Source organism: Clostridium sp. C8 (assembly GCF_001010885.1).
Taxonomy (GTDB): Bacteria; Bacillota; Clostridia; order Clostridiales; family Clostridiaceae; genus Clostridium; species Clostridium sartagoforme.
Genome location: NZ_LBMX01000054.1, coordinates 1 through 57,671, shown reverse-complemented (window position 1 = coordinate 57,671; position 57,671 = coordinate 1). Strand labels below are relative to the sequence as shown.

Below are 57,671 nucleotides of genomic sequence, written 5' to 3'. Positions count from 1 at the left end.
TCAACTCTCTTTACTCTAAAATATCTATTATCCACTTTTTACATTCTAAGCACTTATATATTCTTATAACGAATAAATCTAGTACTCTTTCTACTCCTGATGCTGATTGTAATTCTATCTCTTCCTTGGTTAAAAACTCATCATTTTCATCTAAAAAACCTGGTATTTCGATTATGTAGTTTTTATTTGTCTTTTCACAACACTCATTTTGGCCAACAACTTCTATTACTTCATATGTAAGATTAGCACTAAGTTCTTGTATAATATCTATTATATCTTCAAATTCATCTAAATTATCTAAAAAATCTTCCTTATAAAATACTAAATCCTTTATTTCGAATAATTTTTCCATAAAAACACACCTTTATTTATATTTTTAATTTAATTTTATATTTATTAATAATATTAATCAAGATATTTTATATAATAGTAAACTAACAATAAATGTATGTTATAATTTAAAAGTAATATTTTATATTTAAGGAGAGGTTTTTATGATCTTTGATAGTCATATGCATTCTAAATTTTCTACTGATAGTACTATGAAAATAACAGATGCAATTAATATAGCAAAAGAAAAAAATATAGGAATTATAATAACAGATCATATGGATTTAGACTATCCTGTAAAAGATGAGTTTAGATTTGATATCAATGAGTATTTTAAGGAATATGAAATATATAGATCACATAATGTAAAATTAGGAATAGAAATAGGATTAACTGAAAATACCCTTATAGAAAACGAAAAAATAGGTGTTAACCCTAATTTTGATTTTGTTTTAGGCTCTATCCATGCAGTTAAAGGCCTAGATATTTATTGTGATTATATTAACCAAGGATATAATAAGCAAGATTTTTTCTCTTTTTATTTTGATGACATGCTTAAATGTGTTCAATTATATAACAACTTTGATTCATTATCTCATATAGATTATCCTTGCAGATACTGTAAATTTGATAATAAGGAAATTTTAGTAGCTGATTTTAAAGATATTTTAGCTGAGATTTTCAAAACCCTTATTAATAAGGGGAAGGTCTTGGAACTTAATACTTCAAGACTTCATATTAAAGAATCTAATGATGCCTTACTAGACATTTATAAACTTTATAGGGATTTAGGCGGAAAATATGTTACTTTAGGATCTGATTCACATATACAAAATAATATTTCTAGAAATTTTGATATAGCCTTAGGCTTTCTAGACACATTAAATTTGCAAGGTGTTTATTTTAATAAAAGAAAACTTGAGCTTTTTTAAAATATTGCTGCAAATTAAAAACTACTAATCTTTAGAGTTATTGGTTGGTTTAAAATTATTAAAACCTAGCCAAAAACTCTTATCATAGTAGTTTTTACAAAATCATATTTCTTCTATTTGTCTTCTTTCACCTTTTAAATTATTTATCTTCTTTCTTCTCTTTTTTAACTCTTCCTCAACTTCTTCAACTGAAATATTAAGCTCTGCCATTGTTACAAGTAAATGATAAATTAAATCTCCTATTTCAAGTATTTGTTCTTCTTTATTATCATTTTTTGCACTTATTATAGTTTCAGTACATTCTTCTCCAAGTTTTTTTAGTATTTTATCTATTCCTTTATTAAATAAATAGCTTGTATAAGAACTTTCATCTCTATTTTCTTTTCTCTCTTTTATTACTTCATATAATTCAAGTATAATGTTCTCCATGAATAATCCCCCTTTTATAGAACCTTATTATAAAAACAGCTTCTTTCTCCAGTGTGGCAAGCTGCTCCCTTTTGTTCTACTAAAACTAGTATTGTATCTAAATCACAATCTACTTTTAACTCTTTAACTGTTTGAATATGCCCTGAAGTAGCTCCTTTATTCCAAAGCTCATTTCTACTTCTGCTGTAAAACCAAGTCATTTTTGTTTCTAAGGTCTTTAATAGGCTTTGCTTTGACATATAGGCAAGCATTAATACCTCCTTAGTATTAAAATCTTGAATAATTGCTGGAACTAAACCATTTCCTTTATTAAAATCTATTAAATTTATATCAAACTCCATATTAATACCTAACCCCAATATCATTTTTTATTAAATATTCTTTAACATCTTTAACTTTTAAATTTCCATAGTGAAATAAGGAAGCTGCTAAAGCTGCATCTGCTTTTCCTTCTATAAATACATCTTTAAAATCTTCTATTTTTCCACACCCACCTGATGCTATAACTGGAATGTCCACAAGTTCACTAACTTTTCTTGTTAGTTCTAAGTCAAACCCTTTTTTAGTTCCATCTGCATCCATTGAAGTCAATAGTATTTCTCCAGCTCCTAGTTTGTACCCTTCTTCTATCCAGCTAAATAACTCTATTCCTGTATCAATTCTTCCACCATTTATAAATACATTCCATTTATTTTTTTCTACTCTTTTTGCATCAACAGCTAGTACTATACATTGATTTCCAAAGTAATAAGCTCCTTCTTTAATTAAGTTTTTATTTCTTATAGCAGCCGAATTTAAGCTTATTTTATCTGCACCAGCTCTTAAAATATTTCTTATTTCATCTATATTGCTTATTCCTCCACCTACAGTAAAGGGAATAAAAACTTTTTCAGATACCTTTTCTACTAATTCAACAATTGTTTTTCTTTTTTCATGCGTAGCAGTAATATCTAAAAATACTATCTCATCAGCACCTTGAATATAATATTCTTCTGCCAGTGTTACTGGATCTCCAACTTCTTTAAGTCCTTCAAAGTTAATTCCTTTAACTACTTTTCCGTCTTTAACATCTAAACATGGTATTATTCTCTTAGTATGCATAACTTCACCTACTTTACAGAATCTATAGCTTCTTTTAAATTTACATCTTTTGAATATATAGCTTTTCCTACTATACATCCATAAATATTTAGCTTATTTAAAGTAATTATATTATCTATATTTTTTATTCCTCCAGATGAAGTTATATCTATATTAGTAATTTCACTTATTTCCTTTATTATATCTACATTTGGTCCCTCTAGTGTTCCATCTTTACTTATATCAGTTACAATTATATTTGTAACTTCTAACTCTTTAATTTCCTTTATTAAATCTATATAGTGAGTTTTACTTTTATTTATCCAGCCCTTTGTGCATATAAATCCATCTTTAAAGTCTATAGCTATCGCAATTTTTTCTTTAAATTCTTCTACAGCTTTTTTTAATAATTCCTTATCTTCAATGGCTACTGTTCCTAAGATAACTCTTCTTACTCCACCATCTATTAAAGCTTTAATGTCTTCAAAGGTTCTAATTCCGCCTCCAACTTCTACATCTATATTTAAGGTTTTAACAACATTTAAAATTAAATCTTTATTTACAAGCTTTCCTTCCTTTGCTCCATCTAAATCTACTAAATGAATAAGCTCAGCCCCTGCATCTTTAAAGGATTTAGCTATTTCTAAAACTTCTCCTTTTATGCTGTCTTTTTTATCATAATTTCCTTGATATAGCCTAACTGCCTTACCATCTATAATATCAATTGCTGGAATTATTATCATAATATCATCTCCCCAAACTTTTCTAATAAACTTAGCCCAACTTCTCCACTCTTTTCTGGATGAAATTGCATACCTATTATATTCTTTGATCTAAATATTCCTGGTATTTTTACACCACCGTAATTAGAATAAGCAACTAAATCCTCATCTTTATATTCTGTTGCCATAAAACTATGAACATAATAGATAAATTTATCCCCACCTAAGTTGTCAATAACTTCATCTTCTTTATTTATAATTAATTTATTCCATCCCATATGAGGAATTTTAACCTTTTCCTTTGGCTCTATCTTTTTAATTTCACCTTTTAATAGTCCAAGTCCCTCACATTCCATTCCTTCAAAACCCTTTTCAAATAAAATTTGCATTCCAAGACAAACTCCAAGAAGGTATTTACCATCTTTAGCTTCTTGTAGCAATATTTTATCTAAATCATTGATTTTCAAATTATCCATAGCTTGCTTAAAGGCACCAACTCCTGGTAATATTATAGCCTTGGCTTTTTTTATTATTTCTCTATCCTTTGTTATAACAGCTTCTATTTTTAATAATTTCAAAGCATTTTCTATACTTTTTAAATTTCCCATTCCATAATCAATAACAGCAATCATAAATTTACCCTTTTCCTTACTATAAACTATAAATTTCCCTTGCTAGATAAAATCTTATTCTTATCCTCACCATAACTTACTGCTTCTTTAAGGCTTCTTCCAAAAGCCTTAAATATACCTTCTATTTTATGATGATCATTTTCACCATATAAGTTTCTAACATGAATAGTAGAATTAGAATTGCTTGCTACAGATCTAAAAAATTCCTTTGCCATTTCTGTTGAAAAACTCCCTATTTGTTCTCTTTTAAATTCACAATCAAAGTGTAAAAAGCTTCTTCCACTTAAATCCAAAATCACTTGACTTAAAGCTTCATCCATAGGTACATAGCTCATTCCATATCTCTTTATCCCAACTCTCTTATCTAATGCCTTATCTAAAGCTTGTCCTATACATATACCTATATCTTCTACTAGATGATGATCACATACATCTATATCACCTGTAGCTTCTAGATTTATATCTATTCCACTATGAAATGAAAATAAAGTTAGCATATGATTAAAAAAGCCTACTGGAGTATTTATTTCACTTTTTCCCTCGCCATCTATATTTATTGCTAATAATATCTTTGTTTCTTTTGTTTCTCTCTTTATAGAAGAAATTCTACTCACAAATTTCACCTCCAAATAAAGCTTTATCAATTAAGTCTAAAACTTTTTTATTTTCACTTGATAATCCAACTGTTATTCTAAAGCCATCATCATTAAAATTTCTAATTATTATATCATTATTATTTAAAGCATTAATAATCTTTTCCTTTTCTTTAGATCTTCCATATATAAAATTTGCTTTAGATTTATAAAATTTTATATCTATATCTTTTTCATTTGCTTTTTCTTGTATATCTAATAAAGAGTTATATAGGTTTTCTCTTTCTTCAATTATCATATCTAAATTTTCTTTAAATCTTTTTTCATTCTTTAGAACTTCTATCGCAATTTCTTGAGATATGGAATTTACATTATAAGGTGTTTTGTATTTTTCTAATTTCTTTATATTTCCAACCTTTGATATTAAAAATCCAACTCTTATAGCTGCTAGTCCCCAAGCCTTTGATAGTGTTCTTGTTACTATTAAATTGTCATATTCATTAATGAAAGGAACCATAGTTTCGCCATAAAATTCAAAATAAGCTTCATCCACTAAAACAACTTTATCTCTAAATGCATTTAATACCTTTTTTATTTCATCTATTTTAAATCCATATCCTGTTGGGTTGTTTGGGTTAGAAAATATAACTAACTTAGCATTCTCTTCCAACCCTTTATTTATAAACTTATTTATATCAACACCATTTTCTAAATCAATATCATACTTAATTAGTTTCCCATCATTTAAATCAGTATAAAAATCATACATTGTGAAATCTGGAGTTAATGTAAGCACTTTATCTCCCTTTGATATATTTTTACTTATTACTAAGTTAATCATTTCATCTGATCCATTTCCAATTATTAAGTTTTCTTTAGTTAAACCTAAAATGTCAGCATAAGCTTCTCTTACTTTATCTCCATCAGTATTTGGATATCTATTTAACTCTACTTTTAATAACTTACTAATTATATTTCTAATTTCCTCTTCACTACAATCAACTGGATTTTCATTTCCATTTAATCTTATCTTTTCATCATTATTTACTGAATATACCCCAATATCTTTAATCATTGTTAACCCTCACTTTCACTGAATTTCTATGGGCTGTTAAGCCTTCTTTTTCTGCTAAAATCATTATATTTTTTGATACCTTTTGTAATTCTTCTTTTGAATAATAAAGATATGAACTTTTCTTTATAAAGCTATCAACTGAAAGAGGTGACGAAAATCTTGCTGTTCCATTAGTAGGTAATACATGGTTTGGCCCTGCATAATAATCTCCAAGTGGCTCTGGAGAATAATAACCTAAAAATATAGAGCCTGCATTTTTTACACTACCAAGATACTCTAATGGATTTTCTATCATTAATTCTAAATGCTCTGGTGCTATTTTATTTGAAAGTTCTATGCATTTATTTATATCTTCACAAATTACTGCCATTCCATAATTTTTTAATGATTCTTCTATAATATCTTTTCTTTCTAAATCCTTTATTTGAATATTTATTTCTTCTAAAACTTCATTATAAAGTTTTTCTGAAGTAGTTAATAATATAGATGCTGCTCTTTTATCATGTTCTGCTTGAGACATTAAATCTGCAGCAATATATTTACTATTTGAGTTTTCATCTGCAATAACTAATATTTCACTTGGTCCTGCAACCATATCTATATCAACAGTTCCAAACACTAATTTCTTAGCCATCGCAACATATATATTTCCTGGTCCAACTATTTTATCAACATTTTTTATAGTTTCAGTTCCATAAGCTAAAGCTCCTATTGATTGAGCTCCACCTACCTTGTATATTTCACTTACCCCTGCTAAAGATGCTGCTACTAATATATATGGATTTATACTTCCATCCTTTTTAGGTGGTGTAACCATAACTATTTCAGATACTCCCGCTATTTTAGCTGGTATAACATTCATAACTACAGATGAAGGATAAGATGCTGTTCCCCCTGGCACATAAACTCCGACTCTTTGTAGTGGAGTTACTAATTGTCCCATAAAAACTCCGTTTTTTTCAATTATAGAGTATCCATTTTTAACTTGCTTTTCATGATATTTTTTAACATTTTCTATTGAGCCTTTAATAGCGTCAATAAAATCTTCTTCTACTAAGTTAAAAGCTTCATTTATTTCTTCTTTAGATACTTTTAAATTAGTAATATCCACTTTATCAAAAAGCTTATTAAATTTTATTAATGCTTTATCCTTATCTTTTTTAACTTCTTCTAATATAAGTTTTACATCATTTATAACATCTAAATCTTCTTCCCTATTTTTTATTATCTCTAGTATTTCTTCTTCATTATTTACTGCTAAATTAAATAATTTCACCATAGCCCTTGTCCCCTTTATTTATTGCTTATAACATCTCTTATTTTTTCTAATACAAAGCTAATTTCTTCTTGCTTAAGCTTAAAGCTTGCCTTATTAACAATTAATCTTGCACTTATATCTTTTATTTCTCTTAAAACTACAAGTCCATTTTCCTTTAAAGTTGTACCAGTTTCCATTATATCTACAATTCCATCACACAAACCTAGTATTGGTGCAAGTTCTACTGAACCTTCTATTTTTATTACTTCTATATCAATGTTATTTGCTTTAAAATAATCCTTTGCTACTTTTGGATATTTTGTCCCTATTTTTATATGACCTTTCATAGAAAATAAATCTTTATCTGGCATTGCTGCTACTATAAACTTACACTTTCCTATTCCTAAATTCATTAATTCATAGGAGCTATGCTCTTTTTCATTTAATGTATCTAATCCTACTACCCCAATATCTGCAACTCCATGATCTACATAAGTTATACTGTCACTTGCCTTTACTAAAAAATAACTTACATCATATTTAGTATCCTTAAAAATAAGTTTTCTCCCCTTATCTTTTAATTCATCTATTCCAAAACCAGCCTTTTGCAATATCTTAGTTGTATCCTTTTCTAGTCTTCCCTTAGTTAAAGCTATACTAATACCCATAATACTCCTCCTCAATTATATTTATATTTTCTTCATCTTTTGAAGGAATAAGTTCAACTACAAAGCCTTTTTCTCTTAACTCAAAACCTTTCTTTATAGCTTCTATTTTATTACTTTCATTAAAAATTATATTGTACTTAAGCTTCTTTTCTAAATTATTATCTAAAATACTCTCCAATTCATCTACATTAATTGAAAATCCTATTGCCCCAAAATCTTTTTTTACATTTCCAATTAAATTATCATATCTCCCTCCACTTAAAACTATATTACCAGAACCTTCTATAAAGCCTCTAAATATTATTCCTGTATAAAAGCTAAGCCTTGGAGTTAAACCTAAATCAAAACTCAAGTACTTATCATAACCTATTACTCTTAAATCTTCTGCTAACTTTTCTAAATACCTTACACTATTTAACATCTTGCAATTAAAAGACATTTCCTTATACTTGCTTAAAACCCCTAAGCCACTACCAAAGGTTAATGGAAGATTTAAAAAGAATTTTTTTATGCTTTCATCTATATTTATTGTATTTAAAAATTTATTTAAGCTTTCAATTTCTTTCTTTTCTATTAACCTTGCTAAAGTTGTCTTTTCTTCTTCTGAAATACACAAATCTTCTATTGCTGATTTTAAAAAGTTAATTTCTCCAATTTCTATTTTAAAATTGCTAATACCTATGGATTTTAAAGAATCTATTGCAATTATCAATGCTTCTAAATCTGAAAATTCCTTTTCCTTGCTTATAAATTCAATTCCACAATCTGTGTATTCATTTATTTTACCGCTAAATTCTTCAAAAACCTTATATATATTAGCACAATATCTAAGTTTTATTGCTGAACTCATATTTTTAAATCTAGTAGAAACTAACCTTACTATTGGTATAGTCATATCTGGTCTTAATGCCAGAATTCTTCCCTTAGAATCAAAAAACTTATAAACATTTTCTTCTTTAATACCTGAATGCTCATATCTAAAACTTTCATAAAATTCTATACTTGGCGTCATAACTTCTTTATAGCCCCATAAGTCAAAAACCTTGTTTATAGAATTTATTACCTTTGACTTTCTCATACATTCTTCATTAGTTAAATCCCTTGTCCCATCTGGAATTATATTCTTATACATAACTAGCCCCCTTCACTTTATCACTTTAAAGTGTTATCATGATAGTATAGCAAATTTTCCCATATGTCAATAAAAAATTGAAATAATTAAGGGAAACCAAAAATTATTGGTTTCCCTTAAAGCAAAGTTTAATTTTTTTGAACTAAACTAATTATATCATTTTCTGTAAGCCTGTGAACTGTCCACTCATCCATAGGTGATGCCCCTAAAGATTTGTAAAATTGTTTTGCAGGTTCATTCCAATTAAGACAAGTCCATTCTATTCTTTTACAATCTTCTTCTAAAGCTATTTTAAATAAAAGATTAAATACTTCCTTCCCTATTCCATTTCCTCTGTACTCCTTTTTTATGTATATATCTTCAAGATATAATCCAGATGCACCATTGAATGTGGAGTAATTAAAGAAGTATATTACATATCCAATTGGTTTTTCATCTAATTCCAATATTAATGCATTTGCTCTTTTTTTAATAAATATTGATTTACCAAGACTTTCTTCAGTTGCTACAACTTCATGTGCTAATTTTTCATACTCCGCCATTTCAATTATTAAATTTAGTATTAATTTAGTATCTTCTATTATTGCTTCTCTTATTTTTAAATCTTCAATTTTAGTATTATAATACATTATTGTTACCCTTCCTTCTTATGCTTAACATTGAGCAATTTCTTTTACCATGGCTATATCACATCTAGCACATACTTCTTCATTAAAGTCTTCAAATCCATATTTTTTATATAGCTTTATAGCCTTATATAAAACTGAATTCGTCTGTAGTGTAATTCTTCTATAATTAAGAGCTTTAGCAATTTTAAAAGAGTTCTCTATCATAATATTTCCAAGACCCATTCCTTGGAATTCCTGCTTTAGATACATTTTTCTTAATTCACAAGTCTCATCATCAATCTTATAAATTCCATACGTTCCTATTATTTGTCCATTTATTTCTATAACTTCAAAATCCCCATTATTTTGAATATAGTATTTAGATATATCTGTTATATCTAGATCTTCACCTTCTGGATTTAAATCTAATCCATAAAGATTTAGCACTTCCTTAACTAAATTTAATATTTTAACTTCTTCTCCAACTCTAGCTCTTCTTATCAAAATATTCTTCATAAATTTGCCCCCTTTGTATGCTATCAACAATTAAAAATTATTGAAAAAACTCCCATGGGAGTTTTCAAAATTAAGTTTTTAGTAATTTAAAACAAATTACATAAATAACTATTCATTTTTAATTTTATCTTGTTTATGATAGTCTCATTGAAATCTTATAAATTTAATATTTTTATAATATTATACTATTATTTTTACAATATTTCATTATTAATCTTGAACTTTCTTACGAAATTTTTAAATACATATATATTTAATAAAACCACTAAAACAACTAATATTCCTTCTACTATAAATACATTTTTTATTACTCCCACTTGATATAGCGCAGCTGGAAAATCTATTATTGCATGTAATAAAATTGCTATAATATAATAAATATATTTTCTCTCTTTAACTGCGTATAATACTATAATTGATAAAGCTATATGAATCATTACTGCAATAATTCTTTCTATTCCTGGCATTAGCCATATAATAGAACTACTATTTACAAATTGACTATAAGTGCTATTAATAACATCCTTAGGCACTAATGCAGCCTCCATCATTGACTGAAAGGCATTTTTATTAATCAATGTGGCATAAACTATTGAATTTATACTACTTATTGCACCGATTAATATTGCCTCTATTCCACCATGACCGACTCCATATGTTATTCCACTTACTACATCTCTTTCTTTTACTATAAACTTAAAACAAATAAATCTTGCAGTTTCTTCAAATATTCCAGCCATAAGTCCACCATATAGCATATACGCAGCTGGTGTACTTAATAAAAATTCTGCCGTTGAACTATTCATCTTTAAGAAATATGAATGTATTGGAGCTTCTAGAATTTGTACTGAAATAAAAAATGCTACTGCACCTATAAAAAATACTTTCAAGCTAACATTATACTTCTTTTTTAAAAATATAATTCCTCCTATTGGTAATGCTATACTCACTAATAAGCTAAAGATCATAAACATAATTGATAATTTGCTAACCATAATTCTTCCCCCTAAAATATATAGTAATAGAAAAGGTAATAGAAATTACCTCCTATTATTATATTTACTTAATAAATTCCTAAGAACTAAACTTTAGGTCATGTATAGAAAAAATAATTATCAATGCTATAAGTAATATAAAAATAATTACAGCTTTTTTATTTGCAAAATTAATTGTAGAGCCTATACCAACTCTTTTTTCAACCATGAATGCTGGGTCATTTTTATTATAATAAAACATTCCTAAAATCCATTTATCATCATCATTTTTGTATAAGTCATCATTTTCAGTGTCTTCTTTTATATTCCTTCCACCCTGTCCTATTATTATAAATATTAATATAAATATAAGCATACTAACTAAAATAACAATATTAATTAAGTTTTCTATTGGCATACTGTTAAAGTTATAAACTACTCCAATTTGAATTACGGAATATAACAATATAGTTTCTATTTCAGCTATAAATAAAAATATAGAAATTACTCTTTTGAATTTCTTTTTTCTCTTTACTGCAGTTTGAATACTTCCACTATTTAAATCTACCTTTGAACTTAATGTGATTTTAGTTAGTATAAACATAATTATACATAATATAATTCCATAAATAGGTGTTTTATAAATTTTATATAAATCTTCACTTACAAAATATTCTTTTCTTGATACAGTTAAAATTAATGTACTAATAGGAATTATAATTGGTATTAAAAATATTTTTTCATTTAAAGCTTTATACTTTTCATTTTTCTTTGGCTTTCTTAAAGTAGTATCTATCACTACAACATTATTTGTTTTATAATTCCAATTATTTATTTCTTTTAATAACTTAACTTTTTTATAATAAATTACAAATAATATACTATGAGCTAGAAGCATAGATACTACTGATATAATCATTATCATTGATATTACAAACTCACTAGATTTTAAGTTAAAAATTATAATGAGATTAATTATTACTGTTAAAATAGAAAATAAATAAATTACGTTTTTCTTATAATTTTTTTCTAACCTTTTGATTTCATTTTCTCCTTGGTATTTTTGTGGAATTCTAACACCAAAGTATATTCCTTTATTAGAAGAATTATTTAGATAGTATGATAAAATAATCATAGTTATTATAAAGCTATTTACTGATAAAATAATTGATAAACCTTCCAAAACAAATACACCTCCTATGTTATTCGTTTATATTCCTTTTACAAAGAAGTATATTATTGTTGCTATTATTAGTATAATAGGTAAAATCATTATAAACATTCCTATTGGATTTCCTAAGTTAACATCCCAACCAATACCTATTCTCTTTTCTACAAATATACTTGGATCATTCCTATTGTAATAAAAGTTTCCTAAAATCCAATTTTTATCGTCATCTCTATATATTTCTTCATCCAGCTTATTTATTTTTATATTTTTACCACCCTGACCTATTTTATAACCTAATATAGTAATCACTATTACTGTAAATAATATAATTATTAAAGATATTATACTTATTAACTTTATTGTGTTCGAACTCCAGCTATATATTATTGAAAATTGAATTAATGAAAATAAAATTACAATTTCAATCAATATGCTATATAAAAAAAATGAATTATATACTTTAAATATTTTTCTTTGTTCTTTTATTTCACTTAAAGTTCCACTATTTATATCAACTTTACCATTGATAGCAAATTTATTTATAGTCATAAAAAATAAAATCATTATTATCTCCATTAAAGGCAACATCATTAAATTTATTAATCCTAATAAACCTGACTTTGAAGCAAATCCATCTGCCACACCTGAAGAATTGAAATGTATAGGAAATTTTTCGGGAATATTTTTATAATATATAGACGTTAATATTATATTTATTATTGGCACAATAATTATCAATAAAAAATGCTTGTTTTTTATTCCAACTATATCTTCATTATTTTTAGGTTTTCTTATAGATGTGTCTACTACTACTACATTTTTTCCTAGTTTTCCCCACTTCTTTTCCTTTTTTAATTCACTTAACTTTTTCCAATATATGATTACTGGTATATTGACAAGAACTAGTAAAAGAAATGTTGCTATAAGAAAAATATATAGCTTAGGAATTATAAAAACTATAAAATTTAGAAGTATTGTGCATGGAAGTATTGACATAATATAAGCTTTCTTATATTTTTTTTCTAAAATCTTTATCTCTTCACATCTTTCATATTCCTTAGGAACTCTTACTCCAAAAACAATTCCATTATTAGAAAATTTGTTAACATATAACCCACTAAAATATAATATTAGACTTAAGAATAACATTAATACACAACTGATTATTGTATCCATATAATTACTCCTCTTTTTTAAAATCTATAAATATTTTATCAATAAAATCCTTAACATCTTCTTTATTTATATTTCTATTAAAGCACTGAGCCATATAAAAATATAAATTTTCATTTAAATCTTCTCTAAATTTCTCCATTGATTGATTTAAATTCAATGAAACAACCGCACCTTTCCTTCGATCAATTTTAATATACCCTTCATCCTTAAGCATATTGTATGCTTTATTAACAGTATGCATATTTACCCCTATATCTTCTGCCAATGCTCTCACTGAAGGTAGCTCCTCCCCTATTTCAATCTCACATTTAGCAATACACTCAATAACCTGATTCTTTATTTGAACATATATTGGAGTTTCCGAATCAAAATCTATTCTTAAAATCAATTTAACACATCCTTTGCTTCAGTTCACAGTTCACACTAGAAAAGTTCTTCGCACTTTTTACAATTTATTAAACAACTTAACTCCTACTATATTTAAACTCTTCCATAAAACTATCAAAATAACTGATAAGTATATGATTATTGTTATTATAAATAAATTATAATTTTTTATATCAGTTAAAATAAATATTATCGTTGGAATTGCTACAATTGCTGCTGATAATAACATTTGTATCATAACACTTGCTCCTTGTTTTACAACTGATGTTTCTGTTGTCCAATTCAACTTAGGAAAGTATAAGTTTATTATTAATCCTAATATAGATACAATAAAAGAGTATATACTAGTTATCAATAATAGCGCCAAAACATTTATAAGTGATAATTTCAACGCTGTAAAGAATATAATATCACTTACTATAGTAGCTGGTAAAATTAATATTAAATTTAATGCTATTTTACTTTTAAATATATCAATAGCCTTAATTGGAGAAGACTTTAATATCCATAAATTTTTACCTTCCAATGATATAGATGAATTAGTAGTACAAGATATTGATAAAATTCCGCATACAAGTGAAATGGTAAATAACGGTATTAATTCTTCTGAAAAATTAATTTCTGAGATTTTAAAAAGCATATCTTTTCCAAAAAGTAATGTTGCTACAGCTGCCGCTATAATCATTATTGGTCCTATTATAGTATTTAAGACATAAATAGGTGTAGAAAAATATCTTTTTATTTCTTTTCTAATTAAAGAAACTATTTGTGAAGATGTATTTATATCTCCTAATTTATAATTAGATTTACTAAAGGATTCTTGTAGCTTTGAATTTATTATTTTAAAACTCTTGCTAAATATAAATATAAATATGGCAAATACTAAAAGTGATATACTAATAAACACTAATAAATCTTTTAAACTTAAACTAACCAAAGCCCTTGTTGCATAAATTGAAGGTGGATATATATTAGAAATACCTTCCGCTAGTGATTTACTATTAATTATAATATCTTGTATTAAGTTTCCACTGTTATACAAAGCTACTACTACTATTAAAGATATAAGTATAGTACCTATATTTATTATCAAGTTTTTATATCTCATCTTTGAAGAAATATAACTAATAATAAAAGCAAAAAATGATGAAAGCACTATTGGTATTAATGGTAAAAATATAAATACAAAAAATAGATAAACAAAATATAAATACTGAATATCTGCTTTTAAGAAATAAACAATAGCTTGTGGTAAAAAAGCAAATAATAGTATAAAATAATTCAATCCTAATAAGTTAAGCATTTTATTTATCAATATGGCACTTCTCTTAATTGGTAAGCTCATAAGTAAATCATAATCCTTAGATGAAAATAAAAGTCCTTGAGCCTTATATATTGAAGTAAAAAAAATAATTAAAGAACTTAAAATAAATCCCATTATAATCTGCAAATTTAAAAGTCCCATTTTGTCTAATTCATTTGCAGCATGATAAGTAGATATTGTTGTAGAAAAAACTAATGATGAAATTGCTATTGCTATTGAAAGAAATATGGATATATTCTTTATTTTTTCCTTTTTTGATTTTTCTTTTATAATTTTATTTATACCTAAAGAATTTATTAAAGTGGTCTTAAATAGAATATATATTTTATTCATTATCAATCAACTCCATAAAGATATCTTCTAAAGAACTATTTCCCTTAACATCATTCATTTTTCCTTGAGTTACTATATTTCCTTCTTTTATTATAGCAACCTTATCACATAATTTTTCTGCTACTTCAAGAACATGAGTTGAGAAAAATATTGCAGCACCTTCCTTGCATATCTTTTTCATTTCCTCTTTTAAAATATGAGCAGCCTTTGGATCTAAACCAACAAAAGGTTCATCTAAAACTAAAAGTTTAGGCTTGTGAATTAATGCTGAAATTAAAACTAGCTTTTGTTTCATACCATGTGAATAAGAAGAAATTAAATCTCCAAGTGCATTTATTATTTCAAATTTTTCTGAATATAACTTTATTAATTCTTCTCTTTCACCTTTTGAAACCTCATAAATATCTGCTATAAAATTAAGATATTGAATTCCAGTAAGGGCTTCATAAATATCTGGATTATCAGGTATATATGCTATTTTACTTTTACATTTTAAAGGTTCCTTTTTAATTGAAGTTCCATCAATTAATATATCTCCTTCTTCGAATTCTAAAATTCCTACAACTGACTTAATTGTTGTTGTTTTTCCTGCACCATTATGACCTATAAATGCAAATATCTCACCTTTATTTACTGTTATAGAAATATTATTTGCTGCTTTTTTCCCATTTTTATATGATTTTGAAAAATTTATTATTTGAAGCATTTAATCACCTCTTAATTTATTATACTTGTTATATATATACTATAACAAGTATAATAAATTTGCAACTATTAAGTTATCGACATTGTGAAAATTTTACTTTACAGTTTATTGATATATGATAAAATATAGGAGTCGGTATTCTTTGTAAACCGAACAAAATGCAAAAATTTATTTTTTGCCGAATTATATCCTAAAAGGAATAAGAACGGAGGAGTTAAAATGTTAAATACTAGAGGGATGGGAAATTCTCGTGAAAACGTCAGGAAAATGGTAGTAGTTGCTATGCTTTCCGGTATTTGTTTATTCTTAGGACTAACAGGTCTTGGGTTTATACCATTACCACTTTTCAAATTAACTATTTTACATTTACCTGTAATAATTGGTGCTATAATAGAAGGCCCTATAGCTGGAGCTTCTATTGGTTTTATATTTGGATTATTTTCTATATATCAAAATATAACAACTCCAACACCAATGTCACCATTTTTTTATAACCCATTAGTTTCAATACTTCCTAGAGTATTGATAGGGGTTGTATCATATTATGTTTATATCTTTTTAAGATCAAAATTGAAAAATAAAAGACTATCTATTGGAATAGCTGCTATTTGTGGTTCATTAACTAATACAATAGGTGTACTTGGATCAATTTACTTGATTTATTTTAAGGATTATGCATCAATACTTATGCAAAGAGGAACCATTTCATCGGGTTCTTTAGGTAAAGTTACTATTGCTTTACTTTCGGTAATAGGTACCAATGGTATAGCTGAAGCTGTTTTATCAGCACTAGTCTCAATTCCTGTAGTAATCGCAATTTTAAAAATGCAAAAAAGAAGTAATTAGAAATCACAAAGGTTATTTGAAAATTATTTTCAAATAACCTTTTTTTATAGTTTGTACCATTATATTCTTTTTAATGTCCAAATTTCCTCTAATGTATTAAATTTTATAGTTTATAAAGATTTTATTTGCACAATATAATAGTACAAAGTCAAACAAACTTTGTAAAATACTCAATAAAAAACTTTTAAAGTTATAAGGAGGAATTTATTATGGCAACAAAATTAGTTCCAGAAGCTAAACAAGGATTAGCTAAATTCAAAAATGAAGTAGCTAATGAAATGGGAGTTCCTTTCTCTGACTATAATGGAAATCTTTCTTCTAAACAATGCGGTAGCGTTGGTGGAGAAATGGTTAAGAGAATGGTTCAACAATACGAATCTACAATTAAATAATATAAAAATGGAAAGAGAAGTAGTTACTACTTCTCTTTCTGTTTTCATTAAAATTTAACTTTTTAACTCATGCTCTTAACTTAACTAAGATTTAAGCTTTATACAAGAGTTAATTATTCTATTATTATTTTGTCATCTTGTATATCTACAATAACATTTGAGCCATAGCCAATTTCACCTTTTATAATCTTTCTTGCTAGATTATTTTCAAGTGTATTTTGAATATATCTTTTTAATGGTCTTGCCCCATAAACTGGATCGTATCCTTCCTTTGCCATCATTGTTTTGGCAGAATCAGTAACTTTTAAAGTAATATTCTTATCCTTTAGTCTATTTACAACATCCCTTAGGAATATATCTATTATTTTCTTAATACCATTTTCTGATAATGGTTTAAACATAATTATATCATCTACTCTATTTAAAAATTCAGGCTTAAATCTTAACTTCATTTCATTCTCAACTTGAGTTCTTATACTATCATCTACTATTTCTTCACTCTTATTTTCTAAAAGATAGCTACTTCCTATATTAGATGTCATAATTATTATTGTATTTTTAAAATCCACTGTCTTTCCCTTATTATCTGTCAATCTACCATCATCTAATATTTGTAAAAATATATTAAATACATCTTCATGAGCCTTTTCTATTTCATCAAATAAGATTACACTATATGGATTCCTTCTTACAGCTTCAGTAAGTTGACCACCTTCATCATATCCTACATATCCTGGAGGAGCTCCAACTAATCTAGATACAGAATGTTTTTCCATATATTCTGACATATCAATTCTTATTATACTTTCTTCAGAATCAAATAAGTTTCTAGCTAAAGTTTTTGCAAGTTCTGTTTTACCTACTCCTGTAGGCCCTAAAAATATAAATGATCCTATTGGCTTATTTACATCTTTTAATCCAGCTCTCGCTCTTAATATTGCATTTGAAACAGCTGTTATTGCTTCTTCCTGCCCTATTACTCTGTTTTTCATCTCATCTTCTAGTCTTAAAAGTTTTTCTCTTTCTCCTTCTAATAAATTCGTAACTGGTATTCCAGTCCACTTAGAAAGTATTTTGGAAACTTCTTCTTCAGTTACTTCTTCTTTTAAAAGAGCACCTTCATAATTTTCCTTTACTTCTACTTCTTTTTGCTTTATTTCTTCTTCTAATAATGGAATTATACTATATTGTATCTCTGCCGCTTTATTATAATCATAATTTCTTTGAGCTGCTTCTAAATTTCCTCTTGCATCATCTAATTTAGATTTTAAATCTCTAAGATTTACTATAGCTCCTCTTTCTTTCTCAAACTTTGCTGTCATTTCATCATTATTAGCTTTCAGTTCTGCTATATCTTTCTCTAAAGCTTGTAACTTCTTTTTAGATCCCTCATCACTTTCTTTAGTTAATGCTTCTTTTTCTATTTCTAATTGAAATAATTTTCTTCTTATATTGTCTATTTCTGTTGGAATTGAATCTATTTCTGTTCTTATCATAGCCCCGGCTTCATCTATTAAATCTATGGCTTTATCTGGAAGATATCTATCTTGAATATATCTATGAGATAGTTTGGCTGCAGCTATTAATGAAGAGTCATGTATTCTTACACCATGATGAATTTCAAATCTTTCTTTTAATCCCCTTAAAATAGAAATAGTATCTTCTACTGTAGGTTCTTCTACAATTACTGGTTGAAATCTTCTTTCTAGTGCTTTATCTTTTTCTATATATTGCCTATACTCATCAAAAGTTGTAGCTCCTATACAATGAAGTTCTCCCCTTGCCAACAATGGTTTTATTAAATTTCCAGCATCCATTGCTCCATCTGTCTTACCAGCTCCCACTATAGTATGAATTTCATCAATAAATAATATTATTCTTCCTTCACTACCTTGGACTTCTTTTAAAACAGCTTTTAATCTTTCTTCAAATTCCCCCCTATATTTAGCTCCAGCTATAAGTGATCCCATATCTAGAGAAAAAATTACCTTATTCTTTAATCCTTCAGGAACATCTCCTTTAATTATCCTTTCTGCTAATCCTTCTATTATAGCTGTTTTTCCAACTCCCGGCTCACCAATTAATACAGGATTATTTTTTGTTCTTCTTGAAAGTATTCTTATAACCCTTCTAATTTCTTCATCTCTGCCTATAACTGGATCAAGTTTATGTTTCTTTGCAAGGTTTGTAAGATTTGTTCCATATTTACTTAATGCATCATAAGTTCCTTCTGGATCTTGAGTTTCTACCCTTTGATTTCCTCTGACTTCCTTTAAAATATCCATAAAAGTCTTTTTATTTATATTATATTTATTTAGTAAATTTTTTACCTCACCATTCTTATCTATTTCAATTATTGCAAGCATTATATGCTCAACGCTAATATAAGAATCTTCAAACTTTTTAGATATATCTTCAGCTTTTACCAAAACTTCTTCAATTTGCCTAGTTGCATAAACACCAGAAGAATTAGCCCCTTCACCCAAAACCTTTGGCATCTTTTCTAATATCTTATTTAAATCTTCATCTAAGGATTTAGTTTTTATTCCCATCTTAGTTAATATATTTGGAATCAATCCATCTTCTTGCTCTAATAAAGCTCCAAATAAATGTACTAGTTCAACTTGTTGATGATTATATTTAACTGCTAATAAACTTGCATTATTCAATGCTTCCTGTACTCTTAATGTCATTTTATCAATATTCATGTTTCACGCCTCCCTACAATCAATACTTTAATATATTTATTTTATTCTTTATTTTTATAATAATACAAAAGTCAAAGAAAGTCAAAGTTTGTTTTGTATTTTTTTATTATAGTATATAATATAATAAAATTAACAATTAAAAATTAACAATTCACAATTAATGATGAAACTGTTACGCAGTTTCTAAAATTCAAATTTTATAATTTAGCTTTGCTGAATTATTATCTGTAAAAATTGTGAACTAACAAAAATTATTAATCGTTAACTGTGAATTGTGAATTGATAAAAGGTGGTGATTTTATGAGAAGAGAGTATGTAACCTATCCAGAGGATTCTCCTATTAAAATATCATATGCAAATATAAAAGAATATCCTATACATTGGCATAATTCAATAGAAATATTATATGTCTTAAGGGGAAGCATAAATATTAATATAGATACAGACTCTTTTGAATTACTAGAAAAAGAATTAGAAATTATAAATGTTGATGAAGCTCATAGGATATATAGCGAAAAAGATAATAAAGTTTTAATATTCCATATAGATCCCTATTTCTTCGAAAAATATTATAAGGATATAAATAATATCTTCTTTTACACAAATTCAACTGATGATGGTGCTCAAGAAGGTGAAGAATATGACTTGCTTAGAACCTTTTTAGCTAAACTATTGTGTGAGTGTGTTCAAAAAATTGATGATTTTGATAAAGAAATTGAATCAATTTTAGTAGATTTACTTTATCATCTTATAAATAACTTTCATTATTTAACTTATGAAAAAGAAGAATTAAAAGAAAAAACTGAACAACTTGCTAGATATCATAGAATTTCTAAATATATATTTAATAATTACGATAGCAATATAACATTACAAGAAATTGCGAAAAAAGAGTTTTTAAGCCCTCACTATTTATCTCATGAAATTAAATATGCAACTGGATATAGTTTCACTGATTTAGTTAATTTAACTAGAGTTGAAGAATCTGTTAAGCTTCTATTAGATAGTGATTTAAGTATTTCAGATATATCTGATGAAGTTGGTTTTTCTCATGTTAGATATTTAAATAAAAACTTTAAGAATTACTATGGATGTACTCCTCTGCAATTTAGAAAGAAAAATAAACTAACAGATAAAGAACTTGAAAACATTAAATCTATTGAAATTTTGAAATTAGAAGATGCACTTGAATATCTTTCTTATGAACTTGAGGATTATGAAAGATTCAACTACGAAAATAAATTATGGAAAATTCATATAGATATGGATTCAACATTAAGTGTTTTTGAAAAAGATTATAGTAACATAATTAACCTTGATGATGCCTTTGATTTACTTTTGGAAGATAATAAGGATATTTTAGAAGAAATTCAAGATGAGCTTCACTTTAAATATGCAAGGCTTGAAAATATGTTTAATAGCGATATGGGGGTATTCCCCAAAGCTGATTTTTATAATTGGAATAAGGCGAAAAGCGTCATAGAATTTTTAGATTATATAGATTTAAAACCTATTATATTAATAGATAATCCTAATTTCACATTTGAAAAATATAGGCAAGTTTTAAATAGTTTCTTTGAATACTTCTCAGAAATAGATTATATAGATATTTCAAGATTTAAATTTCAATTTACACCTGCTATATTAACAGATGTAAAAGATTCATTACATCAATTTCTTATTGAAGATTATAATTTAGATGTAATTGAAGATATATTTACTTGTGATAAAAGCTTAAATAAAATTTATGATACTGCTTATATGCTTCCATATATAATCCATAATACTATATTTAATAATAATTCTTTAAACTTTTTAAAAGCCTTTGATGTTCTTGAAAAAGAAATAAGTTTAACAAATGAGGTATTTATAGGTGCTCCTGGTATTGTCAATGATATGGGAATAAGAAAACCATCATATTATGCATATTATCTTCTTAGCAAACTTGGAAATGAAATAGTTGCAATGGAAAATGGATATATAGTAACAAAAAAAGATGATGAATATTGCATACTACTTTACTCTTATACAGATGAACTTAACGAAATGCAAAGTTATGAAGATATATTCAATAAAAGAGGTAAAAGAAAAATTTATAAGCGAAAAATTTCATTAAATATTGAAAATATAAAAAAATCTTCAAGAATAATAACTTATGAAATAAGTGAGAGAGTAGGTTCATCTTATAATTATTGGCTATCTATGGGTTCTCCTGATAGACTTAATAAAGAAGAAAAAGAAATACTTCATAAAGCTTCATTTCCTAAAATAGATTTTAAGTATTCCAAAAAAAATACAATATTAAACATAATTACTGAGCTTAGAGGTTATGAGGCTAAACTAATTTTAATAAAAAGTACTAAATAAAGTACAAAGAAACCAAAATTATGGTTTCTTTGTACTTTTTTTATTTATATATATTTGCTTTTAATAACTTAAATGTACTTAAATATCATTACTTAAGTCAATGCTTTTATTGCTTATATTATCTATAATTTAAATATGAATATAAACTTTAAAAGTTTAGAAAGGGTTGATTTTTCAATGAGAGGCTTGTTCTTTATGCCTGGTATAACATCTAAATATTCATTAATTAGTATATTAAAAGCAATTTTACATCCATATAAAAGATATATTTAGAAAAAAGGTAGTTTTAAAACTACCTTTTATTAATTCTTATTTAATTTCATTGCTAAAGTAAAATATTTTAATGAATCTTTTACTTCCCCTAGTTTATAATACATTTCAGCCATATCTAAATATCTTTCATATCTTTTTTCTTTGTTAGCAAATTTAAAAAGAGAATCCAGAGATAAATTCATATACATTTCTGCTTGAAGATATGACCCCTTCTTTTGCAAAATCATTCCTTTTAAGTAATATGCTTCTTCTATTAGAACTATATCATCAGTATCAATTGCAAGATTTAAAGCCTCGTCAGTAATTTCATAAGCATCATCATATTGCTCATTACTGTAAAGAGTTCTTATACATTTATTTAAAAATTTCACATAATTTTTCTTATTTTCTACTGGGAATAACTTTATTCCCTCTTTTATTTCCTTAATGGCTTTATCCTTATCCCCTACATAAAAATAACTTTCACCATTTTTACCTTTTGCTAATGCTAAAACCATAGGATCTTCTTTTTGATATTCATAGGCTAATTTTATATACTTGTCTGCCTCTTTTTTCCTTAATTTTATACAAGCAGTTGCAAAGCAATGATATATATATCCTTTGTCTTTATTATCATTAATATAATCTATATATTTTATTGATTCTCCTAATGAGTAATATGTATTCTCTATTAATCCTAATTTTTCATAGGTTTTTCCTTCTTTATAACAAATATATGAATATCTTACTTCATTAAATTTTGTATCTTCTTTTATCAATTCTCGTGTTCTACTATAATAATTTATTGCCTCATTATACTCTTCAATACTATAAAAAAATGTAGCCATATCTATATAGTAAATTATTGTATTCTCGCGAGTATTATTTTTTTGGTATAAATCATAATATTGAGATATTATTAATTGTATATTTTCAACCTTACTTTTTTGTACATAAAATTTAAATAATATATGTATAAGTTGAAAAGCTAAATCATTATAGGAATATTGTATTGCATAGTTTAGATTATGATTTATAACATTATCTATTTCATCTTCTGGTATCGAGTTTTCTCTTATTAATTCAAGATTACTAACTATTTGTTCTTTTACATCTCTTACTAAATAGCTATAATCAATCCCTAATTTTTCGGATATATATTCTAGGATTTCTTTATCAGCTTTTATTTTACCATTTTCAATGCAGCTCATTTTTGATATAGATACTTTATCTCCACATAATTCTTTTAAAGTTATCCCTTTATATACTCTAGCTCTTTTTATCTTTTCTCCAGTTGATAATATTTCCATTTCAAACCCCCGCTTGAATTAATTTTTAAGTATTCCTATTTCCTTAAAAATATTAACTCCTTCATCTAAATATTTAGCTGCTTCAAAATCCTTTTTATTATCTATATAGAATTTGCCTATCATAATTGCTAGCTGGGCTGCTTGCTTTTGTAATCTATTTGTCTTCGCTAAATTATAACTATCAAGTAGAGTATACTCTGCTTCTCTTTGCATCTCCTTTATAGTATAAATTCTAAACCATAAGATTTTTAATTCTATTAGTTTTTCTATATCATTTTCTTCTATATATAGATTTATTTCCTCTAATATTTCTTCACACTTTGGAATATTCTTTAATTTTATATAATTTTCACATATATTTATTAAGGTCTCAATTATTTTATTATCCTTCCTTCTTATCCTTATTTCCTTAGAAATTTCATAATGTTTAAAGGACTCTTCTATATTTTCAAACTCATAAAATAATTTACCTAAATTATTCTCAATTTCTGATACATTATTTAATTCCTCTAATTCTTTATATACTTCCAATGTTTTTTGAGAATATTTAATGGCATTAGTTAAATCGCCTTTTTTATTATATTCTTCAGAAATTAATAATAAAGTCTTAGCATATTCTTCTCTATTATGAACTTGTTCAAATTTGCTTTTAGCTAAAAATGAATAATCTATAGCTTTACTTATATTTTCTATTTTAAAATAAGATTGAGCCATATAATAATATATTTCACCAAGTAATGCATCTTCACCAATATTATTATCTAAGTATACCTTTTCTGCTTGTCTCAAATAACTACTTGCTGAATGATAAGCTTTCAACTTTAAAGTTATTTTCCCTAGATTAAGAAAAGTATTTATAATTTCTTCATAATTATTATTCTTTATGAATATTACATTTGATGATAAGAAAAATTGTTGTGCTAAAGTTAATTCATCTTTTGCCATATATATTTGGGCTCTTAGATATAGTATCTTTGCTTTTCTATATTCTAAATTATACTTTTCAACATAATATAAGGCATTCTCTATATATTTCTCTCCAGTCATATAATCACCTGATAAAATATATGACTCGGCAATTTGTTCATAGTAAATACTAATCTTTTCAGCTTGTGTTTCTTCAGATTCCATTAAATATTCAACTGAAGTTTGTAAAGCACCTGCTAAGTATTCTAATAGATCCATAGAAGGATTTGACCTACCTGATTCTACCAAACTAATTTGGCCAGGAGTAATCCTGTCTCCAGCTAAATCTTTAAGAGTCATATCTAATTCTTTTCTTCTTCTCTTTATCTTTTCCCCTAATGCAAGAATTTCCATCAATACTCTTCCTTTTCATTACTATAAATTAATAATTTTTCATTTTTATTCAATTATATCATAATTTAACAAATTTAAATAGTAATTATTATAAACCTCGTCTATAAATTAGATTTTTTTCGTCAAATTATAAATTTTATAATCAAAATTAGTATATTTTTTCATTTTTATTTATTATATCATTAATTATATCGAAAACACTACAAAAAACTGAAAATATTACCATTATATATACTAAATTTATAGTTTTATTTTAGAAATTAAAATAAAAAAATTGCCAAGGCGAGCTTATCGAGTCATAGTTTTTTTTCGCGCATATGCATTTTTGAAGCTTGTCTGAGAAAAATATTGCACAAACACTGTATTCTATTTTTTACTCATAGAAATAACTTTAGTACTTATATTTTATAAGCAATTTATCCATGGATTTTTAGAATATAATTTCCTATAGGGTAAAAAAGAGTAGATAATCTACTCTTCTACTTCATATGACCCATTATTGAATCATATGCGTCTCCTGCCATATTCATAGCTCTTTTGCTAGCTCTTCTCAAGCCTCTTTGTGCCTTTCTATCTAGCTGTGGTAAAACCATTGCACTTACTGCCATTCCTATCATAGCACCAGCTGCCATATTCCTCATCATTTTTGACATAAATATCACCTCTATAAATATTATTTGACTTTATATATTTATTATTAGTAATATTGTAATCTTTAGTCTATGAAATTTATGGAAATAAACCTCAATTATTAATTAGCAAGAAAAGACAGGATTTATATACGAAGTTAGAATATAATTAATATACAAGAAACATTAATTGAGGTAGGTATAAGAAATGAATTATGATGCTTGTATTAAGAAATCTATTGAATATATAGAACTTAATCTAATGCAAAAAATAGAGCTTAAAGACATTGCAGATAATGTCTTTTTATCAAAGTATCATTTCCATAGAGTTTTTCATTCTGTGGTTGGAGAGCCTGTAGCTGAATATATAAGAAGGAGAAGACTTATGGAATCAGCCAATGAACTTTTAAATACAGATGATAAAATTGTAGATATAGCATTTAAATATCAGTTTAGCTCTCAGGAAGTATTTTCAAAGGCCTTTAAAAGACTTTATGGAATATCTCCAAGAGAATTTAGACGAAATGGAAACAACATAAGTATAATGACTTCAAAGAATAAAATTACAAGTCAGCTTTCTATGGCAGCTTAATATTTTTATAAAATAATATTTTAAAGAGGTGATTTAAATGAGTTATGTACCAGTAGTTATCGAACACACAAATTTAGGAGAACGCTCTTATGACATCTACTCAAGATTACTTAAGGATAGAATAATCATGCTAAATGAACAAGTAACAGATGCAACTGCAAGTATAATTGTTTCACAACTCCTTTTTCTTGAATCAGATAACCCTGATGCTGATATTTATTTTTACATTAATAGTCCAGGAGGATCTGTTACTGCTGGAATGGCAATATATGATACAATGCAGTATATAAAACCAAATATATCTACAATATGCATAGGATTTGCAGCTAGTATGGGTTCACTTTTACTTACAGCAGGTACTAAAGGAAAAAGATACTCTCTTCCTAATAGTGAAATTCTTATACATCAGCCATCTGTTCATGGAGGTTTTCAAGGTCAAGCTACAGATATAAAAATTCATACAGATTGGCTGCTAAGAACTAAGAGGAAATTAAATAAAATATATAGTGAAAAAACTGGTCAATCAATTGAAACTATAGAAAGAGATATGGAAAGAGATTATTTCATGTCTGCTGAAGAAGCACTGTCATACGGAATAATAGATAAAATTTTGTTAAAATAAAGTATTTCAGTTCACAGTGCACAATTCACAATTCATAGTTTAGGATGAAACTACTACGTAGTTTCTGAAATTTAGCTTATATCAACTCTTTTAGAGTTGATATAAGAATTCCTTAATTCAGTAAAGCTGAATTATTTCCATAACTGTGAACTGTGCCTTGTGAACTGTGAACTGATAAAAAGTGCTTTGCACTAATTAAATTTTAAGTTTTGCAAAGCAAAACATCCTCAATTATCAATTACTAATTATCAATTATAAGGATATTATTTCATCTAAAAAATTATATATTTTTTCAACATTTCTTGCTCCTGTAAAGTTAACAACATACTCTATTAAATTTCTTATAATTAAAACTATATTATTCTTTCCTTCCCAATTTTCTAAAACTACTTTTATCGGAACATCTGATATAATTCTCTCTAAAGCAAAAAATGCTACTGCAATTTCATCAATTCTTCCTATAAAAGGTATATTATCTGGGATTATATCTGTTGGAAAAGCTATATATGCAATTGCTCCAGAAATTACTAACTTTGTTCTTACTGGAACCCTTTTATCTTTTAAAAGTCTATATAGTAAAGCAGTCATATCTGGTATTATAAATAGATAGTCACTATATGTTTTTATCTTTTGAGGCAATTTGTTTTCTAAATAACTTCTTCCATCACTATAATAATCTTTTACTTTCACTATGTCCTGATCTATATCTTCAATTATTTCTTCTATTTCCTCAACTTCTTCTTTTTCCTTTTTTAGTGCTCCATCTAAAGATATATTTATCCTAGATAAATCTACATTTAATATATTTTGTGTAATATGTATATCGGAAACATCTAAATCAACATAAGGAACATCCAATAATATGCTTTTTAGGTTTATAACGACTTTACCATCTTGATATTTTATACCCTTTTCCTCTATTGCTTTTAAGGAGTATTTCAAGGCCATTTTTCTTAGCAATGAAAATACCTTTATTTTTGCTATTTTAAATGATGTAACTTCTCCATGTATGATACCGCTCTCTACTCTCTTAAGTTTCACACCTGCAATAAAATCTATTTTAAACCCCTTTACATAGCTTCCTTGCAATTTTATTTCTTCACCAATATCAATTTTAGATAATTTTAATCCATCTACCTTTACAAAATCATTTATTATACTTAATAAGTCTTCTCCAGTTAATGAAACCTTAATCCCTGATATATTCATAATTACCTCCTATTATCCAAGTTATTTATGCATGCAAATACATACTCAAGTTTGTCCCTATTATATATAAAGATTTATCTTTAATAAATACATCATTTATTGGTATATTATAAAAAATACTATCATCATTTATTTTTTCTAAATCTATAGTTATATAATTTCCTCTTATAGTTATATAATCTTCTCCTATCATTTTCACTATAGCTTTTAAAACAATATTACTAGACCCTTTAAGTATACCAAAACTAGTTATATTAAAATCTTCTATTTCTAAAACTATTTTATTATTAAAAAACTTTTTTATATACAATATCCCTTTAAAATTACTATTTAGCTTTGATTTTACTTTGCCTAAAAATCTTATTCCATTAGTTATTTCTATATGGGTTACCTCTATCCCCTTTTCCCTTCCTTTTAGATTTACTACTTCAATAATATCTTCTTCTGTTAATACAGTTGAGTTAAGCATTATTAAAATCTCTCCTTGCTATATTACTTAATAAAGATATTAGTCTAATTAGTCAGTTATTTTACTTAAAGTATAATGCATTTATATAAAATTTAAAAGATATCTTTTAAATTTTACAAAGGTACCAATACTTACATTGGAAAAATATATGATTTTAAGTAGACTAAATATTTAAAAATGTTACAATGTTCTTAATATTCATCCTATACTTAGGAGGTAATGATGAACAAATTAAAGAAAAATATTATTTGGATACCAATAGCAACTGCTATATTCTCCGTAATTGCTTTAGCCTATATAAGTTTTGGGTCTAAAGCCAATTATAATAAACAATATTCAAATTTTTTAGAAGATATAACTAATAATAATATTTCTAAAGTTATTGTAAACAATAGCTCTGATTTGACTATTCTCTTAAAAGATGGAACTAAATATTCAACAACCAATCCTAATAGTCCTAACTTAAAAGAGGATTTATTGAAAAACGATATTGAGGTATTAGATACAAATACTTTTAATCCTCCTAAAACAATAGCTTCTAGTATTCTTTTAGTATCAATTATTTCAGCAGTTTTTATATTTATTAACAAAAGAAAGCTTGGTACTTCTAGTATTACTAATTTAGATGTTAAAGATTTTTCAGAAGATAATGATGCATTAAATTTTAATTCTGTAGCTGGAAACGAAGAAGCGAAAGAGAGTTTAATGGATATAGTTGATTTTCTTAAAAATCCTCAAAAATATAAAGACTATGGTGCTAGAATGCCTAAAGGGGTTATTCTTTATGGTTCTCCCGGTACTGGAAAAACACTCCTTGCTAAAGCTGTTGCTGGAGAAGCAAAAGTTCCATTCTATGCATTAAGTGGATCAGACTTTGTACAAGTTTATGTAGGGGTTGGGGCTGCTAGGATAAGAAACTTATTTAAAAAGGCGAAATCTCAAGGTAAAGCAGTTATCTTTATAGATGAAATAGATGCTATAGGTAAAAAAAGAGGTGGATCAAGTGCCTCTAGTGGAAATGATGAAAGAGATCAAACCTTAAACGCCCTATTAACTGAAATGTCTGGTTTTGGTGAGAAAGAAGGCATAGTTGTAATTGCCGCAACTAACAGGTTAGATACTCTTGATTCAGCATTACTTAGGCCTGGTAGATTTGATAGACATATAGAGGTTTCATTACCTGATATAAGTGCAAGAGAAAAAATAATATCATTGCATTTAGAAAATAAACCTCACTATAATCTAGATTTGAAGGATATAGCTAAAAAAACAGCTTATTTCTCTGGTGCTAAATTAGAGAATTTAATTAATGAAGCTGCAATAATAGCTGCTAAGGAAAATTCTAGTTTATTAACTCAACAGCATATAAATAAAGCATATTCTATTGTTCTTGCTGGCTATGAGAAAAAAGAAAGAGGTCACTATCTTGAAGAAGATAAATTATTAACTTCATATCATGAAGCTGGACATGCTCTTATTTCATTATTAAAAACACCACAGGATAAAGTGTCTAAAATAACTATTATTCCAACCACTAAAGGTGCTGGAGGTTATACATTAACTATACCAAAAGATAGCTCTTACCAAAGATTAGATTATTTAAAAAATAGAATTATGGTTCTTTTTGGTGGGCGAGCTGCAGAAGAAATTATATTTGGCCAAGATAAAATTTCTACAGGAGCTCAAGGTGACTTAAGTCAAGCAACTGAAATTTCAATGTCTATGATTGCAGAATACGGTATGGGAAAAACTTTAGGATTACTAAAACTATCAAGCTTAGGTTCTCTTTCAAACAGTTATGGAAATCCAGTAGTTGAAGAATGTAGGGAACTTGTAAATTCTTTGTATAAAGAAACAGTTAATCTACTTACTGAAAATAAAGGCAAACTAACACAAATAGCTGAAAAACTTATAGAAGAAGAAACTCTAGATGAAAAAGAGATATATGATATATTTAATGAAAAAATTTAAATAATAAAATAAAAGGCAGTAGATAGTTAATTTTATATGATCTATCTATTGCCTTCTTTTGCTCTAAAATTTTAGCAATACTTAGTAAATAAAAATCTTAATTACATAAAATACTTAGAGTCCTTCTAATTATAAAATCTCCGTAAGGCCTTATTTACCATTTTCATGTTTTGTTTGTAATTTATTTTTTCTTGTGAAAATTGAGCCTATAATTACTAACATAGATGATACCAATAGCCATACTGTAGGGTTAGTTCCTCCTGTTTCTGGTAAGTCAACTTCAACTGAGCCCTCATTATTTGTTCCGTTATCTCCATTATTATTTCCAGAATTATTACTACTTTTATCTTTTTCTTTTAAAGCTTTAAGGGCTTCTTCTAACTCTGCTTTTGCTGCATCTACTTGTTCCTGAGTTGCTTCTTCATTTTCTAATACTGCCTTTACATTATCTCTTACTGCTATAAATGCATTCCAACTTTCTTCTGTATAATTTCCTTGTGCTTTATCTTTATTATCATTATAAAGTTTTTGAAGTTCATCTTTATTAATAATAACTACTTTTTCTTCTAATGCTTTAACTGCTTCTTCTAGCTCTGCTTTTGCTGCATTTACTTCTTCTTGAGTTGCTTCTTCATTTTCTAATACTGCCTTTACATTATCTCTTGCTGCTATAAATTCATTCCAACTTTCTTCTGTATAATTTCCTTGTGCTTTATCCTTATTATCATTATAAAGTTTTTGAAGTTCATCTTTATTAATAATAACTACTTTTTCTTCTAATGCTTTAACTGCTTCTTCTAGCTCTGCTTTTGCTGCATTTACTTCTTCTTGAGTTGCTTCTTCATTTTCTAATACTGCCTTTACATTATCTCTTGCTGCTATAAATTCATTCCAACTTTCTTCTGTATAATTTCCTTGTGCTTTATCCTTATTATCATTATAAAGCTTTAGAAGTTCATCCTTATTTACTTCTACCCCATCATCCTTATTAATTGCTATCCAACTAATTATAGGGGCTGGACTTCCAGATGATGCCTTTAATGTGTACGTAACAACTGTATTTTCATCAATTGTAAAGGATGTTGAACTAACTGCCTGATTCTTAGATTTTGATACATCTACTCTTTCACCATTAACAGTTTTTTCAGTTTCATTTTTCTTGTAAGTTATAACTTGATCCATAGATCTAGTTACACTCCACCATTCATTGAAGCCTGCTGTTATTGTATAAGTTCCTGGTGAAAGTGTGAATTTGTAGCTAATATCTGTCTTAGCATATAATCCTGTTGAATATTTTTCATTAATATCTGTACTAGCTTTTACTGAAACTTCATTATTAACATATCCCCAAGCATTTTCATTATTGAAAATTTGATCATTTGTCTTATTAATTAAATTAGTAGTATTTTTAGATATAACATCATATATTGGAGATGTTCCAGTTCCTGAATCTATAAAGTACACTAAGTAATTAGGTATTACTTCAAACTTAGCCTTAATATCCCTTTCCTGTGATTCTTCTCCGTTATTTTTTGCTATTCCATTTACGCTTACTGTTTCATATGCACTGTTAAATGTGGTATTATCCCACTCTACTGTATATTGACTTCCATCAATAGTTATTGCCTTAGGAAGGTTTGTGGAATTTCCCCCTTGAATTACAACGCCTTGATATCCTAAATCAACTATTTGACCTTCTCTTACAATAAGGTTAACAGTAATTACCCTGCCATTTACATACCCATTATCTTCGGCTGCTTCTAATAATCCTGTGATTTTATATTCTCCTTGTTTCAATAGTGCAGAGGTTATTTGAGATTCCTGCCATTTTATATTTATATTTGTAAATTCTTTATCTCCAGCTTTTATATTTGTAGTTTTAGGGAATCTTTCTAAAACTTTTTCAATACTTTCACCAGCTTTTGCATCTACCTCAATTTTATCTGAAGTAGTTAATGGAGTATAAAGAATTTCATTATTAGGATTCCAATTATCATAATATTCTATAGCTATTGTGTTATCATTCTTAACTTGAATAGGTAACCATACATATCTTGAATTTGGTCCTGCTGATCCATTACTACTAGTTTTCCAGCGGTCTCCCATATAAATATATTGTCCTTTTTCTGAATCTACAGTTATGATACTAGTTGGTTGAGAATCAAACCCCTTTTCAGTAAAGCTTACTCCAATACATGGATTTCCAACTTTCTCCCAAGTTTCTCCTTCTGCTGTAATCATACTCTTTGAGCGATAATATACTATTTCTGTAGAATTCCACCCATCGGTTCCTGATGTCAGCATATAGTAGTATCCATTATTATAGAATACTGATGAAGCTTCTCTACTTTTATCCGGTAACATTCTATAGCTAAAATCTTCACCAACCTTAGCTTCTCCACCTTCAATAGATGGACCAGTATACTCTGAATTTAAAAGTGACACATACATGTAATAATTCATTTCACTTGAATATATTGCATAAGCATCATCTACGCCGTCATTATTAACATCATGCCCATAATCTACAAACATTGTCATGTCACGAGATTCACCCTTACGATTATCATTTAATCCTGGTTTCCAATTCATACGAGTTGAATTTACAAGTTTAAATGGTCCAAATGGTGTATCTGAAACAGCAAATCCTATTTCAGCACGTCCATATCTTGATCCAGTATTTGTATCTTCTGCTCTTGCACCATTCTTTACCCAATTTACTAATGTTTCATTATCATATGTTGGAGAGTCTGAATGAAATGCTATAACAAATTTTTTAGTTTGCTTATTATATAGCATCTTAGGGCGTTCACTAATGTTATATCTTCCATAAAGACGTTCAAAGGCTAAACGAAGAGAATCTTCATCATAAGATTTTGCTATACCCTTTTCTTCATCTTCCCACTCTGTAACATAAGCTTTAACAAAATATTTTGCATCATCAATTTGCTTTTGAGTGTACTCTTCATTTGCTTCAGTTAAATTTGCTAATTCTTTAAACTTATTAAGTTGGCTTACATCAAATTCTAATTTATTCTCTACAGCTTTAACTGGTAAAATATTATTATGCATAGGAAGCACTGTGCCCATATCTTTCCAGTTCAATAAATCTTCTGATATATAACACTTTACACCATCAACTGGTCTTGTAGAATTAGTTTTATCCTCACCATACCAGAACCAATAATCTTTATCTAATTTCCCATCTCCATCAATATCATAGTTAATTTCTTTTTCATTTAATTTTTGTACTGATCCTCCATGAGCTTCTATAAGGTTTCCCTCTGCGTCTTTCCACTCAGCCCCTGGTGTAATAGATGTATAAAGTTCTACTAATCCTTTAATTGCATTTTCTAAGTTTGTTTTTGCAGCATCTACTTCTTCTTGTACTGGTTTTACATTTTCTAATACATCCTTAGCATTTGTTAATGCTTCTTCAAATACGCTCCAGCTTTCATTTGTGTACTTTTCTTTTTCCTTAGACTTATTATCATCATATAATTTTTGTAAATCTGATGTATTTACATAATTAACTGAATCAACTCCTGTTATTACATCTATTCCATCTAATACAAAGCTTCCACCTTTTACTACTACTTTTGCAGTATGAGCTTTATCACTTAATCCATGGATATAGTAGGAAGTTTGTCTATCTCCTTTACTGTACACTCTTGTATTTTCATTTACTAATTGGTTATCTACATAAACATCTAATAATGCATCAGGTGTATTTCCAAATAAGTTAAAGCCTGTACCATTAAAGTTAAATATAAATGAACTAGTTTTTACAGTATCAGGATCAACTGTATAATAAACATTTGCACCCTTATAATCCATAAAAGTATCTATACGTTGATTATCTTTTAGTGATACTTTTAAGGTATGTGCTTTTTGCTCTAAATTTCTTACAGAGTACATTACACCAGTACTTGTATTTACTCCAAAGTTACCTACATCTTGTCCATCAAGTTCAAAATTATATTTTTGTTGTGCACCAGCACCTGCAAGATAATCAATTCCAGAACCTGTAAAATTAATAACAAGAGCAGGACTATCATTGAAATTAGCCCAAGCATTGGAAGTTTGGCTACCCCATACTTGTCCATTCTTTCTTATTGCATATACAGTATTTTCTGCATTTCCAACTTGAGCTTCATCAGCTATTTTAACAATACTTGTAGGAGCTAACTTAATTGTAGATAAAGCCTTATCAGTTGTTGTAATTTCTGCCTTTGAAAAACTAATATAACCTTGTTTTGATACTACTTTTAGTACATGATTTCCATCTGTCAATTCTTCAGAACTCCAAAGCAACTCATTAATTTCATAATTATTTATATAATCAATATCAGCTACTTTATTGCCATCTAAATAAACTTCACCTTTTCCATTACTCGGATTCCTTATTCCATAAAGGTTAACAGCTGTTCCCTTAAATTGAATTTCCATGGATGTTCCAGTATTTCCCCAAGCATTTGCATCATTTGAACCCCAGCTACCTTGATAATATACCTTATTTATTACTCCACTTTGAGTCGTAGAATCTTTATGGGTAACTGTAACTCCATTCCAAACTGGGAAGTTAGTATCAGTTCTCATTAATGTACGATTATAATGCGCATATCCTGATTGTTGGAATGTCCAATTTCCAACATATCCTATAGGATTTATTGAATCATTATTTGCTAATGCTGCTTCTTCAGACTCATAAACCTTACCTTGCGCGCTATCATACTTATCAGATTCATAGGAATAACCTTCAATTGGATCAACACGAAGGTTGTCTATTAATGTTTCATAAAAACCTGTTCCTATAGTAATTCTTCCTGCCATTACTGTTGAATCATTATCTGTGTATGAATCTATTATTTTGTTGTCTAAATATAAAGTAAATATATTTTTTCTCGCCTCAAAACCTAAATTATGCCAATCACTCTTATCAAAATTTTCAATAGTTCCTAATTTTACTACCTTACCTAATTTAAGAATTTCATATTTACCATCGGAGTACACACGTGCATTATATGTTGCATGTGAGTCAGTTCCTCCTGCTTTTACTTGCCTAACTCCAATTAGTGCATAATTACTTCTGCCAGATATCTCTGTTGTATGTGTATCTAATAAGAAATCATAAGAAGCTTTATAATTTGTCCATCTAAAATCTCCTAAAGTTGTGTTAGGATTACTTGAAGATGCAGATCCATCTGTTCCACCCCATACTGCCCAATCAGCTCCTATATTATCATGAGTAATCATTTGTTGAAGCATATTTCCATGCTCTTCAGCATCTGGAATTTCTATATCTTCACGTTCAGCACTACCTGCCTTAGCCTGCTTAGTAGCTTCTTTTACAACTTCAAATGCAGCATTTTGATCTGTAGTATAACGTGGAGTTCCGCCTCTTCTATCTACATAATCTCTTCCTTTTTCATCTAAGGCATATTCATCATACTCAAAATCATCAGTATATGGCAGAGGTAATATAGTATCCTCTTTTAACTTTTCTTCAGTCATTGAATTTGATTGATATTCAAAATCTTTAATTCCACTTTTATCTAATGTGGTTATAGTAAGTATTGAATATGGCTTTACTTCTACAGTATAAATTCCATCTTCTGGTGTAATTTCCCCCATATTTTTCATCCAATTTTCATCGTATGATTGTCCACTTTCTGGACCTCTAGTTTCCCATAAATAAACCTTTTCATTTTCTTTTCCACTTAAATTGGATGCATTTATCTTATATTTACGAGTTTGTGATGTATTATTTGCAAAAACAGTTGTATAATCATCTGTTTCAGGATCTTTCATAGTCATATAATTATGAGTTGATGAATCCACTCCGACTCCACCATCAGAGAAAGAGCCATCATTATATGTTGCTTCATTAAGAATCATCCATCTTTCATTCTCTTCAGTATCATGATCATCTTGTCCAACAAAGTTCATTACTTGTCGAACTCCTTGTATTCCACCATCTATTTCATAGAATCCTGACCAAGGATCAAATGCTGATATTAAATGTTTAGGATTATATGATGCACCTTCATAAAAAGCTGCAACTGAAGGTTGAAAATCAAAAGATACTGCATTTAAAGGGTTTGATCCAGCTCCAGTCCATGAATATCCAAGCATAACACGAGAAACTACATCTACTATCCCTGCAGTTCCACCTAATCCATTACGATTTGGCTCCATGTTTTCACGATATCTAGCATTAATCATTGGAGCAATTCCTTCTGATATCCATACTTCTTTTGGCTGTTTACCTTCAGATACCAATCTATTTTGTAATTGTGTAAGTTCATTTGACCCTGTTAAGCCATAATGGCAACTAATAACATCTATTTCATCAATTAAATCTGGATTATTTAGTAGAACAGAGCTTATTGTTTTAGTATCTCTGTAACCATCTGCAGCAACAATTTTTATTGATTCATAATCCTCAGTATAATTAGGTTCTTTTTTAATTTCAGCTGTAAAATATTTCAGCCATTCTATTTCATTTTTGCCATTATTTTGAGCTCTTTCATTTTGAGAAATTCCAACATAATCTATTCTATATCCAAATTCTTCATAAAAGGCATCAATTGTTTGCTTATACCATTGATAGCGTGCCTCATAATCTTTATTTGCTGCTAAATTCCATGTCCATCGTGGCTCTCCCCAACGAAGTATTTCTACACTTATGTTAGGATTAATTTTCTTCGCATCTGCTGCAAAATGAAATCCAGCACCTCTTACAACATTCGCAGGCTCATCTGAATATCTCATAGTAGCAGGTTCAGTTCCTGATGATGAATTTACATCAGCACCTAACTCTACCTTTATATGAGTTAATCCCGCACCTATTTCTGAATTGAATAATTCATTCATTATTTCCCAATATTTTTCTGGATTTTCTTCTTTATAGTCTAACAATAAGCGTGATGTGTTGTTACATGTGACAGTTCCAAAACCTTTGAACCTATTATATTCATCTACCTTAGTCCCATCAATATTTATTTCTTTAACAATTTCTTCTGCCTTAGCTTCTATTGTATTTACAGTTGGAAGTAATCCACAAAATAATGCAACTGATAATACTTTTGCTATTAGCACTTTTAAATTTTTGTTGAATCTCATTTTTCTCCTCCCTTATTGATTTTAACTATAACTACCAAATAAAATTATTATAAAATCCCTCCTAACTTTGTGGCATATAGTTAAAGCACCTAATTTGATTGGATAAAATCCATACAACCATAATTTTACAGAACTTTAAATATCATAAAAATGTTCTATTTTTTTATTTCATTAACTTTTGTTAAACCTTTTCATAAAAATTTAGAAATTTTTTTCTTTTTATAAATCGCATGTATTTTTTTATTATTACATACATTTTTTTCACACAAAAATATCCAAGAAATTATTGTTACATAAAGCATTAAATAGTATTAGATCACCAATTCAGATAACCTAATACTATTTAATAAAAATTCTATCACATACATTTTCAATTTTTCATCATTAACTATTCTAGTAGTCTAATTGTTTTAATCTTAAAATTAGCTGTTCATGACTTGCTTCTACTAATTTATATGATATTATTTTTCTTTCTATTTCCCTTTGAACTTTATCAGAATTGCTAAACAAATCCCTAACCATATTAATTGCATAAGCCAGAACGGTTGCAACTCCAGCACTTCCTAGTTCAATTCCTAAAGTTTCAGTATCTGAAAGCTGTCCCTTCATCAGCTTATATATTTCATTACAATAAGCCCCTTTTATGATTATGACATCATATTTATATTCTAATCCTGTTAATAATTCTAATGGATTAAATGCTTCAAATGCTGGATTTTCCTTTTCTAAAGCTATAAGTTCATCAAGCACAGTACCTGGCGTCTTATTTAAGAATTCAGCTAATGCCATTATTACCTTATTAGAATACTTTTCAATTTTTTTGCTAGTATGAGTCGCAAGTAATTGTTGACTGACTCCAGTTTTTTTATATACATCATATCTTTTGCAATTATTCTTTTGTAAATATAGATCTAAATAATTCATTCTTATACCCTCCTTGTTTTAGTAATAAAAAATATTTTATTACTAAAATATTTTTTATTACTTAATTATATTATATCACTAAATTCATAAAATGTTTCTTTTTATTTAAAATTTTCCGAACAATTTTTTCAGGATTTGGATGTATGACTAACCTTTATCTTAATTCTTATCTCAAATTTCATTAAATACTTTCATTCTACTAGTAAAAAAAATAGAAGAGATATTCTTCCCTTCTATTTTTTGATTTTATATTAATTTTTAAATCTTTCATTTTCCTCAGGATAAGGAACTACATAAGCTCCCTTAAGTCCGTTTTTATTTAACTTTATTAACTCTTCTTCTGCTTCTTCATAATCTCTATAATATCCTAAGCAAATTCTCCATCCCTCTCTTGTTGGAGTTTTAGGTTTCTTTACAGGAATATCAATTAAAACCTTATCAACCATAGCTAAACAAGCCTTAGCTACCATGTATCCATACTTAATACTACTAAAGTTTTTTTCTATGTCTTCGTTAGATATAAATTCTGCCTCAACAATAACTGCTGGCATTTGGGTTTCTCTTAAAACAGTATAACTTGCTTCTTTTATTCCTCTGTCATTAGATTTTAGATTTGCAAGCAACTCGTCTCTTATAAATTTTGATAATTCCTCTGCTCTAGTACCTTTTTCAAAAATTACTATTTCGCTTCCCTTTATTGAATCATCCACAAAGGAATTCATATGGAAACTAACAAAGTAATCTGCATTCCAATTGTTTGCTATATTTATTCTGTCTTTTACATCTAAACTTGTATCTGATGCTCTAGTCAGTAATACTATTTCTCCATTTCTTTCTAATAACCTTTTTGCTTCATATACTGCTTCTAAGACGATATCTGCTTCTCTTCTGCCATGCTTTCCTATTGCTCCAGGATCATTGCCACCATGTGCTGCATCTAATACCCACTTTGCCACTTCCGTCCCTCCTATTATTTATATAATACCTAATTATATAAATATTGTATTAATTCATAATTTAGTATACTTAATAGGCTTAGACTTGGTTACAAATTGCGAAGCAATTTTATTCAGTTTACAATGCACAATTCACAGTTCACATCTTTTGGAATAAATTTACGGGTATCAGTAAAAGGGTAACAGTTTTATCTAGTTGATAATTGACGATTAAGGAACATCTACTTCAGAGGTACAAAATCTAAAATTACAGGGATTTTCACAATAACTTTTTATATCTCATTATATGATTGTTAATGAAGAATAAAAGAAATTTGCGACTTACTCATACATCTTTAAGTATGTTTGAATTTAGGCCATTGATTATAGCCTATACTCGGATTATTTGAATTATAATAATTTATTTCTCCATAATTTTTCATTCTTTCATTACTAATTTTGCTCTGTACAATTAAATTACTTGCTACCTGTTCCCTGACACCTGACACCTGTTCCCTGTTACCTACAACCTGAAATCAACTGTGAATTGTGCACTGTGCACTGTGAACTAAAAACCAACTGTGAACTAAAAAAGTGCACTGCACTTTTCATAAACATCATTCAAGAAGTTTTCTAAATCTTTGCTTTCACCTGCTCCTTGAGCTAATATTTTATTTCCTCCTCCTTTTCCATTTATGTATTTTATATTTTCTTTTAAAAGTTCTCCCATATTAAATAAGGCAATATTATTAGAGCATGTAAAAATTATATTGGATTTTTCTTTATTCTTTATTGCAAACAAGCATATAATATTATTTTTATCAGCTAATTTACTTGACAATTTTCTAATATAATTTATACTTTTTTCTTGAAATATCTTTTTTATAATTAAAAGTTCTTTTTCTTTATGGCAAGTAGAAAGTAAATATTCACTTTCATATTTCATAAGTTCTTCTTCATTTTTCTTTTTCTCATCTAATAAAATTTCTAAATTTTCTTTTAAATTTTTTATACTATTTAATGATTCTTCTTCATTACTGCTTAGATAATTACAAATGTCTTTTATTATCTTATCATTCTTTAAAGAATCTTCTATCGCTCGTTTACCTGCTAAAAATTCTATTCTTGTATTATTTTTATTTTTTTCATATTTTTTAATCTTAATTAGCCTTAAATCCAATGTGCTTTTTGGATGAACTCCACAGCATGCATTAATATCTAAATCTCCTATCTTAACTACTCTTATTTCCTTATCTGTATTTGGTAAATCTCTTCTTAAATTTAAATTTTTTAACTCATCGTAACTTGGAATAATAAATTCTACCATAATATTTTGTCTTACTATATCATTAGCCATTTTTTCTGCTTTTTTTATTTTATCTTCATCTAAATGTCCAATAATATCAACTGTGCTTATCTCTTTTCCTAAATGTATACTTACTGTATTTGCACTAAATAGCTTAAAAAAGCACCCTGAAAGTACATGCTGAGCTAAATGTTGATGCATACCATCTTCTCTTCTATTCCAGTTTATTTCTCCTTTAATTAAACTACCTTTATCTATATTTTCTGAAATGACATGATATACAATTTCATTTTCTTCATATACTTCTAATACATCTTTCTCGTTTATTTTCCCTAAATCACAGCATTGTCCTCCACCACCTGAAAAAAAAGCTGTTTTATCTAATGCTATATGATATTTATTATTTAATTCCTTTACTTCTATAACCTTTGCCTCAAATTTAGTTTGATACTGATTGGTATAATATAATTTTTCCATATTTCTCACCTTTAATAATTTCCTTCAACATTTAAATATATTTCCTTAGAAATATTACCTATAATTTCATACGCTTGACTACCCCAGTCTAATAAATATCTTTCATCTTCTGTACCGTCATTATATGCTTCATCACTTAAATTCCCTATATCTCTAGTTAATATAACTATTATGTAATCATCTTTTCCATATATTATTCCACAATCATGGTAATATCTATAGTAATCTCCTATTTTATGCGCCACTATATCATGAGGGATATATTTATCTAATCTATCATGAAAAACTGTTTTTGTCATATAATCTATAAGCAATTCATAATATGGATTGTTATTAGGATTTTCATATAATCTATCTAGCACCATATATAATTGTCTTGCAGTAATATAATTCTCATAAGGTATAGATTCATCTCCTGTAATATCTATTAAATAATCTGTTATTGATATTTCACTAATTCTACGAAGCATATTTTTAGCAACATTATCAGATTCAATTATTGACAATCTTACAGCTTCCCCTATTGTAACATTTGTAACATCTTCTAAATAATATAGTACCCCACTTCCATCTTCATCATCTTCTTCCTCATAATAAATTTCATCTTCCAAATTTAATGCCCCTTCAAATACTTGGTCTAAAATCATCATGCATAATGGAACTTTTGTTGTACTTGCTGCTATATAATACCTATCTGGATTTAATAAATATTCTTCTTCAGTATCTAAGTTTTTATAGTATATAGATATATTATCTTTATAAATCCCTGCTATTTCACTAATTTTTTTATCTATCTTATATGATGTTTCTTCATTTTCTATTTTTATAGTGGTCTCTTCTGTATTTTTATTAATATCCTCATAGCTACAACTCTTACTAAATAATATAAATACTATGATTATTAGGATACTTATTTTTTTCATTTAGTTCTCCTTTTTCTCTTTGCTTTAGTAATATATTTTAATATTTATTATATCATAAATATTAAAATGTAATTCACCTCAAAAAATTAAAGAGTAGACAATTAATCGCTAAAATAAATATAATTCAGCCGATTTATTATCTACTCTTTATTGAAGTTAATATATCAAAAGCTCTTAGAAAACTGGAAGCACTGATCCATCTGAATATTTTTCTTCAATATACTTTTTAACTGTATCTGATGTTAATGCTTCAGTCAAATCCTTAATCTTTTGGATATTTTCATTTCCTTCTTTTATTGCTATTACATTGTGATATTTCTTTGATGCTTCTGAATTAGCATCTTCTACGAATACTGCATCTTTTGCTGGACTTAGACCAGCTTCTAATGCATAGTTACCATTTATAACCGCTAGCCCTACTTCATCTAAAACTCTTGGAAGTTGTGCTGCTTCTAATTCTTCGAATTTTAAGTTCTTTGGATTTTCTGTTATATCCTTTGGAGTAACTAGTTCACCATCTTTTAACTTTATTAATCCTGAGTTTTCTAAAACTCTTAAAGCTCTTGCTTCGTTAGATGGGTCATTTGGCACAGCAACTGTCGCTCCATCCTCTAACTCTTTTAGGTCCTTAATTTTTCTTGAATAAACTGCTAAAGGCTCTAAGTGCACTCCCTTTGTATAAGTTAAATGCAATCCCTTTCCTTCATTAGTTTCATCTAAATAAGCTATAGTTTGAAAGTAGTTTGCATCTAACTCTCCTTCTTCTAAAGATGTATTCGGTGTTACATAGTCAGTGAACTCAACTATATTAACTGTATATCCTTTTCCTTCAAGTTCTGGCTTTATAGCCTCTACTATATCCTTATGTGGAACTGGTGTAACCCCTATTGTTATTGTTTTGTCTTCTGATGATGCTGAGCCTGTACTATTATCTGGCTTTGCTCCTCCACATCCTACTAAACTTATTGCTAAAGCCCCTGTTAATAAAATTGATAAAATTGATTTTCTTTTCATATAAAAACCCCCTTGTTATAATTAAGAATTAATAGTGAATAATTGTGGATGAAACTCTTGCAGAGTTCCTTTAGTTATGGTCTTTTTTCTTTTATTAGTTTCATCTCATTCTTTTTTAGTTAGTTTTTTTATTTTATATTTAAATTTAATAAATAACATTTTAAATTATAATAGCTATTAATAATTGTTAATCGTTAATCGTTAACCGTTAATTGTTACGATAGTTTCTTATACAAGTAATTTCCTAGAGTTTGTAATGCTTGTACTATTATTACTAAGATTATTACTGTCACAATCATTACATCTGTCTGGTATCTTTGGTATCCGTACCTTATTGCTACGTCTCCAAGACCTCCTCCACCTACTGTTCCAGCCATTGCTGAATACCCTATTATGCTTATTATTGTTAATGTTAATCCAGATATTATAGAAGGGATTGCTTCTTTTAACATTACCTTAAAAATTATTTGTGTATTAGAAGCTCCGAAGGATTTTGCTGCTTCTACTACTCCTGGATCTACTTCTTTTAAAGCTGATTCTATAATTCTTGCTACAAAAGGTGCTGCTGCTACTGTTAATGGCACTATTGCTGCTTCAGTTCCAATTGATTTTCCAACTATTAATTTTGTAAATGGTACTATTGCTACCATTAGTATTAAAAAAGGAAAACTTCTTAAAATATTTATTATACTGTCCAATGTATTATATATTATCTTATTTGGTTTTAATCCTTTAGGAGCTGTAACTATTAATGCTATAGCGGGAATAAAGCCTAAAATTACTGAAAACAGTGTTGAAAAAAATACCATTATAATTGTTTTATTAAATGCCGGTAATAATATTTCTAACATTAATTAATCACCTCCAATATTACATTCTTATCTTGTAGATATTTAATTACCTTTTCTTTATCTTCTTGCGCTATATTTATTACTAAACTTCCAAGAACATCTTCTCTAAATTTTTCTAGTTTTCCCCAAACTATTGAAAAGTCTACATTAATTTCTCTGGCCATCTTTGTTATAAGTGCATTTTCTGATGATGTACTTGGAAAAAATAACTTTATATTTACTCCTGTTGTAGGTAGTAATTCGTCATCTTGTTCGCCTAAAAATTTTTTAAGGGAAACTCCTGGGTTTAAAAATAAGTCTTCCGATTTGCCTTGAGCTTTTAAAATTCCGTCTTCTATTAGTGCAACCTTTTCGCATACCTCTTTGACAACTTCCATCTGGTGAGTAACAATAACTATTGTAATTCCTAGTTCTTTATTTATTTTTGATAAAAGTGCTAATATATCTTTTGTTATTTTAGGATCTAATGCTGAAGTAGCTTCATCACAAAGTAGAATTTTAGGTTCTAATGCTAAAGCCCTTGCTATTGCTACTCTTTGTTTTTGTCCACCACTTAAACTTGATGGTTTTACATTAGCCTTTTCAGAAAGTCCTACTAAATTTAAAAGCTCATTTACTCTACTTTTAATTCTTACTTTTTCATATCCCCAAACTTCTAAAGGTAAGGCTATATTTTCAAAGACTGTTTTTCTATTTAATAAATTAAAGCTTTGAAATATCATACCCAAATCTTTTCTAAATTCTCTTAGTTCCAGCCCCTTTAAAGATTTAACTTCACGTCCCATAACTGTAAGTGAACCATCTTCGTAGGCTTCTAATCCATTTATACATCTTAACAAAGTGGATTTACCAGCACCACTATGTCCTATAATTCCATATATTTCTCCCTTTTGTATTTTAATAGACACATTTTTTATAACCTGTATCTCACCAAAGCTTTTGGTTAAATTATTTATTTCAATCATGATTATATTCCCCCCTAAGAAAATTAAAGAAATAAAAAAGTGATATTTTCAAAAGAATAAAAAACGCACTAGAGAATAAATCTCTAGTGCGTATAATGTCACATATTAATTTATTCTCTCATCTATCAGCTAAAAGCTGCAGGATTTAGCACCAAACATAATAAAATATAATTATCTAACATAAATTAGACTTATCATAATCCTATTATAGGTTGCTGGGTTTCACAGGGCCAGTCCCTCCACCACTCTTGATAAGAAACGTATTAAAATATTAAATTTTTCTATTGATATTAATATACATATATAATTTGAATTTGTCAATATATATCTTAAAACTTATTTATGTGTACCTATAAAAATTTAAATACTATAATATCTTTTTCTACATTAACAAGCTCTGCATCTGTATTTAATTCTATAAAATTAATTATGTTTTCTACAGTAGAATCTGCTTGCGAGCTACTAGCACATATTCCTGATATACCAATAACTATGCTTTGATGTAGATCTTGGTTTTCTATTTCATTTACTGATATATTAAATTTATTTTTCAATTTTTGAGTTATACTTCTAACTATCATTCTTTTTTCTTTTAAAGAATGTACCCAACTTGCTCTTAAATTTACACTCATTATTAATACTTTCATTTCAAACCACCCTCGATAAAAAATATATATACTCTAAATTTACATACTTGTTATATTTTGCGAAGCAATTTCTTTTAGTTCACAGTGCACAATTCACAGTTATTTTCATTTTGTAGGTAACAAGTACTAAGTGTAAACTATAATTAAAAACTAAGAAACATCTACTTCAAGGTGAGCTTCAATAGAGAGGATTTCATAGCGTTCAACTTCACTAAGTATTGAATGCCGTGCACATTATATAGTTTAAGTTTTGTGCAGCAAAAAAACCTCAATTTTTTCATTCTTTCATTTATAAATTGCTTCGCAATTTATATCATAACCTGTTACCTGTTCCTTGTTACCTGTTCCCTTTCAAAAAACTGTGAACTGTGCCTTGTGAACTGTGCACTGAAAAATTGCTTCGCAATTTAAAACAATTGTAAATTAGAGTCCATGTTATTATTATGAATAAAGCTCATGGATAATATTCTCTCCATGAGCTTTATTTGTGATTTATAAGAAATTTATTAATGATTAGTATAGCTTAAATCATCTACCATATAATTTAGTTAAAGAATAAATTTCTTTTGCTAATTTTTCACTAAAATCTTTTTTAGATGCTCTCCACATCCAATTTCCTCCTAATGTTGAAGGCATATTCATTCTAGCGCTATTACCTAGCCCTAAGAAATCTTGCATTGTAGTTACTGCTAAGTAAGCTGGACTTCCCCAGACCCCTCTTATTAAGCCTTTTGCTATCCCTTCTTCATAAGTTAAGTTCAAGTAGTTTTTAGCTTTTTCAATTTCATTTTTGCTTCCAGTAACATTATACCATCCACAAATAGTATCATTATCATGGGTGCCAGTATACGCTACACAATTAATTGGATAATTATGTGGTAAATCTCTACTATCCCCATCACCAAATCCAAACTGTAATATTTTCATTCCTGGGAATCCTGTAGTATCTCTAAGATCTATTACTCCTTGTGTCATCATTCCTAAATCTTCTGCTATTATATCTACTTCGCCAAGACTATTTTTTATAGCATCAAATAATTTTATTCCAGGTCCCTTAGTCCATTGACCAAACTCAGCTGTCTTATTTCCATATGGTATTTCCCAATATGCCTCAAAGCCTCTAAAATGATCTATTCTTACTACATCATATAATTTAAAACTCTCTCTAACTCTATCAATCCACCAGCTATAACCATCTCTATCTAAGTTATCCCAGTTATATATAGGATTTCCCCAAAGCTGTCCAGTAGCTGAAAAGGTATCTGGAGGGCATCCAGCCACTGTTATTGGTAACATATTTTCATCAACATTAAAGTATTGTGGATTACTCCAAATATCTGCACTATCTTCTGCTACATAAATGGGAATATCACCTATTATTTTAATTCCGTTATCATTAGTATATTTCTTTAAACTATACCATTGTTTAAAGAATATATATTGAATAAATATCCAATAATTAATTTCATCTTTCAATAATACTTTATAAGAATCTATGGCTTCCTTTTTTCTAAGTCTTATATTATCATCCCAATTTTGCCAACTAACTAAGTTAAAGTGATTCTTAACTGCCATATATAAAGCATAATCCTCTAACCAGAACTTATTTTCTTCTACAAATTCATTTATTTCTTCATTATATTTATTTTTTGAATTTTCATATGCAATTCTTAACACTTTATTTTTATTTATAAATAACTTTGCATAATCAATACAATTTTCATTTATTCCATAATCTAAAGTTGAATAATCCTCTTTTTTTAATAAATTATCTTTTTCTAATAATTCAAAATCTATAAAATAAGGATTACCAGCAAATGCTGAAAAACATTGATATGGAGAATCTCCATAACTAGTTTGCCCTAGAGGGAGTATTTGCCAATACTTTTGTCCACTCTTTTTTAAAAAATCTACAAAGGCAAACGCTTCCATTCCAAATGTACCTATTCCATACTTTCCAGGTAGTGATGAAATATGCATTAATATCCCGCTACTTCTTTCCATAAATTTTACCTCATTTCTAATAAAACCTATTCTATTTTGTATTTGTGAAGGCATTTAATAAAACTAATCATAAAAGTTTTTGCTTTGAATATTGAGGGTATAAAATAATTAATTTTAATCTATATAATTTATCTTAATCTACTTATAATAACAATAGATTATGTTATTATAAGTAGATTAATTTTTTAATTTTCTATCTTAAAATTAGTTGATTCTCTATGAATAAGCTCTGTATTTAGTATTACATGCTTATTATCAGTTTTATCCGCTATTAAATCTAATAATAAATCAACGCTTATCTTAGCCATTTCTAACTTAGGTTGTATTACTGTTGTTATGGTAGGATTATAAAACTCACTAATATCCATACCATCAAATCCTATTACAGCAACATCTTTACCTACTTCTCGACCATTATCTTTTATTGCTTTGGCACATCCGACAGCCATTATATCTGATATAGCAAATATAGCTGTAATATCTTTATTAGTTTTTAAAAGCTTATTAGTTTCTTCATATGCACCTCTATAATCATAATTACCTAGAATTTTATAATTACTATTAAATTCAATATTATTTTCTCTTAGTGCCTTTAAATATCCAGCTTCTCTTAGATATCCAATTCCAAAGTCATTTTCATCTCCTAATAATATAGCTATATTTCTATGTCCACATTCAATTAGATATTCTGTAGCAATATAAGCTGATTTTTCGTTATCTATAGATACTGAGGAAAAATTGAAAAACTCTTTTCCGTACTTATGATTTATAGAAGTTAATACAACTGGTACTTGTATATCATTAAAGTCATCATTTCTTGCTTCTGTAAAATTTCCTCCTAAGCAAATTACACCTTGTAATCTTTTTTCTTTTATCATTGAAATCAGATTATTCATCTCATCATCACTTAAATAATCGTGATGCTCTAGTATCATAGAATATCCAGCCTTAGAAATTCTTTTACTTATAGAATCTAACATTTCTGAGAAAAAAGGATTAAATACCCCTTTTATCAGAACTCCAATATTATTTGTATTATTTTTTTTAAGATTTCTAGCACTGTTGTTTGGTATATAATTATTTTCTCTTATTATTTCTAATACCCTTTCTCTTGTTTGCTCTTTAACATCTGGATGATTATTAATTACCCTTGAAACAGTGCTTACCCCTACCCCCGCAATTCTTGCAATATCTCTTATGTTTATCATAACTCCCTCCAAGTTTCGACAAATTATTCGGTACCGTTTCCATTTATTGCTATTCTTTTACAATATAGGATTAAAGTAAGAATGCATATTATTCTTTTACTGATCCTGAAACTAAACCTGATGCTATATACTTTTGTAGAAGCATAAATATTATTACTATTGGTAAAGATGCCATTACTGCTGCTGATGAATACATAGTCCAGTTTGCAGAGAATTGATCTTTAATGAACTTTTGTAATCCAGTAATTACAGTTTGTACTTCTGCATTTTTTAATATTGCTGATGATATCATAAATTCACCATATGCACCTATAAATGCAAATAGGAATATAACTATTAACATATTTCTTAGTAAAGGTAATATTATTACTGAAAATACCTTCCAAGTTGATGCACCATCTATATAAGCTGCTTCAACTAATTCATCTGGTATCCCATCTACTGCTCCTTTCAAAAGCCAAATATTATATGCACTACCACCAGCTAGTATTAATATTAATACCCATGGTTTATTAGTTAAATTATATGTGAAAACTATTCCAATTATTGCTGGTAACGCCATAGCTGCTGGAAACATTTGAAGAATTAATAAACTCATAAGTCCATTTTTTCTTCCCCAAAATCTTAGTTTTGAAAAAGCAAATGCCGCTGGTACTGATAAAACTAACTGCAATAATGCTACTGCTGTACACAAAATCAATGAATTTTTTAACCATAATAAGAAATTTGTTTTTTCAAATACTCTTTTATAATTTTCTAAAGTCCATTCTGAAGGAAAGAAGGTTGTTTGTGTAAATGCATTTCCTTTTGCCATTGATGCAGAAATTACTGCTATTATAGGAACTAATGTTATTGCTATCATTATCCAAATAAAAATTCTACCAAGCCAAGCCGCTCTTATTTCATCAGATCTTAATTTCTTTTTATATACTACCTTATCTTTCTTTCTTACTAAATTTTTTAAATTTACCTCTGTTTGCATATTAATCAACCTCCTCAAACTGACCAGATGCCTTCATTTGAATAAATGAAATTGATGCAATTATTATAAATATTATTATACTAAGTGCTGATGCAATATCAAATCTTCCAAATTGCATTGAAAGTTTATAGTTTACTGATGCTAGTATATCTGTATAACCTGCAAATTGTGTTGTTAATCTTGGAGGACCTCCTCCTGTTATTAAGAAAGCTGAACTAAAGTTATTAAAATTAAATGCAAAGGATGATATTATAAGTGGATAAGCAGTTTTAGCTATTGATGGTAATGTAATATGTGTGAATTGCTTCCACTTAGTTGCACCATCTACTTCTGCAGCTTCATAATAAACTTCTGGTATTGCTGATAATGAGCCTAAACAAACATTCATCATATATGGAAATCCAAGCCACATATTAACCAATATTATACTCAACCTTGCTAAGTTAGGATCTGTTAGCCATTTTATTGGTTCTTGTATTATATGCAGTTGCATTAATAAATTATTTATTTGACCATAACTACCATTAAATAAACCTTGGAATGATAAAATTGCAACTGATACTGGTAGTGCCCAAGGAAGTATTAATATACCTTTATAAATTCCTCTTTCTCTTATATTTGGATTATTTAAAACTAGTGCAATAATTAATCCTAAAAAGAAGCATCCAAGTGTTGATATTATTGCAAAAATCATTGTCCATGCAAATACAGGTAAAAATGTTTCTTTAAATGGTCCTGTTAAAACCTCTATAAAATTTGAAAAACCTACAAAATTAATTTCACCCTTTGAATACTGAGTATAATCAGTAAAAGCATAGTATACTGTTGAAAATACTGGAAGCAATGTGAATATAAATATTGAAATAAGTGCTGGTGCCAAAAAATAATAAGCTTTACGACTTTTACTCTTCATTCCCATTTACAATCCTCCTTTATTTTATATAGAGATAGGCATTACACCTATCTCTATTTAGCTACATATATTATTTTATTTGTTTAATACCTTCTTTTACTTGATTAACTATATTTTCTCCAGCTGTTTTAGCATCTATTTGACCTAAAGTTAATAACTTTAAGTTATTTGCTGCTGGTTCCCACATAGCTTGAACTTCTACTATATTAGGCATTGGCATAGCAACTTTTGCTTGTTCCATAAATGCTTTAGTATATTCATCATCTACTACATAATCTTTAGATACTGGAATTCTGCTACCAGTTTTATAAACTATATCTTGTCCTTTATTAACAAACTCCTCCATAAGTTTCCATGCAAGATCTTTATTCTTTGAATTTTCATTAACAAAAGAAGTTTGAACTCCTAAGAATGTTTGTGGAGCTTTTCCATTTAAAGTTGGCATTGGAACTACTCCAAAGTTTAATCCAGCTTCTTTAGCACCTGAAACATCCCATGGACCTGAGAAATAGAATGCAGATTTACCTGATGTAAAATCACCCTTAGCTATATCTCCAGTTATATCTGCTGCCATTAATTTATCTTTGTTAACTAAATCTGAAATAAATTGAAGTCCTGCTACTGCACCTTCATTTCCAAGACCTATATCTGATGGATCTAAAGTACCATTATTGTTTTTATAAACATATCCACCACCTGCTGATAAGAATGCATATGAGAAGAAGAAATCATTTATATTATACTCAAATCCAACTTCTTTTGCCATTGCAACTAAATCTTCCATTGTCTTTGGAACTTCTTTAACTTTGTCTTTATTATAGAACATTCCTGTTGTTTCTTGAGCAAATGGAACTGCATAAACCTTTCCACCTATAGTTACTGCATCTACTATACCTTGAGATGTATATTTATCAGCTGAAACCATTCCTGATGGTACTTCTGCTGTTATTCCTGCTTTTTGGAACGTTCCTAAATTATCATGTGGAGCTCCTAATATAAGATCTGGACCATTATCACTTTGACAAGCTTGAATCATTTCTTGGAACTTTCCTTGGTCTTCAACAACACTTACTTCAACATTATTTTCTTCGCCCCAAGCTTTAGCTACTTTTTCAAATTCTTTAACTTCGTTAGTAGTAAAGTGTGACCAAACTGTTAAAGTTTTCTTTTCTGTATTGGCAGTACCGCCTTTTTCATCTTTTCCACCACAACCAACTAAAGAAGTTGTAGCAATTATACCAGCAATTAAAACTGCTAATAGTTTTGAACGTTTTACCATAATAAATTCCTCCCAAAATCTAATTTTAGATCTTTATATTTATAAACCATATTAGGTTTATTAACTAAATTTATAATATTTTTTTATTTGTGATATTGTTTACAGGTAACCTTACCGGTACCGTTTCCAACAAACTTTATAATTTATTTTTATATCCTGATTCTTTCCACAATAAAAATAAAATTTTAAACTCTACTGCTTCATTAAAATTGGATATATCATAGTTTACTATTTTTTTTATTTTATCTATTCTATAGAATAATGTATTTCTATGAATATATAACTTATCTGCTGACTCACTTATTTTTAAACCTTCACTAAAGAAAATTTCTATTGTTTTTATAAGATCCTCATCTAACTTAGAAAAAATATCATTAAATTCTTTATATACTCTAGTTATTTCTTTTTCATCTACATTCTCTATCATTTTTTCTACTAATAAAGAATTTTCAGTATATATCTTTGATTGCAAATTATATTTTAAACATATTTCTAAATTATCTTTAAGATATTCAAATTTTTCTTTAAGTTCACTATATTCATCAATTTTACAATAACTTATATAACACTTTTCTGTTATACTTTTTTTGATTGCTAAAAAAAGTTCTTTAATACTATCATCACTTATATCATTTTTACTTATAATAACAATGTATTCATCTTGAACAACTATAATACTATCGTCACCTAAATATTTTCTCTCTATTAACTTTAAAGCTTTAGAATGCTTGTCTTTTAAATGAATAAGTATTAATTTAAACGGCTTGTCCTTTATAACCTCTTTTAGAATATCATTAGAAAATTCTTTCCCTTTTATTATGTCTAATATTATTTCTTCTTTAGATTTTACTGCATTACTTAATTCTTGCTCTAAACAATATTTTAATAAACTCATACAGTTACTATAATTTTCATAGGTTTCTAGTAACAGTTCTTCTGTTGGTATTCTTAAAATACTGCTTACAATTTTAGAATTTTTCCCTTGAAGAAAGTCAGCTATTACAGATCCATCTTTTTCGCTTATTTTGAAGGGAATTTGAATTTCTTCACTTATTTTTTGAAAAGAGTTTTTTAACCCATACATAAGCTTCCCCCATAATTTAATTTTTCTGAATATTTATGAAGCAGGTAACGTTTCCAGAAAAATAAGAAATTTTGTTTTTATAGTATTTAACTTTACCTTGTAACTAGATTATACTCGTGCAATCGTTTTTATTCAATAGTATTTTAATACAATTAGCTATTTATTTTTTTGTGTTATCTCACAAAAAACAACTTGAACCCCTTGTATTTAGCCATACTTATCAACTAAAAAGCTTTTTTTAATTTAAGCTTTTTAGTTGATTTATTATTTCATTTTTTTCATAGCTCTCTTCATATCATTTACGATACCTGAAATATTTCTTTTTGCATCTTCTCCCATATTTTCTACATGTTCCATTATCTCAGATATTTCATCTGCTATTTCTTCAGTTAATCTACCTGATTTAACATGTCTATATAGCTTTTTCATTTTTCTTTGAATTTTATCATCCTCCATAAAATACACCTCCTTATAGCGTAATCTATATTTTTATTTTTTCACTTTTTTATGAATTTATACTTATATATTAGATAGTGTAGAACTAAAATTTTAATAATTCTTTATATAAACAATATTAAATTAAAAAAAGCTTGCTGAAAACTTCTATTCTTCAACAAGCTTTTTTTATGAATTTTTCTTTGTTACTATATTGTTTATTATTTTAATAGCTATATACCCACATATAATTCCAAATATCATTCCACCAACTATATCTGATGGATAATGTACCCATAAGTATAATCTTGAAAATGCCACAAGAAAAGCTAAAAAGTAAAATAAATACTTATATTCTTTTATATAATACCCAAGTACCATAGCTGCTGCAAATGAAGATGCAGTATGCCCAGAAGGAAAAGAATAGGATGATGGAGCTTTAATTATAAGCTCTATATCATTTATGGAATTAAACACTCTTGGTCTTTGTATTATATTCTTTATTATACCTTCTCCAATGATACTTGTTAATAATAGAGCAACTATCATTGTTATTCCTATTCTTTTATATTTTTTACTTACTAGTAATATTACTGATATTATAATCCAGATTAATCCTCTATCTCCTAGCTTAGTTATTAATACCATTATACTGTCCATAAAAGAGCTAGAAAAATATGTTCTAATAATTTCTAAAATTCTTAAATCTATAAAATTTATATACTCCCACATAATTCCCCCAGTAAAATATGTATTTATTACTTTCCATAAATAATGCTTTGTTGATTTTCATCCAATGCACTTGAATTTTCTTGAGTTAACTTACTTGAGTTTTCTTCTATAATTTCACTTCTATAATTTTTAATTAATGCTATATCCTGTACTTCATCATTATAATTATATATTTTATATTGATTATTATATTCTTCTGAATTTTTACTTATTCCTTGATTATATATCTTTTTTATTGCTTCGACAACTCTATTGTTTCCTTTAAATCCATTTATATCATATCCTTCAACATAGCTCCATATTGCAATTTGTGTTGCAAAATATGCTTCCTCTTCTGAAGATAACCCTATTTCTCCATAACTTTTATTAGGATAACCTTCAGATATTATCCCAGCTAATCCATCAGTGGCATAGCCTATACCTTTAAAGATCTCTCCACTTGGATATAATTTTTCAATTTCTAAACAATAACCTATTTCTTCAGTTTCCAATGCTCTTATCATTTTTGCTTTAATAATAAAATTTTCATATTCTATTTCTCCAACATAATAATCTCCTGTTGATATTTTTACTTCATCTCCTAATTGCATTGCAAAGTAATTAGAGCTAAAATTTAATATTAATAAAACTAATATAAAAACAATAGCTATACTTTTTCTTTTAAATTTCATTTTATCACTCCTACTTAATTGACTTTATACTATTTTTATCAAATTAAGTTTAAATAATACTAGATGTGATAAATATTATTCATAATAAAACAAGGTAAGATATCGTAACATCCTACCTTGTTTTATCTTTAATAATTATAGTTTCATTAAAAATGCTCACCATTTTCATAGTATCTATTTTCTTCTAACTTAAAAAAGATAACATCTACATTAGAATATCCTATTGAGTTAACATAATTGGTGATTATCTTTGCCGCTTTATCTTGAATTTCTTGTCCTCTATCAAACCAAGAAATTTCAACTATTGCTTCACCATCAACAAATTTACCATCTCTTACATATAAAGATTGATCAACTGTTAAATTAAAATACTCTCTTGGGCATTTGATTAATTCCTGAAGATCGTCTACTAGATTCTTACTTATATCACAAACTTTTTTAGCTTCTACTGCTTTAAATCTAATGATTGGCATTATAGGACACTCTCCATTTCTATACTTTTTAACAAAATTATATCATATTAGTAGTATTTATAAAATCCTTATGCATAACTTTTAATTTTACTTACATATACATATATTTAAACTTCTTTACTTATTATATATATCTATTTTGTATAGTTTTATCTATAAAAAAATATAGAGGTAGTCTAAATTATTTCATTTAGCTACCTCTATTGTTTATTTTATATGCATATTTATTCACTTGCTATTGTTTATTTTATACACATATTTATTTACTTACTATTGATTGCTTTATTCATTTCTATAAGCTCTATAGCTAAGTCTTTTATAGTTTCTGCACTGATCAATTGATCTTCAGCATGCATTATTATCAAAGAAAACTCAAGCTTTTCACCATTAGCTTCCTTATGAATCAATCCAGAATGTGCATGATGCCCTTCTAATAAAAATCCTTTAGCTTCTTCTATTTTTTTGTTTGCTTCATCATAATCATTATTTCTAGCATCTCTTATTGCTTCTATTGCCAAAGATTTAGCCATACCTACGTTGCTTATAATTTCAAAAGCAACTAATTCTAGTTCATTCATAATTATTCTCCTATCTATCTTATTTATTACATAGTTTCTGTATCTGCATTTAATCCTTCTTCTTGTGATTTTGCTGCTGCCTTATTAGATGCTATAACGAAAGGAGCATAAATTAATACACTGACTGCTAAACACACAATACCTACAACAAGTTCCATAATTTCTCCACCAGTTCCTACGAAAGGTATAAGTGGTCCTGGAGTAGTCCAAACAGCTCCATAAGCTATTGGTGGAATAATCTTAAGCATTATTGCACCATATCCTATAAGAACATTTACTATAGGTACTATTAAAAAAGGTATTATATATATTGGATTTAGAACTATTGGTAAACCGAATATTACTGATTCATTAATATTGAATAATCCAGGTCCTATAGATAGTTTAGCAATATCTCTTTGATCCTTTGCTTTAGAGAATATGAATATTGCTATAAGTAATCCAAGTGTCATACCTGAACCACCATAGTTAGCAAAAGCATCAGTTAAAACCCAAGTTGTTGGGTATGGTGCACCCCATGCTGTTCCATTTGCTTGTGCAAATGCTAGGTTAGCTGCATTTGGTTCTGCAAACATAGTTTCTCTTACTGCTGCAATAGTATTAGGTCCATGTATACCCATTATCCATAATAAATTTGATACTAAAACCATAATTACTACTGAGAAAATATTATCTCCAAGTTTAGTTAATGGTGCTTGTAATGCATTATAAATCATAGTGTGAATTCCACCACCATTTGTAACTTTACTTAATATAAAGTTAAGAACTGAGAAACCAACTGTTACTATCATTATTGGTAATAATATTTTAAATGTTCTAGAAACTGCTGGAGGCACTTGTTCTGGCATCTTAATTTCAAGTTTAGGAGATTTAGAAAGTCTTGATAAAAATTCACCTACTAATAATCCAACTATTATTGCAACAAATAGACCTTGAGGTCCCATATATTGAGTTGTAAGGTTTCCATCAACTGCTGATGGGTACATTATAAAGAATACTGACACTGAAGTAAGTCCAGTTAATAAGTCATCTGCACCTAAAGCTCTCGCAAGATTCCTTGCTATTAAAAATGCTATAAAAATTGCTAAAATGTTTAAAGATCCATTTAATACTGGTGCAAATATAGCTTGATAGTCTGCTAAATTAGGTATTAAATCTCCTAAATGAATAAGTTTAGCTACAAATCCATCTGGATGAAGTAAAACATTGTTTATTAATACCATTAACGCCCCTGCCATTGTAATTGGGAAGGTTAAGATAAATGCATCCCTAATAGCAACAATATGTCTTTGTGCATTTAACTTTGTTGCAATTGGAACAAGTATTCTTTCCATGCTACTTTCTAATTTTGTCATAAAGCTCATTGTTTTTCCCCCTCATATTTTTTATTTAGGCTCTGTTTTATTTAAATG

Annotated in this window: 53 protein-coding genes and 1 riboswitch; of the genes, 7 read left to right on the top strand and 46 right to left on the bottom strand. The window is 27.6% G+C overall.

The genetic code is table 11. From position 1 onward, the window contains the following. Nucleotides 1-10: 10 nt before the first annotated feature. The gene (locus AAT22_RS08895) at nt 11-352 is read right to left on the bottom strand and encodes a hypothetical protein (RefSeq protein ID WP_016206225.1); all 342 of its coding nucleotides are present in this window, start codon (nt 350-352) and stop codon (nt 11-13) included. A 142-nt stretch (nt 353-494) separates the two neighbouring features. Between AAT22_RS08895 and AAT22_RS08890 the strand changes: the two genes are divergently transcribed. Next, on the top strand, nt 495-1,262 hold the full coding sequence (locus AAT22_RS08890; protein ID WP_047000946.1) for a histidinol phosphate phosphatase: 768 nt from the start codon (nt 495-497) through the stop codon (nt 1,260-1,262). A gap of 102 nt (nt 1,263-1,364) precedes the next feature. Here the strand turns inward: AAT22_RS08890 and hisE are convergent, their stop codons facing one another. The 18 genes from hisE to AAT22_RS08800 all read right to left on the bottom strand — a co-directional run bounded on the left by hisE (nt 1,365) and on the right by AAT22_RS08800 (nt 16,046). Further along, nucleotides 1,365-1,691 carry a phosphoribosyl-ATP diphosphatase gene (gene hisE, locus AAT22_RS08885; protein WP_047000945.1) on the bottom strand — a complete coding sequence of 109 codons (327 nt, stop codon included), beginning with the start codon at nt 1,689-1,691 and terminating at the stop codon, nt 1,365-1,367. Between the two features lie 14 nt (nt 1,692-1,705). Further along, a complete protein-coding gene (hisI, locus tag AAT22_RS08880) occupies nt 1,706-2,038 on the bottom strand; it encodes a phosphoribosyl-AMP cyclohydrolase (RefSeq protein WP_047000986.1) in 333 nt (110 codons plus the stop codon). Then, nucleotides 2,034-2,792, bottom strand: coding sequence for an imidazole glycerol phosphate synthase subunit HisF (gene hisF / locus AAT22_RS08875; RefSeq protein ID WP_047000944.1), 759 nt, complete (start codon nt 2,790-2,792; stop codon nt 2,034-2,036). The genes hisI and hisF overlap by 5 nt, the downstream gene beginning before the upstream one ends. Nucleotides 2,793-2,800: 8 nt before the next feature. Beyond that, the gene (gene hisA / locus AAT22_RS08870) at nt 2,801-3,514 is read right to left on the bottom strand and encodes a 1-(5-phosphoribosyl)-5-[(5-phosphoribosylamino)methylideneamino]imidazole-4-carboxamide isomerase (protein WP_047000943.1); all 714 of its coding nucleotides are present in this window, start codon (nt 3,512-3,514) and stop codon (nt 2,801-2,803) included. Continuing rightward, on the bottom strand, nt 3,511-4,125 hold the full coding sequence (hisH, locus tag AAT22_RS08865) for an imidazole glycerol phosphate synthase subunit HisH (RefSeq protein ID WP_016206231.1): 615 nt from the start codon (nt 4,123-4,125) through the stop codon (nt 3,511-3,513). The genes hisA and hisH overlap by 4 nt, the downstream gene beginning before the upstream one ends. A 26-nt stretch (nt 4,126-4,151) precedes the next feature. Next, on the bottom strand, nt 4,152-4,739 hold the full coding sequence (hisB, locus tag AAT22_RS08860) for an imidazoleglycerol-phosphate dehydratase HisB (RefSeq protein ID WP_016206232.1): 588 nt from the start codon (nt 4,737-4,739) through the stop codon (nt 4,152-4,154). Further along, nucleotides 4,732-5,793, bottom strand: a complete 1,062-nt coding sequence (hisC, locus tag AAT22_RS08855) for a histidinol-phosphate transaminase (RefSeq protein ID WP_052953931.1) — start codon at nt 5,791-5,793, stop codon at nt 4,732-4,734. Before hisC ends, hisB begins: the two co-directional genes overlap by 8 nt. Next, nucleotides 5,786-7,072, bottom strand: a complete 1,287-nt coding sequence (gene hisD / locus AAT22_RS08850; RefSeq protein WP_047000942.1) for a histidinol dehydrogenase — start codon at nt 7,070-7,072, stop codon at nt 5,786-5,788. The genes hisC and hisD overlap by 8 nt, the downstream gene beginning before the upstream one ends. A 14-nt stretch (nt 7,073-7,086) precedes the next feature. Beyond that, nucleotides 7,087-7,719 (bottom strand): ATP phosphoribosyltransferase, encoded by a 633-nt coding sequence (hisG, locus tag AAT22_RS08845; protein ID WP_047000941.1) that lies wholly within the window; start codon nt 7,717-7,719, stop codon nt 7,087-7,089. After that, entirely contained in the window at nt 7,709-8,851 is a 1,143-nt protein-coding gene (gene hisZ / locus AAT22_RS08840) for an ATP phosphoribosyltransferase regulatory subunit (RefSeq protein WP_047000940.1), read from the bottom strand. Before hisZ ends, hisG begins: the two co-directional genes overlap by 11 nt. A gap of 128 nt (nt 8,852-8,979) precedes the next feature. Beyond that, nucleotides 8,980-9,483, bottom strand: coding sequence for a GNAT family N-acetyltransferase (locus tag AAT22_RS08835; protein WP_040436489.1), 504 nt, complete (start codon nt 9,481-9,483; stop codon nt 8,980-8,982). A gap of 21 nt (nt 9,484-9,504) precedes the next feature. Further along, entirely contained in the window at nt 9,505-9,975 is a 471-nt protein-coding gene (locus tag AAT22_RS08830; protein ID WP_047000939.1) for a GNAT family N-acetyltransferase, read from the bottom strand. A gap of 194 nt (nt 9,976-10,169) precedes the next feature. Further along, complete coding sequence (locus AAT22_RS08825) at nt 10,170-10,970, bottom strand: YhfC family intramembrane metalloprotease (RefSeq protein WP_016206239.1); 801 nt, start codon at nt 10,968-10,970, stop codon at nt 10,170-10,172. Nucleotides 10,971-11,049: 79 nt separating this feature from the next. Then, on the bottom strand, nt 11,050-12,132 hold the full coding sequence (locus AAT22_RS08820; protein ID WP_047000938.1) for a DUF5808 domain-containing protein: 1,083 nt from the start codon (nt 12,130-12,132) through the stop codon (nt 11,050-11,052). A 27-nt stretch (nt 12,133-12,159) separates the two neighbouring features. Next, nucleotides 12,160-13,296, bottom strand: a complete 1,137-nt coding sequence (locus tag AAT22_RS08815; RefSeq protein WP_016206241.1) for a DUF5808 domain-containing protein — start codon at nt 13,294-13,296, stop codon at nt 12,160-12,162. Between the two features lie 4 nt (nt 13,297-13,300). Beyond that, nucleotides 13,301-13,684, bottom strand: coding sequence for a GntR family transcriptional regulator (locus AAT22_RS08810; RefSeq protein WP_016206242.1), 384 nt, complete (start codon nt 13,682-13,684; stop codon nt 13,301-13,303). A gap of 57 nt (nt 13,685-13,741) precedes the next feature. Continuing rightward, nucleotides 13,742-15,340 (bottom strand): hypothetical protein, encoded by a 1,599-nt coding sequence (locus tag AAT22_RS08805; protein ID WP_047000937.1) that lies wholly within the window; start codon nt 15,338-15,340, stop codon nt 13,742-13,744. Beyond that, on the bottom strand, nt 15,333-16,046 hold the full coding sequence (locus AAT22_RS08800; RefSeq protein ID WP_047000936.1) for an ABC transporter ATP-binding protein: 714 nt from the start codon (nt 16,044-16,046) through the stop codon (nt 15,333-15,335). Before AAT22_RS08800 ends, AAT22_RS08805 begins: the two co-directional genes overlap by 8 nt. A gap of 219 nt (nt 16,047-16,265) precedes the next feature. Between AAT22_RS08800 and AAT22_RS08795 the strand changes: the two genes are divergently transcribed. Both AAT22_RS08795 and AAT22_RS08790 read left to right on the top strand, forming a co-directional pair. After that, a complete protein-coding gene (locus tag AAT22_RS08795) occupies nt 16,266-16,892 on the top strand; it encodes an ECF transporter S component (RefSeq protein ID WP_047000935.1) in 627 nt (208 codons plus the stop codon). 209 nt (nt 16,893-17,101) lie between these two features. Beyond that, the gene (locus AAT22_RS08790; RefSeq protein WP_016206246.1) at nt 17,102-17,284 is read left to right on the top strand and encodes an alpha/beta-type small acid-soluble spore protein; all 183 of its coding nucleotides are present in this window, start codon (nt 17,102-17,104) and stop codon (nt 17,282-17,284) included. A 113-nt stretch (nt 17,285-17,397) separates the two neighbouring features. Here the strand turns inward: AAT22_RS08790 and clpB are convergent, their stop codons facing one another. Next, nucleotides 17,398-19,992, bottom strand: a complete 2,595-nt coding sequence (gene clpB / locus AAT22_RS08785; RefSeq protein ID WP_047000934.1) for an ATP-dependent chaperone ClpB — start codon at nt 19,990-19,992, stop codon at nt 17,398-17,400. 300 nt (nt 19,993-20,292) lie between these two features. Here clpB and AAT22_RS08780 point away from each other — a divergent pair, with 300 nt between their 5' ends. Next, nucleotides 20,293-22,359 carry a helix-turn-helix domain-containing protein gene (locus AAT22_RS08780; RefSeq protein WP_047000933.1) on the top strand — a complete coding sequence of 689 codons (2,067 nt, stop codon included), beginning with the start codon at nt 20,293-20,295 and terminating at the stop codon, nt 22,357-22,359. A 302-nt stretch (nt 22,360-22,661) separates the two neighbouring features. On the opposite strand, the gene AAT22_RS08775 is transcribed toward AAT22_RS08780, so the two are convergent. The 3 genes from AAT22_RS08775 to AAT22_RS19045 all read right to left on the bottom strand — a co-directional run bounded on the left by AAT22_RS08775 (nt 22,662) and on the right by AAT22_RS19045 (nt 25,894). After that, nucleotides 22,662-23,921: a helix-turn-helix transcriptional regulator gene (locus AAT22_RS08775; protein ID WP_047000932.1), complete on the bottom strand. Its 1,260-nt coding sequence runs from the start codon at nt 23,919-23,921 to the stop codon at nt 22,662-22,664. Nucleotides 23,922-23,939: 18 nt separating this feature from the next. Beyond that, the gene (locus AAT22_RS08770) at nt 23,940-25,241 is read right to left on the bottom strand and encodes a helix-turn-helix transcriptional regulator (protein ID WP_047000931.1); all 1,302 of its coding nucleotides are present in this window, start codon (nt 25,239-25,241) and stop codon (nt 23,940-23,942) included. Nucleotides 25,242-25,720: 479 nt separating this feature from the next. Beyond that, on the bottom strand, nt 25,721-25,894 hold the full coding sequence (locus tag AAT22_RS19045) for a hypothetical protein (protein ID WP_016206251.1): 174 nt from the start codon (nt 25,892-25,894) through the stop codon (nt 25,721-25,723). Between the two features lie 184 nt (nt 25,895-26,078). On the opposite strand from AAT22_RS19045, the gene AAT22_RS08765 reads away from it, so the two are divergent. Together AAT22_RS08765 and clpP are read left to right on the top strand one after the other, a co-directional pair. After that, a complete protein-coding gene (locus AAT22_RS08765) occupies nt 26,079-26,462 on the top strand; it encodes a helix-turn-helix transcriptional regulator (RefSeq protein WP_016206252.1) in 384 nt (127 codons plus the stop codon). Between the two features lie 37 nt (nt 26,463-26,499). Next, the gene (gene clpP, locus AAT22_RS08760) at nt 26,500-27,084 is read left to right on the top strand and encodes an ATP-dependent Clp endopeptidase proteolytic subunit ClpP (RefSeq protein ID WP_016206253.1); all 585 of its coding nucleotides are present in this window, start codon (nt 26,500-26,502) and stop codon (nt 27,082-27,084) included. A gap of 252 nt (nt 27,085-27,336) precedes the next feature. Here clpP and AAT22_RS08755 read toward each other — a convergent pair whose 3' ends face one another. Together AAT22_RS08755 and AAT22_RS08750 are read right to left on the bottom strand one after the other, a co-directional pair. Continuing rightward, entirely contained in the window at nt 27,337-28,293 is a 957-nt protein-coding gene (locus AAT22_RS08755; protein WP_047000930.1) for a YkvA family protein, read from the bottom strand. Between the two features lie 25 nt (nt 28,294-28,318). After that, entirely contained in the window at nt 28,319-28,762 is a 444-nt protein-coding gene (locus AAT22_RS08750) for a hypothetical protein (RefSeq protein ID WP_047000929.1), read from the bottom strand. A 222-nt stretch (nt 28,763-28,984) separates the two neighbouring features. Between AAT22_RS08750 and AAT22_RS08745 the strand changes: the two genes are divergently transcribed. Beyond that, nucleotides 28,985-30,733 (top strand): ATP-dependent metallopeptidase FtsH/Yme1/Tma family protein, encoded by a 1,749-nt coding sequence (locus tag AAT22_RS08745; protein ID WP_047000928.1) that lies wholly within the window; start codon nt 28,985-28,987, stop codon nt 30,731-30,733. 150 nt (nt 30,734-30,883) lie between these two features. Here AAT22_RS08745 and AAT22_RS18780 read toward each other — a convergent pair whose 3' ends face one another. The 21 genes from AAT22_RS18780 to AAT22_RS08640 form a co-directional block, all read right to left on the bottom strand. Next, on the bottom strand, nt 30,884-37,858 hold the full coding sequence (locus AAT22_RS18780; protein ID WP_084820743.1) for an FIVAR domain-containing protein: 6,975 nt from the start codon (nt 37,856-37,858) through the stop codon (nt 30,884-30,886). Between the two features lie 393 nt (nt 37,859-38,251). Then, on the bottom strand, nt 38,252-38,782 hold the full coding sequence (locus AAT22_RS08735; protein WP_016206259.1) for a helix-turn-helix domain-containing protein: 531 nt from the start codon (nt 38,780-38,782) through the stop codon (nt 38,252-38,254). 251 nt (nt 38,783-39,033) lie between these two features. Then, complete coding sequence (locus tag AAT22_RS08730; protein WP_016206260.1) at nt 39,034-39,738, bottom strand: N-acetylmuramoyl-L-alanine amidase; 705 nt, start codon at nt 39,736-39,738, stop codon at nt 39,034-39,036. A gap of 565 nt (nt 39,739-40,303) precedes the next feature. After that, nucleotides 40,304-41,500: a DHHA1 domain-containing protein gene (locus AAT22_RS08725; protein ID WP_047000927.1), complete on the bottom strand. Its 1,197-nt coding sequence runs from the start codon at nt 41,498-41,500 to the stop codon at nt 40,304-40,306. Nucleotides 41,501-41,511: 11 nt separating this feature from the next. Further along, nucleotides 41,512-42,423, bottom strand: coding sequence for a serine hydrolase (locus tag AAT22_RS08720; protein WP_047000926.1), 912 nt, complete (start codon nt 42,421-42,423; stop codon nt 41,512-41,514). A gap of 174 nt (nt 42,424-42,597) precedes the next feature. Continuing rightward, nucleotides 42,598-43,437, bottom strand: a complete 840-nt coding sequence (locus AAT22_RS08715) for a MetQ/NlpA family ABC transporter substrate-binding protein (RefSeq protein WP_047000925.1) — start codon at nt 43,435-43,437, stop codon at nt 42,598-42,600. A 215-nt stretch (nt 43,438-43,652) separates the two neighbouring features. Then, a complete protein-coding gene (locus tag AAT22_RS08710; RefSeq protein ID WP_016206265.1) occupies nt 43,653-44,288 on the bottom strand; it encodes a methionine ABC transporter permease in 636 nt (211 codons plus the stop codon). Next, nucleotides 44,288-45,253 (bottom strand): methionine ABC transporter ATP-binding protein, encoded by a 966-nt coding sequence (locus tag AAT22_RS08705; protein ID WP_016206266.1) that lies wholly within the window; start codon nt 45,251-45,253, stop codon nt 44,288-44,290. The genes AAT22_RS08710 and AAT22_RS08705 overlap by 1 nt, the downstream gene beginning before the upstream one ends. Before the next feature lie 115 nt (nt 45,254-45,368). Then, a riboswitch (SAM riboswitch) is annotated at nt 45,369-45,511 on the bottom strand. Between the two features lie 92 nt (nt 45,512-45,603). Further along, nucleotides 45,604-45,900, bottom strand: a complete 297-nt coding sequence (locus AAT22_RS08700) for a DUF503 domain-containing protein (protein ID WP_016206267.1) — start codon at nt 45,898-45,900, stop codon at nt 45,604-45,606. A 528-nt stretch (nt 45,901-46,428) separates the two neighbouring features. After that, complete coding sequence (gene malQ / locus AAT22_RS08695; protein WP_047000924.1) at nt 46,429-47,904, bottom strand: 4-alpha-glucanotransferase; 1,476 nt, start codon at nt 47,902-47,904, stop codon at nt 46,429-46,431. A 185-nt stretch (nt 47,905-48,089) separates the two neighbouring features. Next, nucleotides 48,090-49,109 (bottom strand): LacI family DNA-binding transcriptional regulator, encoded by a 1,020-nt coding sequence (locus AAT22_RS08690; RefSeq protein WP_047000983.1) that lies wholly within the window; start codon nt 49,107-49,109, stop codon nt 48,090-48,092. Nucleotides 49,110-49,200: 91 nt separating this feature from the next. Further along, on the bottom strand, nt 49,201-50,094 hold the full coding sequence (locus AAT22_RS08685) for an ABC transporter permease subunit (protein ID WP_047000923.1): 894 nt from the start codon (nt 50,092-50,094) through the stop codon (nt 49,201-49,203). Nucleotide 50,095: 1 nt separating this feature from the next. Next, a complete protein-coding gene (locus AAT22_RS08680; protein ID WP_047000922.1) occupies nt 50,096-51,013 on the bottom strand; it encodes a sugar ABC transporter permease in 918 nt (305 codons plus the stop codon). Between the two features lie 64 nt (nt 51,014-51,077). Then, nucleotides 51,078-52,286, bottom strand: a complete 1,209-nt coding sequence (locus AAT22_RS08675) for a maltose ABC transporter substrate-binding protein (RefSeq protein ID WP_047000921.1) — start codon at nt 52,284-52,286, stop codon at nt 51,078-51,080. 136 nt (nt 52,287-52,422) lie between these two features. Then, the gene (locus tag AAT22_RS08670; protein ID WP_047000920.1) at nt 52,423-53,370 is read right to left on the bottom strand and encodes a helix-turn-helix domain-containing protein; all 948 of its coding nucleotides are present in this window, start codon (nt 53,368-53,370) and stop codon (nt 52,423-52,425) included. Nucleotides 53,371-53,634: 264 nt separating this feature from the next. Beyond that, a complete protein-coding gene (locus tag AAT22_RS08665) occupies nt 53,635-53,826 on the bottom strand; it encodes a hypothetical protein (protein WP_016206274.1) in 192 nt (63 codons plus the stop codon). Nucleotides 53,827-53,994: 168 nt separating this feature from the next. After that, complete coding sequence (locus AAT22_RS08660; RefSeq protein WP_016206275.1) at nt 53,995-54,537, bottom strand: phosphatase PAP2 family protein; 543 nt, start codon at nt 54,535-54,537, stop codon at nt 53,995-53,997. A 26-nt stretch (nt 54,538-54,563) separates the two neighbouring features. Further along, nucleotides 54,564-55,208, bottom strand: a complete 645-nt coding sequence (locus tag AAT22_RS08655) for a thioester domain-containing protein (protein WP_016206276.1) — start codon at nt 55,206-55,208, stop codon at nt 54,564-54,566. A 146-nt stretch (nt 55,209-55,354) separates the two neighbouring features. Beyond that, nucleotides 55,355-55,681 carry a DUF1904 family protein gene (locus AAT22_RS08650; RefSeq protein ID WP_016206277.1) on the bottom strand — a complete coding sequence of 109 codons (327 nt, stop codon included), beginning with the start codon at nt 55,679-55,681 and terminating at the stop codon, nt 55,355-55,357. A 263-nt stretch (nt 55,682-55,944) separates the two neighbouring features. Continuing rightward, nucleotides 55,945-56,259 carry a PTS lactose/cellobiose transporter subunit IIA gene (locus AAT22_RS08645; RefSeq protein WP_016206278.1) on the bottom strand — a complete coding sequence of 105 codons (315 nt, stop codon included), beginning with the start codon at nt 56,257-56,259 and terminating at the stop codon, nt 55,945-55,947. 26 nt (nt 56,260-56,285) lie between these two features. Further along, nucleotides 56,286-57,623, bottom strand: a complete 1,338-nt coding sequence (locus AAT22_RS08640) for a PTS sugar transporter subunit IIC (RefSeq protein WP_047000919.1) — start codon at nt 57,621-57,623, stop codon at nt 56,286-56,288. Nucleotides 57,624-57,671: the final 48 nt, after the last annotated feature.

Bases quoted from the DNA above. Each gene is read 5' to 3' on its own strand.
- AAT22_RS08645 (WP_016206278.1), bottom strand. From the start codon at position 56,259: ATGAATGAACTAGAATTAGTTGCTTTTGAAATTATAAGCAACGTAGGT.
- AAT22_RS19045 (WP_016206251.1), bottom strand. From the start codon at position 25,894: ATGTCAAAAATGATGAGGAATATGGCAGCTGGTGCTATGATAGGAATG.
- AAT22_RS08800 (WP_047000936.1), bottom strand. From the start codon at position 16,046: ATGCTTCAAATAATAAATTTTTCAAAATCATATAAAAATGGGAAAAAA.
- AAT22_RS18780 (WP_084820743.1), bottom strand. From the start codon at position 37,858: ATGAGATTCAACAAAAATTTAAAAGTGCTAATAGCAAAAGTATTATCA.
- AAT22_RS08640 (WP_047000919.1), bottom strand. From the start codon at position 57,623: ATGAGCTTTATGACAAAATTAGAAAGTAGCATGGAAAGAATACTTGTT.
- AAT22_RS08705 (WP_016206266.1), bottom strand. From the start codon at position 45,253: ATGATTGAAATAAATAATTTAACCAAAAGCTTTGGTGAGATACAGGTT.
- AAT22_RS08660 (WP_016206275.1), bottom strand. From the start codon at position 54,537: ATGTGGGAGTATATAAATTTTATAGATTTAAGAATTTTAGAAATTATT.
- AAT22_RS08890 (WP_047000946.1), top strand. From the start codon at position 495: ATGATCTTTGATAGTCATATGCATTCTAAATTTTCTACTGATAGTACT.
- AAT22_RS08655 (WP_016206276.1), bottom strand. From the start codon at position 55,208: ATGAAATTTAAAAGAAAAAGTATAGCTATTGTTTTTATATTAGTTTTA.
- AAT22_RS08815 (WP_016206241.1), bottom strand. From the start codon at position 13,296: ATGGATACAATAATCAGTTGTGTATTAATGTTATTCTTAAGTCTAATA.
- AAT22_RS08825 (WP_016206239.1), bottom strand. From the start codon at position 10,970: ATGGTTAGCAAATTATCAATTATGTTTATGATCTTTAGCTTATTAGTG.
- AAT22_RS08665 (WP_016206274.1), bottom strand. From the start codon at position 53,826: ATGGAGGATGATAAAATTCAAAGAAAAATGAAAAAGCTATATAGACAT.
- AAT22_RS08750 (WP_047000929.1), bottom strand. From the start codon at position 28,762: ATGCTTAACTCAACTGTATTAACAGAAGAAGATATTATTGAAGTAGTA.
- hisZ (WP_047000940.1), bottom strand. From the start codon at position 8,851: ATGTATAAGAATATAATTCCAGATGGGACAAGGGATTTAACTAATGAA.
- AAT22_RS08725 (WP_047000927.1), bottom strand. From the start codon at position 41,500: ATGGAAAAATTATATTATACCAATCAGTATCAAACTAAATTTGAGGCA.
- AAT22_RS08755 (WP_047000930.1), bottom strand. From the start codon at position 28,293: ATGAATATATCAGGGATTAAGGTTTCATTAACTGGAGAAGACTTATTA.
- clpP (WP_016206253.1), top strand. From the start codon at position 26,500: ATGAGTTATGTACCAGTAGTTATCGAACACACAAATTTAGGAGAACGC.
- AAT22_RS08775 (WP_047000932.1), bottom strand. From the start codon at position 23,921: ATGGAAATATTATCAACTGGAGAAAAGATAAAAAGAGCTAGAGTATAT.
- hisD (WP_047000942.1), bottom strand. From the start codon at position 7,072: ATGGTGAAATTATTTAATTTAGCAGTAAATAATGAAGAAGAAATACTA.
- AAT22_RS08710 (WP_016206265.1), bottom strand. From the start codon at position 44,288: ATGTTAGAAATATTATTACCGGCATTTAATAAAACAATTATAATGGTA.
- hisH (WP_016206231.1), bottom strand. From the start codon at position 4,125: ATGATTGCTGTTATTGATTATGGAATGGGAAATTTAAAAAGTATAGAA.
- AAT22_RS08685 (WP_047000923.1), bottom strand. From the start codon at position 50,094: ATGCAAACAGAGGTAAATTTAAAAAATTTAGTAAGAAAGAAAGATAAG.
- AAT22_RS08715 (WP_047000925.1), bottom strand. From the start codon at position 43,437: ATGAAAAGAAAATCAATTTTATCAATTTTATTAACAGGGGCTTTAGCA.
- AAT22_RS08700 (WP_016206267.1), bottom strand. From the start codon at position 45,900: ATGAAAGTATTAATAATGAGTGTAAATTTAAGAGCAAGTTGGGTACAT.
- AAT22_RS08790 (WP_016206246.1), top strand. From the start codon at position 17,102: ATGGCAACAAAATTAGTTCCAGAAGCTAAACAAGGATTAGCTAAATTC.
- clpB (WP_047000934.1), bottom strand. From the start codon at position 19,992: ATGAATATTGATAAAATGACATTAAGAGTACAGGAAGCATTGAATAAT.
- AAT22_RS08895 (WP_016206225.1), bottom strand. From the start codon at position 352: ATGGAAAAATTATTCGAAATAAAGGATTTAGTATTTTATAAGGAAGAT.
- AAT22_RS08680 (WP_047000922.1), bottom strand. From the start codon at position 51,013: ATGGGAATGAAGAGTAAAAGTCGTAAAGCTTATTATTTTTTGGCACCA.
- hisA (WP_047000943.1), bottom strand. From the start codon at position 3,514: ATGATAATAATTCCAGCAATTGATATTATAGATGGTAAGGCAGTTAGG.
- AAT22_RS08780 (WP_047000933.1), top strand. From the start codon at position 20,293: ATGAGAAGAGAGTATGTAACCTATCCAGAGGATTCTCCTATTAAAATA.
- hisC (WP_052953931.1), bottom strand. From the start codon at position 5,793: ATGATTAAAGATATTGGGGTATATTCAGTAAATAATGATGAAAAGATA.
- AAT22_RS08675 (WP_047000921.1), bottom strand. From the start codon at position 52,286: ATGGTAAAACGTTCAAAACTATTAGCAGTTTTAATTGCTGGTATAATT.
- AAT22_RS08805 (WP_047000937.1), bottom strand. From the start codon at position 15,340: ATGAATAAAATATATATTCTATTTAAGACCACTTTAATAAATTCTTTA.
- hisG (WP_047000941.1), bottom strand. From the start codon at position 7,719: ATGGGTATTAGTATAGCTTTAACTAAGGGAAGACTAGAAAAGGATACA.
- AAT22_RS08765 (WP_016206252.1), top strand. From the start codon at position 26,079: ATGAATTATGATGCTTGTATTAAGAAATCTATTGAATATATAGAACTT.
- AAT22_RS08735 (WP_016206259.1), bottom strand. From the start codon at position 38,782: ATGAATTATTTAGATCTATATTTACAAAAGAATAATTGCAAAAGATAT.
- AAT22_RS08650 (WP_016206277.1), bottom strand. From the start codon at position 55,681: ATGCCAATCATTAGATTTAAAGCAGTAGAAGCTAAAAAAGTTTGTGAT.
- AAT22_RS08670 (WP_047000920.1), bottom strand. From the start codon at position 53,370: ATGTATGGGTTAAAAAACTCTTTTCAAAAAATAAGTGAAGAAATTCAA.
- hisE (WP_047000945.1), bottom strand. From the start codon at position 1,691: ATGGAGAACATTATACTTGAATTATATGAAGTAATAAAAGAGAGAAAA.
- AAT22_RS08745 (WP_047000928.1), top strand. From the start codon at position 28,985: ATGAACAAATTAAAGAAAAATATTATTTGGATACCAATAGCAACTGCT.
- hisF (WP_047000944.1), bottom strand. From the start codon at position 2,792: ATGCATACTAAGAGAATAATACCATGTTTAGATGTTAAAGACGGAAAA.
- AAT22_RS08830 (WP_047000939.1), bottom strand. From the start codon at position 9,975: ATGAAGAATATTTTGATAAGAAGAGCTAGAGTTGGAGAAGAAGTTAAA.
- AAT22_RS08795 (WP_047000935.1), top strand. From the start codon at position 16,266: ATGTTAAATACTAGAGGGATGGGAAATTCTCGTGAAAACGTCAGGAAA.
- AAT22_RS08720 (WP_047000926.1), bottom strand. From the start codon at position 42,423: ATGAAAAAAATAAGTATCCTAATAATCATAGTATTTATATTATTTAGT.
- AAT22_RS08770 (WP_047000931.1), bottom strand. From the start codon at position 25,241: ATGGAAATTCTTGCATTAGGGGAAAAGATAAAGAGAAGAAGAAAAGAA.
- malQ (WP_047000924.1), bottom strand. From the start codon at position 47,904: ATGGAAAGAAGTAGCGGGATATTAATGCATATTTCATCACTACCTGGA.